The sequence below is a fragment of the Nocardia sp. NPDC003183 genome (genome assembly GCF_053590715.1).
On record NZ_JBSFTG010000012.1, the window covers coordinates 1 to 55613 of the forward strand.

General features: G+C 67.7%; 53 protein-coding genes, 2 tRNA genes and 1 pseudogene. 22 read left to right on the forward strand and 34 right to left on the reverse strand.

What is annotated here, in order from left to right; translation table 11 throughout:
* Positions 1 to 138: 138 nt before the first annotated feature.
* Positions 139 to 1212, reverse strand: coding sequence for a GNAT family N-acetyltransferase (locus ACWDXS_RS26465; RefSeq protein ID WP_449969630.1), 1074 nt, complete (start codon positions 1210 to 1212; stop codon positions 139 to 141).
* Positions 1213 to 1392: 180 nt separating this feature from the next.
* Between ACWDXS_RS26465 and ACWDXS_RS26470 the strand changes: the two genes are divergently transcribed.
* Positions 1393 to 2607 carry an FHA domain-containing protein gene (locus tag ACWDXS_RS26470; protein ID WP_449969633.1) on the forward strand — a complete coding sequence of 405 codons (1215 nt, stop codon included), beginning with the start codon at positions 1393 to 1395 and terminating at the stop codon, positions 2605 to 2607.
* Between the two features lie 74 nt (positions 2608 to 2681).
* Here the strand turns inward: ACWDXS_RS26470 and mihF are convergent, their stop codons facing one another.
* Positions 2682 to 2996 carry an integration host factor, actinobacterial type gene (mihF, locus tag ACWDXS_RS26475; RefSeq protein WP_019045768.1) on the reverse strand — a complete coding sequence of 105 codons (315 nt, stop codon included), beginning with the start codon at positions 2994 to 2996 and terminating at the stop codon, positions 2682 to 2684.
* Positions 2997 to 3470: 474 nt separating this feature from the next.
* On the opposite strand from mihF, the gene ACWDXS_RS26480 reads away from it, so the two are divergent.
* Entirely contained in the window at positions 3471 to 4286 is an 816-nt protein-coding gene (locus tag ACWDXS_RS26480) for a hypothetical protein (protein ID WP_378995636.1), read from the forward strand.
* 67 nt (positions 4287 to 4353) lie between these two features.
* On the opposite strand, the gene clpX is transcribed toward ACWDXS_RS26480, so the two are convergent.
* The 5 genes from clpX to ACWDXS_RS26505 all read right to left on the reverse strand — a co-directional run bounded on the left by clpX (position 4354) and on the right by ACWDXS_RS26505 (position 9400).
* The gene (gene clpX, locus ACWDXS_RS26485) at positions 4354 to 5634 is read right to left on the reverse strand and encodes an ATP-dependent Clp protease ATP-binding subunit ClpX (RefSeq protein WP_378629984.1); all 1281 of its coding nucleotides are present in this window, start codon (positions 5632 to 5634) and stop codon (positions 4354 to 4356) included.
* Between the two features lie 242 nt (positions 5635 to 5876).
* Entirely contained in the window at positions 5877 to 6539 is a 663-nt protein-coding gene (locus ACWDXS_RS26490) for an ATP-dependent Clp protease proteolytic subunit (protein ID WP_378659420.1), read from the reverse strand.
* A 43-nt stretch (positions 6540 to 6582) separates the two neighbouring features.
* Positions 6583 to 7158: an ATP-dependent Clp protease proteolytic subunit gene (locus ACWDXS_RS26495; RefSeq protein ID WP_067456898.1), complete on the reverse strand. Its 576-nt coding sequence runs from the start codon at positions 7156 to 7158 to the stop codon at positions 6583 to 6585.
* A gap of 167 nt (positions 7159 to 7325) precedes the next feature.
* Positions 7326 to 8690, reverse strand: a complete 1365-nt coding sequence (tig, locus tag ACWDXS_RS26500; RefSeq protein ID WP_387449353.1) for a trigger factor — start codon at positions 8688 to 8690, stop codon at positions 7326 to 7328.
* A gap of 161 nt (positions 8691 to 8851) precedes the next feature.
* The gene (locus tag ACWDXS_RS26505; RefSeq protein WP_378995631.1) at positions 8852 to 9400 is read right to left on the reverse strand and encodes an FKBP-type peptidyl-prolyl cis-trans isomerase; all 549 of its coding nucleotides are present in this window, start codon (positions 9398 to 9400) and stop codon (positions 8852 to 8854) included.
* Positions 9401 to 9562: 162 nt separating this feature from the next.
* On the opposite strand from ACWDXS_RS26505, the gene ACWDXS_RS26510 reads away from it, so the two are divergent.
* The 3 genes and pseudogenes from ACWDXS_RS26510 (at position 9563) to ACWDXS_RS26520 (ending at position 13384) form a co-directional block, all read left to right on the forward strand.
* Positions 9563 to 12031 (forward strand): phosphoketolase family protein, encoded by a 2469-nt coding sequence (locus ACWDXS_RS26510; RefSeq protein ID WP_449969641.1) that lies wholly within the window; start codon positions 9563 to 9565, stop codon positions 12029 to 12031.
* Between the two features lie 71 nt (positions 12032 to 12102).
* Positions 12103 to 12849, forward strand: a pseudogene (locus ACWDXS_RS26515) (metallophosphoesterase); the annotation flags it as partial.
* Between the two features lie 175 nt (positions 12850 to 13024).
* Positions 13025 to 13384 (forward strand): hypothetical protein, encoded by a 360-nt coding sequence (locus tag ACWDXS_RS26520; RefSeq protein WP_378995624.1) that lies wholly within the window; start codon positions 13025 to 13027, stop codon positions 13382 to 13384.
* Positions 13385 to 13391: 7 nt separating this feature from the next.
* Here the strand turns inward: ACWDXS_RS26520 and fabG are convergent, their stop codons facing one another.
* The 3 genes from fabG to ACWDXS_RS26535 all read right to left on the reverse strand — a co-directional run bounded on the left by fabG (position 13392) and on the right by ACWDXS_RS26535 (position 14375).
* Positions 13392 to 14150, reverse strand: coding sequence for a 3-oxoacyl-ACP reductase FabG (gene fabG / locus ACWDXS_RS26525; protein WP_378995622.1), 759 nt, complete (start codon positions 14148 to 14150; stop codon positions 13392 to 13394).
* Between the two features lie 35 nt (positions 14151 to 14185).
* Positions 14186 to 14262: transfer RNA gene (locus ACWDXS_RS26530), tRNA-Pro, on the reverse strand.
* Positions 14263 to 14304: 42 nt separating this feature from the next.
* A tRNA-Gly gene (locus tag ACWDXS_RS26535) sits at positions 14305 to 14375 on the reverse strand.
* A gap of 683 nt (positions 14376 to 15058) precedes the next feature.
* On the opposite strand from ACWDXS_RS26535, the gene ACWDXS_RS26540 reads away from it, so the two are divergent.
* Positions 15059 to 16015: a GGDEF domain-containing protein gene (locus ACWDXS_RS26540; RefSeq protein ID WP_067456742.1), complete on the forward strand. Its 957-nt coding sequence runs from the start codon at positions 15059 to 15061 to the stop codon at positions 16013 to 16015.
* A 142-nt stretch (positions 16016 to 16157) separates the two neighbouring features.
* On the opposite strand, the gene ACWDXS_RS26545 is transcribed toward ACWDXS_RS26540, so the two are convergent.
* The 3 genes from ACWDXS_RS26545 to ACWDXS_RS26555 are packed head-to-tail and all read right to left on the reverse strand — an operon-like array spanning position 16158 to position 17989.
* Positions 16158 to 16664, reverse strand: coding sequence for an RDD family protein (locus ACWDXS_RS26545; protein ID WP_449969646.1), 507 nt, complete (start codon positions 16662 to 16664; stop codon positions 16158 to 16160).
* 43 nt (positions 16665 to 16707) lie between these two features.
* Positions 16708 to 17511 (reverse strand): Fpg/Nei family DNA glycosylase, encoded by an 804-nt coding sequence (locus ACWDXS_RS26550; protein ID WP_449969649.1) that lies wholly within the window; start codon positions 17509 to 17511, stop codon positions 16708 to 16710.
* Between the two features lie 4 nt (positions 17512 to 17515).
* Positions 17516 to 17989: a ribose-5-phosphate isomerase gene (locus ACWDXS_RS26555; RefSeq protein ID WP_378995616.1), complete on the reverse strand. Its 474-nt coding sequence runs from the start codon at positions 17987 to 17989 to the stop codon at positions 17516 to 17518.
* Between the two features lie 36 nt (positions 17990 to 18025).
* Between ACWDXS_RS26555 and ACWDXS_RS26560 the strand changes: the two genes are divergently transcribed.
* Positions 18026 to 19228, forward strand: coding sequence for a M48 family metallopeptidase (locus ACWDXS_RS26560; protein ID WP_449969653.1), 1203 nt, complete (start codon positions 18026 to 18028; stop codon positions 19226 to 19228).
* Positions 19229 to 19268: 40 nt separating this feature from the next.
* Here the strand turns inward: ACWDXS_RS26560 and ACWDXS_RS26565 are convergent, their stop codons facing one another.
* Positions 19269 to 19913 carry a mycothiol-dependent nitroreductase Rv2466c family protein gene (locus ACWDXS_RS26565; RefSeq protein ID WP_379316054.1) on the reverse strand — a complete coding sequence of 215 codons (645 nt, stop codon included), beginning with the start codon at positions 19911 to 19913 and terminating at the stop codon, positions 19269 to 19271.
* Positions 19914 to 20063: 150 nt separating this feature from the next.
* Here ACWDXS_RS26565 and ACWDXS_RS26570 point away from each other — a divergent pair, with 150 nt between their 5' ends.
* From ACWDXS_RS26570 to ACWDXS_RS26590, 5 genes are all read left to right on the forward strand, one after another.
* A complete protein-coding gene (locus ACWDXS_RS26570) occupies positions 20064 to 21284 on the forward strand; it encodes an NAD(P)/FAD-dependent oxidoreductase (RefSeq protein ID WP_449969656.1) in 1221 nt (406 codons plus the stop codon).
* A 94-nt stretch (positions 21285 to 21378) separates the two neighbouring features.
* Positions 21379 to 21777, forward strand: a complete 399-nt coding sequence (locus ACWDXS_RS26575; protein WP_266298409.1) for a YciI family protein — start codon at positions 21379 to 21381, stop codon at positions 21775 to 21777.
* Positions 21778 to 21786: 9 nt separating this feature from the next.
* The gene (locus ACWDXS_RS26580; RefSeq protein WP_449969964.1) at positions 21787 to 22992 is read left to right on the forward strand and encodes an RNA polymerase sigma factor; all 1206 of its coding nucleotides are present in this window, start codon (positions 21787 to 21789) and stop codon (positions 22990 to 22992) included.
* A 106-nt stretch (positions 22993 to 23098) separates the two neighbouring features.
* A complete protein-coding gene (locus ACWDXS_RS26585) occupies positions 23099 to 23575 on the forward strand; it encodes an NUDIX domain-containing protein (RefSeq protein ID WP_378995607.1) in 477 nt (158 codons plus the stop codon).
* 20 nt (positions 23576 to 23595) lie between these two features.
* On the forward strand, positions 23596 to 24027 hold the full coding sequence (locus ACWDXS_RS26590; protein WP_378995605.1) for a nitroreductase family deazaflavin-dependent oxidoreductase: 432 nt from the start codon (positions 23596 to 23598) through the stop codon (positions 24025 to 24027).
* A gap of 49 nt (positions 24028 to 24076) precedes the next feature.
* Here ACWDXS_RS26590 and ACWDXS_RS26595 read toward each other — a convergent pair whose 3' ends face one another.
* Entirely contained in the window at positions 24077 to 25024 is a 948-nt protein-coding gene (locus ACWDXS_RS26595) for an AraC family transcriptional regulator (protein ID WP_378995603.1), read from the reverse strand.
* 68 nt (positions 25025 to 25092) lie between these two features.
* On the opposite strand from ACWDXS_RS26595, the gene ACWDXS_RS26600 reads away from it, so the two are divergent.
* Positions 25093 to 25887, forward strand: coding sequence for an NAD(P)H oxidoreductase (locus tag ACWDXS_RS26600; RefSeq protein WP_449969662.1), 795 nt, complete (start codon positions 25093 to 25095; stop codon positions 25885 to 25887).
* A gap of 104 nt (positions 25888 to 25991) precedes the next feature.
* Here ACWDXS_RS26600 and ACWDXS_RS26605 read toward each other — a convergent pair whose 3' ends face one another.
* Positions 25992 to 26915, reverse strand: a complete 924-nt coding sequence (locus ACWDXS_RS26605) for an NAD(P)-dependent oxidoreductase (protein ID WP_449969665.1) — start codon at positions 26913 to 26915, stop codon at positions 25992 to 25994.
* A gap of 21 nt (positions 26916 to 26936) precedes the next feature.
* On the opposite strand from ACWDXS_RS26605, the gene ACWDXS_RS26610 reads away from it, so the two are divergent.
* On the forward strand, positions 26937 to 27293 hold the full coding sequence (locus ACWDXS_RS26610) for a winged helix-turn-helix transcriptional regulator (RefSeq protein WP_378995598.1): 357 nt from the start codon (positions 26937 to 26939) through the stop codon (positions 27291 to 27293).
* A gap of 84 nt (positions 27294 to 27377) precedes the next feature.
* Here ACWDXS_RS26610 and ACWDXS_RS26615 read toward each other — a convergent pair whose 3' ends face one another.
* Positions 27378 to 28214, reverse strand: coding sequence for a phosphoribosylaminoimidazolesuccinocarboxamide synthase (locus ACWDXS_RS26615; RefSeq protein WP_378995596.1), 837 nt, complete (start codon positions 28212 to 28214; stop codon positions 27378 to 27380).
* A 255-nt stretch (positions 28215 to 28469) separates the two neighbouring features.
* On the opposite strand from ACWDXS_RS26615, the gene pepN reads away from it, so the two are divergent.
* The 3 genes from pepN (at position 28470) to ACWDXS_RS26630 (ending at position 32568) form a co-directional block, all read left to right on the forward strand.
* Positions 28470 to 31061, forward strand: coding sequence for an aminopeptidase N (gene pepN, locus ACWDXS_RS26620; RefSeq protein ID WP_387445185.1), 2592 nt, complete (start codon positions 28470 to 28472; stop codon positions 31059 to 31061).
* Between the two features lie 178 nt (positions 31062 to 31239).
* The gene (locus tag ACWDXS_RS26625; protein ID WP_378995592.1) at positions 31240 to 31845 is read left to right on the forward strand and encodes a ClpP family protease; all 606 of its coding nucleotides are present in this window, start codon (positions 31240 to 31242) and stop codon (positions 31843 to 31845) included.
* A gap of 132 nt (positions 31846 to 31977) precedes the next feature.
* The gene (locus tag ACWDXS_RS26630; protein WP_378995589.1) at positions 31978 to 32568 is read left to right on the forward strand and encodes a ClpP family protease; all 591 of its coding nucleotides are present in this window, start codon (positions 31978 to 31980) and stop codon (positions 32566 to 32568) included.
* 18 nt (positions 32569 to 32586) lie between these two features.
* Here ACWDXS_RS26630 and ACWDXS_RS26635 read toward each other — a convergent pair whose 3' ends face one another.
* From ACWDXS_RS26635 to ACWDXS_RS26645, 3 genes are all read right to left on the reverse strand, one after another.
* A complete protein-coding gene (locus tag ACWDXS_RS26635; protein ID WP_449969672.1) occupies positions 32587 to 33420 on the reverse strand; it encodes an SDR family oxidoreductase in 834 nt (277 codons plus the stop codon).
* 76 nt (positions 33421 to 33496) lie between these two features.
* Positions 33497 to 34969 carry a flavin-containing monooxygenase gene (locus tag ACWDXS_RS26640; RefSeq protein ID WP_449969674.1) on the reverse strand — a complete coding sequence of 491 codons (1473 nt, stop codon included), beginning with the start codon at positions 34967 to 34969 and terminating at the stop codon, positions 33497 to 33499.
* Between the two features lie 157 nt (positions 34970 to 35126).
* Positions 35127 to 36119 carry a patatin-like phospholipase family protein gene (locus tag ACWDXS_RS26645; protein WP_449969677.1) on the reverse strand — a complete coding sequence of 331 codons (993 nt, stop codon included), beginning with the start codon at positions 36117 to 36119 and terminating at the stop codon, positions 35127 to 35129.
* A 60-nt stretch (positions 36120 to 36179) separates the two neighbouring features.
* On the opposite strand from ACWDXS_RS26645, the gene ACWDXS_RS26650 reads away from it, so the two are divergent.
* Positions 36180 to 36794 carry a TetR/AcrR family transcriptional regulator gene (locus ACWDXS_RS26650; protein WP_378995581.1) on the forward strand — a complete coding sequence of 205 codons (615 nt, stop codon included), beginning with the start codon at positions 36180 to 36182 and terminating at the stop codon, positions 36792 to 36794.
* 27 nt (positions 36795 to 36821) lie between these two features.
* On the opposite strand, the gene ACWDXS_RS26655 is transcribed toward ACWDXS_RS26650, so the two are convergent.
* The 4 genes from ACWDXS_RS26655 to ACWDXS_RS26670 form a co-directional block, all read right to left on the reverse strand.
* A complete protein-coding gene (locus tag ACWDXS_RS26655) occupies positions 36822 to 37223 on the reverse strand; it encodes a helix-turn-helix domain-containing protein (protein ID WP_379318818.1) in 402 nt (133 codons plus the stop codon).
* A 181-nt stretch (positions 37224 to 37404) separates the two neighbouring features.
* Positions 37405 to 38583 carry an alpha/beta hydrolase family protein gene (locus ACWDXS_RS26660; protein ID WP_449969682.1) on the reverse strand — a complete coding sequence of 393 codons (1179 nt, stop codon included), beginning with the start codon at positions 38581 to 38583 and terminating at the stop codon, positions 37405 to 37407.
* Between the two features lie 133 nt (positions 38584 to 38716).
* The gene (locus ACWDXS_RS26665; RefSeq protein WP_449969684.1) at positions 38717 to 39583 is read right to left on the reverse strand and encodes an alpha/beta fold hydrolase; all 867 of its coding nucleotides are present in this window, start codon (positions 39581 to 39583) and stop codon (positions 38717 to 38719) included.
* Between the two features lie 63 nt (positions 39584 to 39646).
* Entirely contained in the window at positions 39647 to 40792 is a 1146-nt protein-coding gene (locus ACWDXS_RS26670) for an MFS transporter (protein WP_449969687.1), read from the reverse strand.
* A gap of 147 nt (positions 40793 to 40939) precedes the next feature.
* On the opposite strand from ACWDXS_RS26670, the gene ACWDXS_RS26675 reads away from it, so the two are divergent.
* On the forward strand, positions 40940 to 41209 hold the full coding sequence (locus tag ACWDXS_RS26675; protein ID WP_449969690.1) for a helix-turn-helix domain-containing protein: 270 nt from the start codon (positions 40940 to 40942) through the stop codon (positions 41207 to 41209).
* A gap of 54 nt (positions 41210 to 41263) precedes the next feature.
* On the opposite strand, the gene ACWDXS_RS26680 is transcribed toward ACWDXS_RS26675, so the two are convergent.
* The 4 genes from ACWDXS_RS26680 to ACWDXS_RS26695 all read right to left on the reverse strand — a co-directional run bounded on the left by ACWDXS_RS26680 (position 41264) and on the right by ACWDXS_RS26695 (position 44287).
* A complete protein-coding gene (locus ACWDXS_RS26680) occupies positions 41264 to 41728 on the reverse strand; it encodes a DUF5130 domain-containing protein (RefSeq protein ID WP_378995570.1) in 465 nt (154 codons plus the stop codon).
* Positions 41715 to 41993, reverse strand: coding sequence for an aa3-type cytochrome oxidase subunit CtaJ (ctaJ, locus tag ACWDXS_RS26685; protein WP_194829561.1), 279 nt, complete (start codon positions 41991 to 41993; stop codon positions 41715 to 41717). Before ctaJ ends, ACWDXS_RS26680 begins: the two co-directional genes overlap by 14 nt.
* 74 nt (positions 41994 to 42067) lie before the next feature.
* Positions 42068 to 43669, reverse strand: coding sequence for a glycoside hydrolase family 13 protein (locus tag ACWDXS_RS26690; RefSeq protein WP_449969695.1), 1602 nt, complete (start codon positions 43667 to 43669; stop codon positions 42068 to 42070).
* Between the two features lie 207 nt (positions 43670 to 43876).
* Positions 43877 to 44287 carry a globin gene (locus ACWDXS_RS26695; protein WP_101464033.1) on the reverse strand — a complete coding sequence of 137 codons (411 nt, stop codon included), beginning with the start codon at positions 44285 to 44287 and terminating at the stop codon, positions 43877 to 43879.
* Positions 44288 to 44451: 164 nt separating this feature from the next.
* On the opposite strand from ACWDXS_RS26695, the gene ACWDXS_RS26700 reads away from it, so the two are divergent.
* Positions 44452 to 45165 (forward strand): HNH endonuclease, encoded by a 714-nt coding sequence (locus ACWDXS_RS26700; protein ID WP_378629923.1) that lies wholly within the window; start codon positions 44452 to 44454, stop codon positions 45163 to 45165.
* 61 nt (positions 45166 to 45226) lie between these two features.
* Here ACWDXS_RS26700 and ACWDXS_RS26705 read toward each other — a convergent pair whose 3' ends face one another.
* Positions 45227 to 45796 (reverse strand): helix-turn-helix domain-containing protein, encoded by a 570-nt coding sequence (locus ACWDXS_RS26705; protein WP_101464034.1) that lies wholly within the window; start codon positions 45794 to 45796, stop codon positions 45227 to 45229.
* A gap of 67 nt (positions 45797 to 45863) precedes the next feature.
* On the opposite strand from ACWDXS_RS26705, the gene ACWDXS_RS26710 reads away from it, so the two are divergent.
* Both ACWDXS_RS26710 and ACWDXS_RS26715 read left to right on the forward strand, forming a co-directional pair.
* Positions 45864 to 46556, forward strand: coding sequence for an AzlC family ABC transporter permease (locus tag ACWDXS_RS26710; RefSeq protein ID WP_378995562.1), 693 nt, complete (start codon positions 45864 to 45866; stop codon positions 46554 to 46556).
* On the forward strand, positions 46553 to 46873 hold the full coding sequence (locus ACWDXS_RS26715) for an AzlD domain-containing protein (protein ID WP_387445198.1): 321 nt from the start codon (positions 46553 to 46555) through the stop codon (positions 46871 to 46873). Before ACWDXS_RS26710 ends, ACWDXS_RS26715 begins: the two co-directional genes overlap by 4 nt.
* A gap of 98 nt (positions 46874 to 46971) precedes the next feature.
* Here the strand turns inward: ACWDXS_RS26715 and ACWDXS_RS26720 are convergent, their stop codons facing one another.
* From ACWDXS_RS26720 to ACWDXS_RS26740, 5 genes are all read right to left on the reverse strand, one after another.
* Positions 46972 to 47646, reverse strand: a complete 675-nt coding sequence (locus ACWDXS_RS26720) for a hypothetical protein (protein WP_378995558.1) — start codon at positions 47644 to 47646, stop codon at positions 46972 to 46974.
* A 4-nt stretch (positions 47647 to 47650) separates the two neighbouring features.
* A complete protein-coding gene (locus ACWDXS_RS26725; RefSeq protein ID WP_449969702.1) occupies positions 47651 to 48121 on the reverse strand; it encodes an acyl-CoA thioesterase in 471 nt (156 codons plus the stop codon).
* Positions 48118 to 53004 (reverse strand): NAD-glutamate dehydrogenase, encoded by a 4887-nt coding sequence (locus tag ACWDXS_RS26730; protein WP_449969705.1) that lies wholly within the window; start codon positions 53002 to 53004, stop codon positions 48118 to 48120. The genes ACWDXS_RS26725 and ACWDXS_RS26730 overlap by 4 nt, the downstream gene beginning before the upstream one ends.
* A gap of 233 nt (positions 53005 to 53237) precedes the next feature.
* The gene (gene ettA, locus ACWDXS_RS26735) at positions 53238 to 54914 is read right to left on the reverse strand and encodes an energy-dependent translational throttle protein EttA (protein WP_378995554.1); all 1677 of its coding nucleotides are present in this window, start codon (positions 54912 to 54914) and stop codon (positions 53238 to 53240) included.
* Positions 54915 to 54983: 69 nt separating this feature from the next.
* Positions 54984 to 55550: a single-stranded DNA-binding protein gene (locus ACWDXS_RS26740; RefSeq protein ID WP_378995551.1), complete on the reverse strand. Its 567-nt coding sequence runs from the start codon at positions 55548 to 55550 to the stop codon at positions 54984 to 54986.
* Positions 55551 to 55613: the final 63 nt, after the last annotated feature.

Sequence of the window (55613 nt, forward strand, 5' to 3'; positions counted from 1 at the left end):
GGTCAGGCGCCGGGGCGTAGGCGACGAAGGAGCAAGCCCCGGTGCCTGACCGGCGGCCCCTCAGGGCCGCGGACACGCGCGCGCCAGCGCGCCAACAAACACAGCCTCAAACCGTCCCGGGACTACCCCAACCCCTGATCAGTCACTTCTCCAACCAGCCAGGTCAGCCCCCATACAAGCCCGCGGCCATTCGTCGAGCCCATGAGCGATCTCACTGGCACGTATCGCCCGCAACCCAGGAGTTTCGTCAGCAGGCAGGATGTAGGTGAACCCGAGACGTTCGTAATACGGACCGTTCCACGGCACCTGGGTGAACGTGGTGAGCGTGATCTCCTCCAGGCCGTTGCTCTTGGACCACGCAACCGCATGGTCGATCAGCCGCTTGCCGATCCGCGCCCCCGCATGGGCCGGGTCGACGGAAACCTGATCGATATGAGGTTGCCCGTCGACCAGCCCGAGAACCAGGTAGCCGATCGGCTGATCGTCGTCGTCCGGCCACACCCACGCCCGCCCCTCGACGACGAAGCCCCGCAACACCTCTCGCGACGGCGGGTCGTCCTCGGCGATCGCGGTCATGCCCACCTCGGCGAACGGCGCACCGGCCCGCCGCTCGATCTCCTGCAGCGCCGCGATCTCGTCCTCGCGCGCGAGCCGGGCCGGTCCACCGGCCACCGGAGTGGCGATGATCCCGTTGAGCAGCGCGCGCAGGGCCCAGCGCGCACGGATGTCACCGGCGGTGCGCTGTACGGACTCGGCGGCGATATGCCGGTAGATCAGGTCCACGGCCCAGGTCGAGGTCGCGGGATCGAGGCCGCCGTCGCGCAGGAGGGCCACCAACTGCTCGATCAGGCCGAGGGCGTGTTCGGTGGTGGGGAATCGGCCGAAGGCGACGAGCGCCAGACCGTCGTGGCGGCCGAGAGCCTCGATCGCGGACTCGACCAACTGGGTCACCCTGGTACGCCAGTCACCCTCGGTGGGCGCCTTGACCTGGGACAGAACGTGATCGAGCATGCCGGTCAGCAGGTCGTCACGATGGGCGAGGTAGACGTACAGCGACGCGGCGCCGGTGTCGAGTTCCTTGGCGACCCGGCGCATGGTGAGCGCGGCCGCGCCCTCGGTGTCGAGGATGCGCAGTCCGGTCTCGATCACGAGTTCGCGGCTCAACGGGACTTTCGCCGGTCGGGCCCGGCGACTGACGGGTGCGGCGTTCATGCGCCGATCCTACGCGGCTGACGAACATCGTTTGGTACGAACGCCGTTCGAAATTTACCTTCGGGCCTTATCCCCGGGCGCCGGTCCATCTATGCTGGCGGCGGAGACCAAGGTCGCGGTCTGCCGCACAGCGGGGTCGGCCGAGGCAGCGGTGAAGGCCAGTCCGACAAGGAGGCGTTGATGCACGCGCATTCGTCCACCGTGGCCATCGTGCCGGGGACCGGGATCGTCGCTCGATTCGGCGATGTCGTCGTCTATCTGGCCGGAGAGACACCGTCGACCGATCGGTTACTCGGTGCGGTGGAAACCGTCGCCAACAACACCGCGGCGAGCGCGCCCGGTGCGGCCCTGGCGCAGCGCCTGGCGGGCGTGGTGTTCGGCGGCGCTTCTGCCCCACCGCCTTTCGGCGTGCTCGCCCCGACCGCCGACGGGATGCTGATCCTGTTGCGCGGCGCGGTGATCGCCGAGATCTCCGGTGCGGAGGGCAACCGCCGCCTCGCCGGCGACCGGGCCTTCACCTGGGTCGACGAGATCATCCGCGAACCTGTCCGCCGGATCGCGGTCGGCGCCGAGATGGCCGACCCCACCAGCGCCAATCCCCGCACCGACCTGCGTGCGGGCATCGTCACCGGCAACGGTTTCGTGCTCAACCTGGGCCGGCGCCGCAATCCCCCACCGCGCCGGGTCGAATCCGTCGACGAGCCCGCCCCGACGGAGGCCACCGGCTTCCAAGCCCTGCGCCCACCGACCGCGCGATCCACCGACACCAGCGACGCGCTCCCGGCCACGGCGGAATTCCCGGCGCCGACACCCGACCAACCCGCGACCTCCGGTTTCCAGCCCGACGCCGGCCGACCCGACAGCGAGACGGTGAGCACGGGCAGCCGGCCGACCACCGGCGATGTCGCAGGCACCGGATCGAGCAACTCCGACGGCGTCACCGTGAGCACGGGTCCGCGCAGCTCACCCGCCGCCAACGCCCCCCGCGCCTGGTCCCAAGCACTCGATGCCGCCCAGCGCGCCGAACCGGTCGCGTTGAGCAAGGGCGCGCCGTCCCACAGTGGTTCGCGGGGCGCCCTGGTCACCGAAGACGGGCTGAGCTACCCACTGGACCGGCCCTACGTCCTCGGCCGCAACCCCTCGGGGGAAGAATCGGTTCGCGCTTCCGCGGCGACGCCGATACTGATCGAACGCGATCGGCTCGTCTCGCGGGTCCATGCCTTCGTCGCCCCCGACCGTGGCAAGGTGTTCGTCCGCGAGGCCCCCGCGACCTCCGGAACCTTCTTCGCCGCCCCCGACAGCGAACGCTGGTCTCGCGTCGGCACCCTCCCGATCGAGTTGCAACCGGGATGGCGCCTGCGGATCAACGACTTTCTGCTGACCTACTGCGTGTAAATCACCTACTACGAATCACAGACCATCCCGACGCCCGTGCATCCAGCTCCACGGGCGTCGGATCGCGAATCGGCTCAGGCCTCGAGGGCGTCGAGCAGGGCCGCGCGCTGACGAGCACCCAGGCCGCCGATACGGCGATCCTCGGGAATCTCGGCCTGGTCCATCAGCTTGGCGGCCTTGACCGGACCGACGCCCGGCAGTGCCTTGATCACGGCAGCGACCTTGGTCTTCTTCACCAGGTCGTCGCTGTCGGCTTTCTTGAGCAGATCGGCGACGGTGACCTTGCCCTCCTTCACCTTGCCGATCAGTTCCGAGCGCGCCTTGCGCACGGCAGCCGCTTTGGCCAACGCCTCGGTGCGCTGTTCGGCGGTCATCGTAGGCAGTGCCATGTCTCCTCCGCTTCCACTCGTCACTCGAACATCTGATTGACGGACCGAGTAAACAGCACGAAATCGGCAGCACCAGTCCGACACACCGCGAGGATACGCCGATGAGTTTTGCTTGCCGAACCCGTCGTATTCAGTGAAGGCCCTGCAAGACGGACCAAACGGACGAAATGACGGGCGGTTCAGGAGGGCGTAACACCGCGGTGACCAGCAACGACACATCATCAGAAGCACTTTTGCGGGATCAAGGTTCAACGGCGAACCACGGAGGATCGACGAAGCTCCTCGGCCCGGGCGCGACCCGTTCTCGAACGGTCGTCACCGTCTCCCGTTGCGCTACATCGACAGCTACACAGTTGTGCGCCAGACATTTTCAGCGCCTGCGGGTCGAGCAATTCAGGCCCGCGGGTGTTCTCTGCCCGCTCGATGCGCAACAATGACGCGACCCGGCGAACCCTTTTGCTACCTGGAGTTGCGATGCGCGAGGAACACCCGCTCGACCACGAGGTCACCGCTCTACCCGTACGGGTGGAACGGGCCAGGCGTCGCATCGCCTATCAGTCCGACCCGGCACTGACCGACGCGCTGTCCGAAGACGAGTTGCGCGCGGAGCGCGAACTCGCCGAAAAGATCCGCACCTACGAGCGCGATCAGCGCTGGAAGCACATCAAGGCCGCCTCCTCGCACGCCGACCGCTTGCGTGACACCACCGCGGAGCTCGAGCGGGCCGAGATGTCGGACCTGATGCTGGCCCGCAAGGCCATCGCCGCGCAACGTCGCGAGTCCAACCCGCGCGCCCGCCTCGCCTCGCTCTATCAGCACCGCACCTGGTCGCTGCGGGCGCTGGCCGGCGTGGTGATCACGGGGATGCTGTGGTCGGCGGTGAACGTCCAGCACAACATCGCCCCCGGCGGACCCACCGACCCGCTCTACTGGGCCAGCTTCGGCCTGGAGGCGATGATCAGCGTGTGCCTGATCATCATCATGATCGGCACCACGCGAGTGGCCGAGTGGGGCGTGATGGGCAACCGTAACCAGGTGCTGATCGCCGAGCTGTTCCTGCTCACGCTGACCATCGCCCTCAACACCTATCCACACCTGAGCGCACAGCACTGGTACGACGCCGCTGTGCACGCGGTGGCCCCGGTGATGATCGGTGTCGCACTGCTCATCCACAATGCCGCCAGCGCCCGCTACAGCACCGCGATCGTCCGTGCCAGCGCGGAGATCCCGGCCGACGACGCCGACGATCCCCTGGCCGCGCCGAGCCTGGGTAATCCGGCCGTCACCTAGCTTCCACCGACGCACAGCGAAGGGCCCCTCCGGATCAGATCCGAAGGGGCCCTTTGCCGTTGGTTTGTTACGCCGACTTCTCGCGACGCTCCGGACGCTGCGCCTTGCGCGGCACGATCGTCGGGAGGACGTTGTCGATGACGGTGTCGGCGTTCACGACCACCTTGGCGACGTCGTCTCGGCCGGGGATGTCGTACATCACCGGCAGCAGGACCTCTTCCATGATGGCGCGCAGGCCGCGAGCACCGGTGCCGCGCAGGATCGCCTGATCGGCGATCGCTTCGAGGGCGTCGGCGGTGAACTCGAGGTCGACGCCGTCCATCTCGAACAGGCGAACGTACTGCTTGACCAGTGCGTTCTTCGGCTCGGAGAGAATAGTGACCAGCGATTCCTTGTCCAGGTTCGTCACCGAGGCGACGATCGGCAGGCGGCCGATGAACTCCGGGATCAGACCGAACTTGATCAGATCCTCGGGCATCACATCGGCGAAGTGGTCGTCGGTGTCGACCTCGGCCTTGGAGCGCACCTCGGCACCGAAGCCGATGCCGCGGTGACCGGTGCGGTCGGAGATGATCTTCTCCAGGCCCGCGAACGCGCCCGCCACGATGAACAGCACGTTGGTGGTGTCGATCTGGATGAACTCCTGGTGCGGGTGCTTGCGACCGCCCTGCGGCGGCACACTCGCCTGGGTGCCCTCCAGAATCTTCAGCAGCGCCTGCTGCACGCCCTCGCCCGACACATCGCGGGTGATCGACGGGTTCTCGCTCTTGCGGGCGATCTTGTCGACCTCGTCGATGTAGATGATGCCGGTCTCGGCGCGCTTGACGTCGTAGTCGGCGGCCTGGATCAGCTTCAGCAGGATGTTCTCGACATCCTCACCCACATAGCCCGCCTCGGTGAGCGCGGTGGCATCGGCGATGGCGAACGGCACGTTCAGCATCTTGGCCAGGGTCTGCGCGAGGTAGGTCTTGCCGCAACCGGTGGGGCCGAGCATCAGGATGTTCGACTTCATCAGCTCGACGGCCTCACCGCGGCTGTCGCGGCCCTTGTCGCCCGCCTGAATGCGCTTGTAGTGGTTGTAGACCGCGACGGCGAGGGTCCGCTTGGCGGTGTCCTGGCCGATCACGTAGTTCTCGAGGAAATCCCGGATCTCCGAAGGCTTGGGCAACTCGTCGAGCTTCACTTCGCTCGACTCGGCCAGCTCTTCTTCGATGATCTCGTTGCACAGGTCGATGCACTCGTCGCAGATATACACCCCAGGGCCCGCGATGAGCTTCTTGACCTGCTTCTGGCTCTTTCCGCAGAACGAGCACTTCAGCAGATCGCCGCCGTCTCCGATGCGCGCCATCTCGTAGGTCCCTACTTCCTTGTCCGAGTGCGACCGTCGTCCCCCGATTGGGCCGGAAATACGTCTCGGTGCCGTCAATCAGAGCAATGGTCCCTGAGTCGACCGTACCTGGTGTGCGCGAGACAGGTCGACAACTCGCGCATGTTCGATGTGAAGGGTTGTGCGGGTCCTCACCATTGTGAGCCACCGCGGCTGAAAAAGCCGGGCCCGCCGCCCAGATCAGGACAGCGGGCCCGGGCGTGTCACTTCTGTCCGCTGAGCTTCCGGTAATCGAAGACCTGGTCGATGATGCCGTATTCCTTGGCTTCCTCGGCGGTCAGGATCTTGTCACGGTCGGTGTCCTTGCGCACCTGCTCCTCGGGCTTGCCGGTGTGGCGCGAGATGGTGACTTCCATCAGGCGACGCATCCGCTCGATCTCGGCCGCGGCGATCTCGAGGTCGGACACCTGGCCCTGCACACCGCCGGAGGACGGCTGGTGGATCAGGATGCGCGCGTTGGGCAGCGCGGCGCGCTTGCCGGGAGCGCCCGCGGCCAGCAGCACCGCGGCGGCCGAGGCCGCCTGACCCAGGCAGACCGTCACCACGTCGGGGCGCACGTACTGCATGGTGTCGTAGATCGCCATCAGCGCGGTGAACGAACCACCGGGCGAGTTGATGTACATGGTGATGTCGCGGTCGGGGTCCTGGGACTCCAGCACCAGCAGCTGCGCCATGATGTCGTTCGCGGACACGTCGTCGACCTGGTTGCCCAGGAAGATGATGCGCTCTTCGAACAGCTTGTTGTACGGGTCGGAAGTCTTGACGCCGAACGAAGTCTGCTCGGTGAACTGCGGCAGGATGTAGCGCGACTGCGGCAGGCTCGCACCGGAGCCGTGGCCGGCGCGCGGGTCGAAGAGGTTGGCCATCTTTATCTCCAAGCTTGTCTCGAGTGAGGGGGGACGGCGGCGGTTACTTCGCCTGGTTCGCGTGCGTGACCACGTGGTCGATGAAGCCGTATTCCAGGGCTTCCTTCGCCGTGAACCAGCGGTCGCGGTCCGCGTCCTCGGTCACCTGCTCCACCGACTTGCCGGTGTGCAGCGACTGCAGTTCGTTGAGCTCACGCTTGGTGTGGGCGAACTGCTCGGCCATGATCGCGATATCGGCCGCCGAACCACCGATGCCCGCCGACGGCTGGTGCATCATGATCCGGGTGTGCGGCAGCGCGAAACGCTTGCCCTTGGTGCCCGCGGTGAGCAGGAACTGTCCCATCGATGCGGCCAGACCCATCGCGACGGTCTTGATGTCGCACTCGGCGAACTGCATCGTGTCGTAGATGGCCATGCCCGCGGTGACCGAGCCACCGGGCGAGTTGATGTAGAGCGCGATGTCCTTCGTCGCGTCCTCGGCCGAGAGCAGCAGGATCTGCGCGCAGATCTTGTTCGCGATCTCATCGTCGACCTGGGTGCCCAGGAAGATGATGCGCTCGCGAAGCAGCCGTTCGTATACGGAATCACTGAGGTTGAGTCCAGCGGTAGCGGCTGTCATGACCCCTGCCTGGTTGATCGTCACGGATACCTGCCTTCTCTTCTCACCGATTGCTACGGCCATACGAATACGGTTCGTCGTCACAAACACTAACGAAGGAGGGCGGCGCCGAACTCCCGGCACCGCCCTTCTTCGCTCACAGCGCAATCAAATCACGCCGCCGAAACCTACTCGGCAGCGGCTTCGTCCAGCTCGATGTCAGCGGATTCCGCAGGGTCACCGAACATTTCGGTGGTGTCGACCACATTGCCCTCGGAGTCGGTGACCTTCACCTGACCGACAACTCCGGCCAGCGCCTTGCCGCGTCGCACGTCGGCGAAGACCGCGCCCAGCTGGCCCGCCTGCTGCACCTGCTGGATGAACTGCTCCGGCGACATGCCGTAACGCTGTGCCTGGAACAGGATTCGCTCGGTCAGCTCCTGCTGGCCGACCTGCGTGTTCTCGGCCTCGGCGATGGCGTCGAGCAGCAGCTGGGTCTTCACCGACTTCTCGGCGGCTTCCTGGGTGTCCTTGTCGAACTCCTCGCGGGAGGAGCCCTGCGCCTCGAGCGCCTCGGCCAGCTTGGCCTCGTCGTGGTCGAAACCGTGGACGGCGTCGTGGACCACGGCGTCGACCTCGGCCTTGACGACGGCCTCGGGCAGCGGGACCTCGACGGTCTCGAGCAGGGTGTCGAGCACCTTGTCACGGATGGAACCGGCCTGCTCGACCTTCTTGACGCGCTCGACGCGGCCCTTCAGGTCTTCCTTGAGCTCGTCGATGGTGTCGAACTCGCTGGCCAGCTGGGCGAACTCGTCGTCGGCCTCGGGCAGCTCGCGCTCCTTGACCGACTGCACGGTCACGGTGATCACGGCTTCCTTGCCCGCGTGGTCGCCCGCCACCAGGGTGGAGGTGAACTCGGCGGACTCGCCGGCCTTCAGGCCGATGACGGCCTCGTCGAGGCCCTCGATCAGCTGACCCGAACCGACCTCGTGCGACAGCCCGGTGGTGGCCGCCTCGGGGACGTCCTCACCGTCGACGGTGGCCGACAGGTCGATCGACACGAAGTCGCCATCGGCCACGGCACGCTCGACACCGGTGAGGGTGCCGAAGCGCTGACGCAGCGAGGTGAGCTGCTCCTCGATGTCGTCGTCACCGATGGTGAAGGAATCGACGGTCACCTCGATGCCCGAGTAGTCGGGCAGGGCGATCTCGGGACGCACGTCGACCTCGGCGGTGAACGCCAGCTCTTCGCCGTCTTCGATCTTGGTGATCTCGATCTCGGGCTGGCCGATGACCTTGACCTCCGAGGTCTGGATGGCCTCGGCGTACTTGTTCGGCAGTGCGTCGTTGACGACCTGCTCGAGCACGGCGCCACGGCCGACACGGGTCTCGATCAGCTTGGCCGGAGCCTTGCCGGGACGGAAGCCGGGGATCTTGACCTGCTGCGCCAGCGCCTTGTAGGCCTTGTCGAAGTCGGGCTTCAGCTCCTCGAAGGGCACCTCGACGTTGATCCGGACCCGGGTCGGGCTCAGCTGCTCGACGGTGCTCTTCACGGACATACTCCTTGGTTCGTAGTTCATGGTGGTGTCCCCACAGGGGGGCGACGCGCCATAGTCAGGCACGGCTAAGCCAGGTGCGGCGCACAATGCGCATCCCGACCAGGGTAGTTGACCGCCTGCGCGCTCGCGCAATCGGTGTTTGGTTGAGGGTGCCGCTAGCGGCCGACCTGCACGGCGTCGGTCACGAAGACCAACGTCTCGTTCGGCGGCACACCGTTGCCGCCCTCGCCGTAGCCGAGGTTCGGCGGCACGATCAGCAGCCTGCGCGTGCCCTGCTGCACGCCGATCAGCCCCTCGTCCCAGCCCTGGATGACCTGGCCCGCGCCGAGGGTGAGCCCGAACGGCTTACCACGCTGGAAGGAGCTGTCGAGTACCTGCTTGTCCGACCAGGTGACCAGCTCGTAGTTCATCGTCAGCGGCTGGCCGGCCACCGCGCCCGGCCCGGTGCCCACCACCAGGTCCTTGGTGATCAGAGTCTTGGGCGGGTCACAGCTGTCGGGGATGGTGATCTTGGGCGCCTCGCCGTAACCGCCGCTGACTTTCACGTCGTCGGCGGTGCATTCGCGACCTGTGCTCGCGGAGCTCCCGCCGGCCGCGCTCGAGCTCGGCGCGCTGCTCGAATCCGTGTCGGAGCCGCAGGCCGCTGTCGTGATCGCGGCGGCCGCGACGAGTCCGATTCCGATGATCCTGCCGAGAGAATGCATGGCCCGCAGAGTAATCGACCGCCGTTGCGGCGTCGGGAACCGGCACGACGGTAGGCTCGGCGGTGCGTTTCTCCACCGGTGTCGCCGGTCCTCGATCGGCGCCCGTGCAGGCCCCCGCGGCGCGGACGGCGCCGTGACCTCATCGAGTTCGAGGAGTCCGCGATGACCGAAACCACCGTGGGCGACACCGCGGCGGACAATGTGGGAGACGGTCAGGGCGAGACCATCGCCCCGAAGCCCTACGTCCTCACCGACGCGCCCGGTCCGCTCTCGCGCGAGGAACTCGTCGCCGTCGACGCGTGGTGGCGGGCGTCGAACTATCTCGCGGTCGGCCAGATCTATCTGATGAGCAATCCGCTGCTACGCACCCCGCTGGTCCCCGACGACATCAAGCCGCGCCTGCTCGGCCACTTCGGCACCGTGCCCGGCCTGAATCTGGTGTGGGCCCACGCCAATCGGGTGATCCGGGACCGCGGCCTGAACGCGGTCTATGTCGCGGGCCCCGGTCACGGCGGCCCCGGCCCCAACGCCTGCGCGTGGTTGGAGGACGCCTACGCCCAGCTCGAGCCGGACATCCCCCGCGACGTCGACGGCATGCGCCGATTCTTCCATCGGTTCTCCTTCCCCGGCGGTGTGCCGAGCCACTGCGCGCCGGAGACGCCGGGGTCCTTCCACGAGGGCGGTGAGCTCGGCTACTCGCTGCTGCACGCCTACGGCGCCGCCCTGGACAACCCCGATCTCGTCGTGTTCTGCGTCGTCGGTGACGGCGAAGCCGAGACCGGTCCGCTGGCGGGCAGCTGGCACGCGAACAAGTTCCTCAACGCGGGGCGCGATGGCGCGGTGGTGCCGATCCTCGCGCTCAACGAGTACAAGATCGCCAATCCGACGATCCTCGCCCGCGTTCCCGAGGAAGAACTGATCGAGCTGCTCCGTGGCTACGGCTACGAACCGCTGATCGTCTCCGGCAACGACCCCGCACCGGTCCACCAGGCGATGGCCGCCGCGATGAACACCTGCGTGGACCGAATCGCGCAGTTCCAGCGGGCGGCCCGCGAGGACGGGGACACGAAACGTCCGCGCTGGCCGATGATCGTGATGCACACGCCGAAGGGCTGGACCTGTCCCCCGGTGGTCGACGGCCAACGGGTGGAGGGCACGTTCCGCGCCCATCAGGTGCCGCTGCCGAACGCGCGCACCGACTCCGAGCACCGGCGGGTGCTGGAGCTGTGGTTGCGGTCGTATCGGCCGGAGGAACTGTTCGGCCGGGACGGGTCGCCGGTACCGGCCCTGCTCCAGCAGGTGCCCGCGAATCCGATGAGCCTGAACCCGGTTGCCAACGGCGGCTTGCTTATTCGCGATCTCGACCTACCCGACTGGCGCGACTACGGCGTGGACGTCGTGTCGCCAGGTGCGGGTGAGCACGAGGCCACCAGGGTCCTCGGCGGCTGGCTGCGCGATGTCACCGCCCGCAATCCGCACAACTTCCTCACCTTCGCCCCCGACGAACTGGTCAGCAATCGGTTGCAGGACATTCTCGAGGTGACCGGACGCGACTGGCAGGAGGAAGTCGGGCGCTGGGACGTGGATCTGTCGACGGTCGGGCGCGCGGTCGAAGTGCTGTCGGAGCACATGTGCGAGGGCCTGATGGAGGGTTATCTGCTGACCGGCCGCCACGGCGTCTTCACCTGCTACGAGGCGTTCATCCACATCGTCGACGCCATGTTCAATCAGCACGCCAAATGGCTCGATGCCAGCTCGGCGGTGCCGTGGCGGCGCAAGATCCCCAGCCTGAACTACCTGCTCACCTCGCATGTGTGGCGTCAGGACCACAACGGGTTCACCCATCAGGATCCCGGTTTCCTGGACGTAGTGGCGAACAAGAGCCCCGATATCGTGCGCGTGTATCTGCCGCCGGATGCCAATACCCTGCTGTCGACCTACGACCACTGCCTGCGATCGCTGCACTACGCGAACGTGGTCGTGGCGGGCAAACAGCCGGGGCCGGACTGGCTTTCGGCCGAGGAGGCGGGGCTGCACTGCACTCGCGGCCTCGGAATCTGGGAGTGGGCGTGTCACAACGACGACCCCGGCACCACGCCCGATGTCGTGCTCGGGTGCGCGGGCGATGTGCCGACCCTGGAAACTCTGGCCGCGGTGGCGATCCTCCGAGATCGGCTGCCGGACCTGCGGATTCGGTTCGTCAATGTCGTCGACCTGATGCGCATGCTGCCCGCGGACGAGCACCCGCACGGCCTGCCCGACGCCGAGTTCGATGCCCTGTTCACCACCGACCGCCCGGTGATCTTCGCCTTCCACGGCTACCCGTGGCTGGTGCACCGGCTCACCTACAGCCGCACCAACCACGCCAACCTGCACGTGCGCGGTTACAAGGAGAAGGGCACCACCACCACGCCCTTCGACATGGTGATGCTCAACGATCTGGACCGCTTCCATCTGGTGCTCGACGTGATCGACCGTGTTCCGGGGCTGCGCGAGCGGGCGGCGGGTCTGCGCCAGGAGATCGTCGACGCCCGGTTGATCGCGCGCCGCTGGACCCGCGAACAGGGCGCCGATATCCCGGTCGTGGCCGATTGGGTCTGGCCCGACTCGGCGATTCCCACCGCGCGGTAACACGGTTGCGGCGCGGGCCCGCCCTGCACGACGATGGAAGGGATATGACCGAATCCCGCCGCACCGAGCTCCTCCCCCGCGATCGCCGCGATCTGACCGGACCGTTCGACGTGATCGGCGACGTCCACGGCTGCCGCTCCGAATTGGAGACCCTGCTCGGCGAACTCGGCTACGTCCTGGACCGTGACGACCGCGGCCGACCGATCGGCGCCGCCCACCCCGGCGAGCGCACCGTGGTCTTCGTCGGCGACCTCGTCGACCGGGGCCCCGACACACCCGGGGTGCTGCGTCTGGTGATGGGGATGGTGGCCGCGAGAACCGCCCTGTGCGTCACCGGCAACCACGATCACAAGCTGATGCGCGCCCTCGACGGCCGCAATGTCCGCATCGCGCACGGCCTCGAACAGTCGCTGTCCCAACTGGCCGACGAAGACCTCGAATTCCGTACGGCCGCACACGCTTTCCTCGGCACCCTGCCGAGCCACTACCTCCTCGACGGCGGCGCGCTGGTCGTGGCCCACGCGGGTCTGCCCGAGAGCCTGCACGGCAGCACGTCGGGCCGAGCCCGCTCCTTCGCCCTCTACGGCGCCCCCACCGGTGAGCTCGACGAACACGGCTATCCCGTCCGCTACGACTGGGCCAAGGACTATCGGGGCGCCCCCACGGTCCTCTACGGCCACACGCCGGTCCACACCTTGACCTGGGTCAACAACACCCTCTGCCTGGACACCGGCGCCGTCTTCGGCGGCACCCTCTCCGCCCTGCGCTACCCCGAGATGACCACGATCTCCGTCCCCGCCGAGCAGGTCTGGAGTGAACGCGCGGGCATCACGCCCGTGCCCGACTGAGCCTGTCGACGCGACATCGCAACGCCGGGCGCCGGGACCCGTCGCCGAATCGTCAACGTCGAACCCGGGTGTGACGTGCGGATTTCCAACCCGATGGGCCTACCATCAGCAGCGGACGACCCGACTCATCGACGAGGAGAGGTTCATGCGCCGTACATTTCTCGCTCTGTCCGTATTCGCTCCGCTCATGGTCAGCGGTGTCGCGAGCGCCGATCCAGCACCGCAGGGGACGGGGACGCTGACGGCGTGGACGTTCACCGGACGGGAGCCGGTTCCGGTGAACCGGGCCGATATCGAGGTGACGCCGTGCGAGGCGAAACAGGTGGTCGCGACGCTGGTCAGCGGGGCCGACGGGCGCGCCACGGTGGCGCTGCCCGCGGGGTGTTACGAGGCGAAGGTGGTGACGGTGCCCGGCGGCTGCGGGTTGGCCGTCACCGAGCCGGTGCGGGTCACCGTGGCCGCGGGTACGGAGGCGCGGGCGGACTTCCGGTTCGGCTGCGCCTGACCGACGTTCAGTCTTTCGGGCCACCGGCCACGTAGATGACCTGGCCCGAGACGAAGCCGGCGCCCTCGCTCACGAAGAACGCGGCGGTGTTGGCGATGTCTTCGGGCGTGCCGACCCGGTTCACCGGGATCTGCGCGGCCGCAGCGGCCTTGAAGGCCTCGAAGTCCGCGCCGACCCGGGCGGCGGTGGCCGCGGTCATCTCGGTTTCGATGAAGCCGGGCGCGATCGCGTTGGCGGTGACGCCGAATTTGCCGAGTTCGAAGGCGAGGGTCTTGGTGAACCCCTGCATGCCCGCCTTGGCCGCGGCGTAGTTGGCCTGGCCGCGGTTGCCGAGTGCCGAGGTGCTCGACAGGTTGACGATGCGACCGAACTTGGCCTCGACCATGTACTTCTGCACGGCGCGGGTCATCAGGAAGGCACCGCGCAGGTGCACGTTCATGACGGTGTCCCAGTCGTCGACCGACATCTTGAACAGCAGGTTGTCGCGCAGCACGCCCGCGTTGTTGACCAGCACGGTCGGCGCGCCGAGCTCGGTGGCGATCCGCTCCACCGCGGCGGCGACGGCCGCTTCGTCGGCCACGTCGGCACCCACCGCGAGGGCGGCGCCCCCGGCGGCCTCGATGGCGGCGACGGTGCCCGCGCAGGCGGCTTCGTCGAGATCGAGGACGGCGACGGCGTATCCGTCGGCGGCGAGCTTCGTGGCCACTGCGGCGCCGATGCCACGGGCGGCTCCGGTGACGATCGCGACCTTGCGTTGCGTGGGCATCCGTCTCCTACAAGCCTGAGCTGGGCGAATGGTGATGGTCGGGGTGACAGGATTTGAACCTGCGACCCTCCGCTCCCAAAGCGGATGCGCTACCAAGCTGCGCTACACCCCGATACCTCACCGGCGAGAGCACCGTGGAGGCAATACATGTTTGAGCGGGTGACGGGAATCGAACCCGCACCATCAGCTTGGAAGGCTGAGGTTCTACCATTGAACTACACCCGCAGGCATACGACATCGATGGGATCGCCACGATGTCGTGTGCGCCACGACTGTACCGAACCTCGCGCGAAAAATGCCAATCCGGCCCCTGCCTGCCCGATTGATGCGTGTCGGCCGCCGGTGTACCCCACTCCTCGCGCGACCAACCCTCGCCATGCCCGATTAGGGCCTAATGACCCTATCCCCGAAACCCCCTCCCGGCGACGATGGTTGATGCGCCCATGGGGGCCGGCGCCTGCTCCACCGGGGGATTAAATAGGAGAATTTTCCTTAAAAACCCGGCACGTGGGCGGCGAGTAGGCCACCATGAGAATGCGCGTGACGACTACTGCCACATCGTCACGACTCGCACCCCGTGCCAGGAGGGACCCATGGCGACGCAACGTCCACCGCCCAGCGGAGGGCATCACGCTGTATGTTTCGGCTCACGAAATTTCTTTTCGGGAAATATGTAACGCCGGAGACGCTGCAGCGATGTCATACCCGATCGCCATTCGCGAGAGACCAGAGAACGCGTTGCAGAACGTGACTTTTCGGTCTCGGGTGGCTTGCTAGGATCCTTTTTGCCGGACGGGGGTATCTGGAAAGGGGGCGGTGAGCGTGTGCCGAACTCGGTGGACCCAACCGCGTAGCAGTGCGAATGATCGAGGTGGCAAGTTCGTCGCCACCTACCGCCGGTGATGTCGATGACTGTCCACATCGAGCCACCGGTCGCCGCGATGGCCCGCGCCTGGGCCCGCGCGGTATGCGCCGAACCGGGCTCTTCCACGGCGCCGCACCAGTTGGAGCCGGTGCTCGTCGACATCGTCGAGCGGCTGCTGCACCTGGCTCGGACCGAACCGTTCCCGGTTCCACAGGCGCGCAAGCTCGGCGCGCGGTTGGCCGAGGCGCCGTTCGAACGCACCAGGATGCTGGCCCACGCCAGTCGCTGGCTGCTCGGCTTCCCCTCGGGGGTTCCGGGTTCGCTGGTGGCGACCCGCTGGCCGCTGGTGGCCAGCCAGGCCATCGACAGCTACGCACAGGCTCTGCAGGAACGCGCTCTGGCGCAACAGGAACAGAACATCTCGGCGAAAGTGTCACTGCGCGTACAGGAGATCGCCGCGCTGCAGCACCGCTTGCGCCACGAGGCGACCCACGACGCCCTCACCGATCTCGCGAACCGCACGCTGCTGCAAGAACGGGTGCGCGCGTTCGCCGCCGACCCGAGCCGCGGTGTCGGTGTGCTGGTGGTGGACCTGGACCGCTTCAAACAGATCAACGACGGCTACGGACACGCGATCGGCGACGAGGTACTGGTCGAACTGGCCAACCGCTTGCGTGAGGTGTGCCCGCCCGACACGGTGATCTGCCGATACGGCGGCGACGAGTTCGTGGTGGCGGCCAATCCCCGCCGCGACACCCTCGGCGAGTTGGCGCACCTCGTGGTCGCCGCACTGCGCGACCCGGTGTGGTCGAGCGCGGGCCCCGTGCCGGTTTCGGCCAGCGTGGGCACCGCGTTCTGCCCACCGGGAAAGACGTGCGATTTCACCGACCTGCTGCGTCGCGCCGACCGCGCGATGTACTCGGCGAAATCGGCGGGCGGGCGGCGTTTCGCGCTCGCTGAATCGGGCGACCCCGAACTGGGAACGGCGGTCGCCGGCTGAGTCGGATCGCGAAGCCTGCACTTCGCGTTCCGGCTCAGCCGATTTCGACCGGATCGAGTCGTAACATCGCGGGAGTCCGTGCTCGGAATGGGGGGCACCGGCTGGTTACGGCGCGTTGATGGCCCGCATCGTGACCGTGCGCTCAGTGTTCGAGATAGGTGACCGCAGCCTGGCCGGGGGTGTCGACCGCTACGGCAGACCGGTCCTCGGTGGTGTCGCATCTGCGCACCACGACGATCAGTGGCGCGCACTGAGCGACGCCGCCGAGCCGAAAAACGATGCGGTGCTGCCGGAATGCTCGCCACATGTCACGTGCGCTCGGACCGAGGCCATCCGTGCCGCGGATCCACCTCAGGCCCATCAGAAGTTGACCGACGGTCGCGCCGAAGACACTCGGCAGCACCGTGGCGTTGGTCACCAGCAGGATCACCAGGAAGATCATGGACCCGAACATCACCGGGGCCTGGTCATCCATGTCGAGCATCCAGTCGTGACCGACGAGCAGCACAACAGCGACGAACGCGACAACGACCACACTGTAGGGAAGCACGATGTCGGCGAGGTTGGCCGCTACGTTGCGTAACTTGCGCGGTGACGGGTAGCGCGGATCACCATCGGCGCCATGATATTCCGGCCCGGGTTGCGTCATCCGATCATGCTCGCACACCGGCGGGAAATCACGCCGGCGGTTGTCAGCGGGGCTGGCAGGTGGGGCACCAGAAGAGGTTTCGGGCTTCCATGACCTTGTGCGCGATGGGAGTGGCGCAGACTCGGCAGGGTTCGCCCTGGCGGCGGTAGACGTAGGTGCGGGGGCGGTCTTTGGTGTAAGACGGTGCGCCGGTGTCGTGTTCGGGGCGAACCACGTGCATACGGCCGGTGGTGACGCCGATCGGCATGAGGTCGACCAGGTCGGCCCAGAGCGCGTCCCATTCGGTGGGGGTGATCGAGGTGCCGGGGCGGAAGGGCGAGATGCCGTGGCGGAAAAGGACTTCCGCGCGGTAGACGTTGCCGACACCGGCGATCAGGGCTTGGTCCATCAGCAGTGCGCCGATCGCCCTGCGGGAGCGCCGGATTCGCGCGCCCGCTCGTTCGTGGTCGGCGTCGGAGCGCAACGGATCGGCGCCGAGGCGTGCGGTGAGCGCGTCCACCTCGGGCGGCATCAGCACTTCACAGGCCGTGGGCCCGCGCAGATCGGTGCCGAAATCCGTTGCGGCCCCCAGCATTCGCATACGCACCTGCCCGACCGGCGCCGTCATCGGCAACTCGGCCTCGCTGAAAGTGCCGTACAGCCCGAGATGCACATGCACCGTCAATCCGGACGCATAGTGATGCAGCAGATGCTTCCCATAGGCCTCGGCCCGCTCCAGCACCTGCCCGTCCACCAGCGCGGCCCCTTCGGCGAACCGCCCCTGCGGACTCGAAACCCGCACCACCCCACCGGAGAACCGCTGCTGATGCAGGTCGGCGATCCGGTGGAGGGTATGTCCTTCCGGCACTACGTCAGTACGCGGGGATTTCGGGGGCGATGCCGGTCTTCTCGTAGTCGGCGAGAATGTCGATGCGACGCTGGTGACGCGCCTCGTCCGACCACGCGGCCGCGAGGAACGCGTCGACGATGGCCAGCGCGTCGGCGGTGGAGTGCATGCGGCCGCCGATGCCGATCAGGTTGGCGTTGTTGTGTTCGCGGGCCAGCACCGCGGTTTCGACGCTCCAGGCCAGGGCGCAGCGAGCGCCGGCGACCTTGTTGGCGGCGATCTGCTCGCCGTTGCCGCTGCCACCGAAGACCAGGCCGAGCGAGCCCGGATCGGCGACGGTGCGTCGGGCCGCCTCGATGCAGAAGGCGGGGTAGTCGTCGAGAGCGTCGTATTCGAGGGCGCCGCAGTCGACGACCTCCACTCCGGCCTCCTGCAGATGAGCCTTGACGTGATTCTTCAGTTCGAAACCGGCATGGTCGGCACCCAGGTAAACGCGCATGGCTGCGATTGTCGCAGGCCCGCTTAGAGTCGTTTCATGCACCCGCACGAACCGCATTCCCCGCATTCGGCAGGTTCCCCGCCGGAGCACACCGGACACCAGCCCGACCGAACACCGTCACTGGACAAGGACACAGCGCCGCCCTCGCCGTGGGCCCAGCCCGATCCACGGACGGGCGGATTTCCCGCGCAGGACAGCCCACCTCAGCCGCAGGCCGGCCCGTATCCGCCGGTCGCGCCCGGCCAGTACGCCCCTGGCTACTACCCGCCGAGCGGTCCGCCCGCACCGCCGCAATTCCGACCGCGCGGACTCCTGCCGTGGGATCGTCCCGCCCGGCATCCGTGGGAGATCCCGCTGCTGATCGTCGTCATCATGATCACCGCGGTCGCGTACCTGCTCGCGCTCGCGCTCATGACGGTCGAGCTGTTCGCCGATCCCATCGTCGACGAGCACGGTGTGGAGCAGACCAGTTCGATCGTCACCAGTCCGTATGTGCTGCTGCTGTTGTTCGCGCCGGTGCTGCTGTGGGCGGGTCGTGGTCTGAATCTCGCGACCCAGCGCGTGAACGGGGTGAAGATGTCGCCCACCCAGTTCCCCGAGGGGTACCGGATGGTGCAGGAGGCGGCGGCGCGATTCGGGATGTACAAGGCGCCGGACGCCTACGTCATCCTGGGCAACGGCCAGATCAACGCGTTCGCCGCGGGCCACGGGTTCCGCCGGTTCGTCGTGGTCTACAGCGACCTGTTCGAAATCGGCGGCGCGGCGCGTGAGCCCGACGGACTCGCGTTCATCATCGGGCATGAAGTCGGCCATATCGCCGCTGGTCACGTCTCCTATTGGCGCCAGCTGGGCATGTTCGTCGCACCGTGGCTGCCGATACTCGGGTCGTCGCTGATCCGTGCCCAGGAGTACACCGCCGACAATCACGGCTTCTGTTTCCGGCCGCACGGCGCGTCCACCGCGATGGCGACGCTCGCCGCGGGCAAGTACCTCAACACCGATGTCGGTGTCGACGAGATGGCCGACCGTGCCGCGCTCGACCGGGGTGGTTTCATCTGGCTGGTCAACGCGATGGCCAGCCACCCGGTGCTCACCTGGCGGATGTGGGCGCTGCGCGATCGCAGCAGGCCGGGCCCGATGTTCTGGCGTCCGAGTGCGCCGCGTCCCGGCATGATCCCGCCGCACGGCGGGTATCCGCTGAATTCGACGCCGCCCGCGTTGCCGCCGAAGCCGGTCTGATCGGTCGGGGTGCCCGCTGCGGGCACCCCCGACCGCATGCTCAGTCGAAGACCGGGTCCTCGGTGCGGGTGCGCTTGAGCTCGAAGAAGTGCGGGTACGAGGCCAGCGCGACCACGCCGTCCCACACCTTGCCCGCGTCCTCGCCGCGCGGGATGCGCGAGAGCACCGGCCCGAAGAAGGCAGTCCCGTTGATGTGGATGGTCGGCGTGCCGACATCGGGGCCGACCTTGTCCATGCCCGCGTGATGGCTGGCCCGCAACGCCTCGTCGTAGTCGGTACTGGTCGCGGCCTCGGCGAGTTCGGCGGGCAGGTTCAGTTCGGCGAGCGCGTCGGCGACGACCGCGTCGAAGGTCTCCTGCAGCGTCTCGCGCTCGTACTCGGCTTTGCGGTCGTGGATCCGGGTGCCCAGCGCCGTGTAGAGCGGGGACAGGATCTCGTCGCCGTACTTCTGACCAGCGGCGGTGACGACCCGCACCGGGCCCCACGCGGCAGCCATCATGTCGACATACCGCTCCGGCAGGCCCTCTTTGCCCTCGTTGAGCACCGCCAGGCTCATCACGTGGAAGCGCGCTTCGATATCGCGCACCTTCTCGACCTCCAGGATCCACCGCGAGGTGATCCAGCACCACGGGCACAGCGGGTCGAACCAGAAATCGGCGACATCCTTGGTGGCCTGCTCGCTCACGATGGGTTCCTCTCGGGTCAGCTGCGGTGGGCCGGGTCGCCCCACCGATTGGTGCAACCGCATCACCGCCGGAATCGTTCCCGTGGGTGAAAACGCGCACTAAGCTCGGGTTGCGAGGAGTCCGGGTCGTCCGCGAGAAGGGGTCCGTTCATGAGCTCGAATCAGCATTTCGTCGTCATCGGTGGAGGTCTGGGCGGAGCGAAGATCGCCGAAGCCCTGCGCGCCAACGATTTCGACGGCCGCGTCACTCTGCTGGCCGCCGAAGAGGAGCTGCCGTACGAGCGCCCGCCACTGTCGAAACAGCACCTGGCGGGCACCCAGCAACTGCCCGATTTCACCGTCGACCCGGCTGCTTGGTACCGGGATCACCACGTCGACCTGCGACTGGGCACCACCGCGACCGCGTTCGATCCGATCGCCAAGACGGTGACACTGCCCGACGGTTCCACGCTCGACTACGACAAATTGGCTCTCGCCACCGGTTCGCGAGCCCGCACGCTCGACATTCCCGGCGCCGATGCCCCCAACGTCTACACGCTGCGCACGATCGGCGATTCGAACGCGCTGCTCGAGATACTGCGCACCGACCGGCGCCTGGTGATCATCGGGGCCGGGTGGATCGGTCTCGAGGTCGCCGCGCAGGCCCGCGCCAAGGGTGTCGAGGTGACGGTGATCGAGACGGCCGATCTGCCGCTGGTCACGGTGCTCGGCCCGGAGATGGGCGCGTTCTACGCCGATCTGCATCGCGCTCACGGCGTCGACCTGCGCACGAACACCTCCGTCGACGCCATCCTCACCGAGGAGGACGAGGCGACCGGCGTGCAGCTCGGCGACGGCACCGTGGTGCCCGCGCAGGCGGTGCTGGTCGCGGTGGGCGCGCAGCCCAATATCGAGGCGGCCACGGCGGCCGGGTTGGCGGTCGACGGCGGCGTGCTGGTGGACGCCGCCCTGCGCACCAGCAACCCCGATGTGGTGGCGGTGGGCGATATCGCCGAGCAGGACCATCCGCTGCTGCACCGGCCGATCCGCATCGAACACTGGGCGACCGCGCTGAATCAGCCCGCCGTTGCCGCGAAGACGATGCTGGGCAAAGCGGCTGTCTATGACCGGCTTCCGTATTTCTTCAGCGATCAGTACGACGTCGGGATGGAGTACTCCGGCTATGTCGGACGCGGCGACGACGTGCGGGTGGTGGTGCGTGGCGATCTCGATGAGCGCGAATTCGTCGCGTTCTGGCTGGACACGCAGAACAGGGTGCGCGCGGGGATGAACGTCAATGTGTGGGATGTGACCGACCGGATCAAGCAGCTGATCGGATCGGCGGAGCCCGTCGACCCCGACCGGCTGGCAGACCCGGGCATCCCGCTGTGATCCACTTCACAGCGATCGTTGTGTCGAAGACTGCTCATCGGCTCCGACCAACCGTCGAACGCGCCGCGAGGGCGCAGCGAGCAGGAGCCGAACCATGAAATTCATGCTGGTCAAGACCTATTCCGAGACCGCCTACTGCGACATCCCGCTGCCGGAGTGGGCACCCGAGGACATCGCCGCCCATATCGACTTCCAGCGGGCGCTGGGCGAACAACTCGCCGCCGCGGGCGAACTCGTCGACGCGCAGGGCCTGGCCGCACCCGATCAGGCGATGATCGTGTGCTCCGACGGTCGCTCGGCGCCGGTCGTGACCGACGGGCCTTTCCCGGAGACCAAGGAGTTCCTGGCCGGTTTCTGGGTGGTCGATGTCGATTCTGTCGAGCGCGCGGTCGAGATCGCCGCGCAGGCCTCCGCGGCACCGGGCCCCGGTGGCAAGCCGATCGGGGAATACATCGAGGTGCGCCAGATCATGAGCGCGCCCGACGTGGCCTGAGGCGAGACGCTGACTGCGCGTATCGAGGACCTGCTGCGTGAACTCTCGCCGCAGGTCCTCGGCGTATTGGTCCGCCGCTTCGGTGATTTCGACCTCGCCGAGGATTCGGTGCAGGACGCGCTGCTCGCGGCGGCGACCCAGTGGGATCGCGACGGACTTCCGGACAATCCGCGCGGCTGGTTGATCCAGGTCGCGCAGCGGCGGATGGCCGACGCGGTGCGCGCCGAGGTGGCGCGGCGACGCAGGGAGACCACGGTTTTCGTGCGGGATGTGCCCGTCGAGGCGGTCGGTCGCGATGACACCCTCGACATGTACTTCCTGTGCTGCCATCCCGACTTGCCGCCCGCCGGAGCGGTGGCCCTGACACTGCGGGCGGTCGGCGGCCTGAGTACCGCCGAGATCGCGGCGGCCTTCCTCGTCCCGGAATCGACCATGGGTCAACGTATCTCGCGGGCGAAGAAGCGTCTGGCCGAATCGGATCGGCCGTTCGCCGACGGCGCGCACGACAGCACCCGGGTGAGCGCGGTGCTGCAGGTGCTGTACGTGATCTTCACGGAGGGGCACACCAGCACCGCCGGAACGGGGTTGCGTCGCGGGGACCTGTCGGCGGAAGCGATCCGGCTCACGCGTGCGCTGCGCACGCTGCTCCCGGAGAACGCCGAGGTCACCGGTCTTCTCGCGCTGATGCTGCTCACCGATGCCCGGCGCGCCGCCCGCTCCGGTGCGCACGGCGAACTGATCCCGCTCACCGAGCAGGACCGCTCCCGCTGGGACCGCACCCAGATCACCGAGGGTCTTCGCCTGCTCACCGCGACCATGCCTGCCGGGCTGACGGGTCTCTATCAGATGCAGGCCGCCATCGCGGCTCTGCATGCGCAGGCCCGATGCCCCGAGGACACCGACTGGACGCGAATCCTGCTGCTCTACAACATGATCGAACGTCTGACCCCCAATCCGATGATCACCCTCAACCGCGCGGTCGCCACCGCGATGGTGCACGGTCCGGTAGCGGGGCTGGCGGTAGCCGACAGCGTCGCCGAGCCGCTGGCGCGATCGCACCGCCTCGCCGCCGTGCGCGGGCATCTTCACGAAATGGCAGGCGAGCAGGCTGCGGCCGTGCGCGAATACCAGCGGGCGGCCAGACAGACCGCCAGCGTGCCGGAACGCGACTACCTGTTGCTGCGCGCCGCACGTCTGCGAGCGGGCGACGCGTGATATCAGGAGCTGTCGCCCGACCCCGAATTCGGTGGTGTACAGCTCGCTTTCGCGGTCACCCAGGCTGGCGACGTCGCGCGAGCAGGCGCCTGGCAGACTCGCTCCGATGACGGACGTTTTCAGTGCGGGCGTGCTGGTGTATCGCCGCGTCGAGGCCGGAATCGAGGTCCTGCTCGGGCACATGGGCGGGCCGCTGTGGGCGAAGAAGGACGCCTCGGCGTGGTCGATTCCCAAGGGCGAGTATCTGTCCGAGGAAGAGTCCGCGCGCGACGCCGCCGGGCGGGAGTTCACCGAGGAACTCGGGCTGCCGGTACCCGAGGGCGAGTGGATCGACCTCGGTGAGGTGAGTTATCGCAGCGGGGCCAGACGCAAGTACCTCACCGTGTGGGCGGTCGAGGGCGATCTCGACCCGGCCGATGTCGTGCCGGGCACATTCGAGATGCAGTGGCCGCCACGGTCGGGCAAGGTCGCGGAATTCCCCGAGATCGACCGGGCGGACTGGTTCGACCCCGCCACGGCGCGGGAAAAGCTCGGCAAAGGCCAGCGCCCCTTCCTCGACCGCCTCACCGATCAGCTGCACTGAGATCGGGGTAGATTTCAGCTATGCCCAGCGACCTGCAGCTGAAGATCATGAACAGAGTCCACCGCACCCTGCTCACGGTGACCGGCGGACGCCTCGGCAACTCGTTCTTCGGGATGCCGTCCCTGCAACTCACCACGATCGGCCGCAAATCCGGCGAGCCGCGCAAGGTCATGCTGACCGCGCCGATCATCGACGGCGACACGATCGTCATCGTCGCCTCCCGCGGCGGCGACCCCACCCATCCTTCGTGGTTCGTGAACCTGCGCGACAACCCGAACGTCGAGGTGTCACTGCGCAACGGCCCCGTGCGCCCGATGACAGCCCACGTCGCCACCCCCGACGAACGCGCGGCACTGTGGCCTCGGGTCACCGAGGCCTACAAGGGCTACGCCGACTATCAGACGAAAACGACGCGCGAGATCCCCTTGGTCCTGCTCACACCGAGGAACTGACCCACCTGCCGGCGGGTACACAGGGCGGGCATCGAACACGATGCCCGCCCTACACCAGCGCGGCCCGGAACTCGGTGGGACTCGTCCCGCGGAGTCGTTTGAAGGCCGCGCTGAAGCCGAAGGCGTCGGAATAGCCGACCGTGGTGGCCACCTGGGCGACGCTGCGCGCGGGGTCGGCGAGCAGCTCTTCGGCTTCGGCCATGCGCCATTCGGTGAGGTAGGCCAGTGGCGGTTCGCCCATCACCTCGGTGAAGCGCCGAGCGAACAGGGCGCGCGAGACCGCCGCCTCGGTGGCCAGGCTCGCCACGGTCCAGCGGTGGAACGGCCGGTCGTGGATGGCGGTGAGCGCCGGGCCGACGATCGGGTCGGCCATCCCCCGGTACCAGGCGGGCGCGCAATGCTGCTGTTCGGCCAGCCAGGAGCGCAGCGTGCAGACCAGCGCCCAGTCCAGCAGCCGGTCCATCAGCGCCTGCGAGCCCGCGCTGAACCGGACCGCGTCGGCGGCGGATTGTTCCAGCCACAAACACATTTCCGGGTCTTCGTGGACCACCATCACCTGCGGTAGCGCTCGCAACAGCCGTTCGTGGCGTCGCCCCGATGCCCGATAGGCGCCGACGAGCAGCGAAGTCTCGCCGGGCGCACCGGTTGTCGCCGGCGTGACGATCAATTCCGATGTCGCACAACTGATGTCGGTGGGACCGAAGCCGTCCGGCACGAAACAGGACAGCTCGTAGCGCTCGTGTGGACGGCCGAGCGCGGCGGGCGTGTCTGCCAGATGGAAGGGCTCACCCGCTTGCACGAGCGCGGTGTCACCGGCGATCAGAGTCGTGCGTGATCCGTCAGCGAGCACCAGGGTGCCGCCGCCACGCAGCACCGTCACCATGATCAAGGGAGCACGGTCGGCGAAACGAATCGTCCACGGTGGTCGCAGTACCGCATGGGCCACGACCGATCCTTCGGCACGAATGCCGCTCAGCAACGAACTCAACGGGTCCACTCCACCAGCGTAGACGAATTCCTATCGACTGGAGATGATCGCCCATAGATCGTCCACGCGATCCACGGTTGACTGAAGCGACCGGGCCGACCAGCCCGCACCCGATCGAACAGGAGCTCACCGTGACCCAGTCCGCCGCCACCACGACTGCCACCGCCGACCTGACCACCACCGGATCGAGCACCACCGATCCCTCGGCAACGGGTCCCACCGCGCTCGTGGTCCTGGGCCATCACCGCTCCGACTCGCTGTCCGCCCATGTCGCCGACCGCGCCGTCGGCCGCCTCACCGCCGCCGGGTACACGGTCGATTTCCTCGATCTGCAGACCGAGAACTTCGACCCGCGGATGACCGTCGCCGACCAGCCCGAGTGGGGCAACCGCGACAAGATCTACTCCCCCACCGCCGAGGCGCACATGCGGCGCATGCTGGCCGCAGACATTGTGGTCGTGGTGTTCCCGGTCTACTGGCAGAGTGTGCCCGCCCTGCTCAAAGGCTGGATCGACGCCGTATGGAACTACGGTTTCGCCTACGGCCGCAGCACGCCGCGGCTGGCAGGCAAGCGCATCCTGTGGCTCGGATTGGCCGGAGCGACAGCCGATGACGCGATCATCCCCGGCATGCAGCAGCTACTGGAAGCCCAGCTCAACGAGGGCCTGGCCTACTACAGCGGTTTCGCCGACTCGCGGGTCGGCCTGCTTCCCGATGCCGAGGAGCAGCCCCAAAGTCTCGACGCCGAAGGCAATCTCGTGATCGGCGAGGCGATCAGCGGGGACGCGCGGACCACCCACTACGCCGCCTTCGACGCGAAAGCCGAGGGCTTCGTCGACGCATTGCTCGCCGCGAGTCGCGTCGCCGCCTGACAACGACCGTTCGGCCGACCGCCCCACCGCGCCGGTCGGCCGAACACCAGGCCGCGCGCTGATCTCGTCGCCACCACCGGCTCTCGGTGGCGGCGCGAATCGGCTCAGAGCCCGGTGAGCGTACGGCGCAGCACACCGAAAAGGTCTGTGGACGTGCCTGATTCGACCGCCGCCTTGTCGATCAGATCGATGGCGGCGGCGGTGAACTCGTCGCTCTGGATCTGCACGTAGTCGGCGGGGGTGTCGATGCCGACGGCCTGCGCGGTCAACGAGGTCGATATCGCCTGCAGGAACGGGACCATCAGCGCGGCCAGGTGCGCCGCGGTGCCGCCGGTGGTGCGAACCATCGTGCCGCCCTGACGGAACGCGGCGAACATGGCATACATCCCGCCGAGGATCGACAGGTCGTACATGGCGGCGGCACCGAGATCCGCGCCGACGAATTCGGCCCGGCCGAACAGTTCCAGCACCGACCGGTGACGATCGAATGCCGCGGTCGCCCCGCTGTAGATCACGAGCGAAGCCGCGCCGCCGATCATTTCGGGCGATGCCATGATGCCGCCGTCGATCAGTTCGACCTCGTTGGCCACTGCCCACCTGCCCAGCGCACGCGCCTGCTCGGGCGTCGTGGTGGTCAGGTTGACCACCGTTCGGCCCCGCACCAGCGCTGCGGCGGGCTCGATGTGCTCGCGCACGGCAGCGTCGTCGAGAACACACAGGATGACCAGATCGGCCGCCGCCATCGCCTCGGCCGCGGTCGCGGCCACCCGCGCGCCCTGCGCCACCAGCGCTTCGGCCCGCGCCGCGGTGCGGTTCCACACCACCACCTGATGACCGCCCGCCAACAGCGCCTCGGCCAGCGCGGTGCCCATGGCACCGAGGCCGATCACCGAAACACGCTGTGCTGCCGTTGAATTCGTCATAGCTGCCTTTGCGTCGAAGTTCTTGCTGCCGGTTCGGCAACGCACTTCTAGATTTGCCTGCTGCGCTACAATCGACAAGTACCGACTATGAAGTGCAATACCCACCAAAAGGTAAGTAAGGACATCATGCAGCAGCGAGTGCGTCCGTATTCCTGCGAACTCGACGCCGCGCTCGACGTCGTCGGCGGCAAGTGGAAAGCGCTGATCCTGTGGGCCCTGTCCACCGGCACCCAGCGCTTCGGCGACCTGAAACGCCTGATTCCCGGCGTGACCGAGAAAATGCTGATCCAGCAACTGCGCGAGCTCGAACACGACGGGATCATCCATCGCGAGGTCTACGCGCAGGTTCCCCCGAAAGTCGAGTACTCACTCACCGAGCGCGGGGTGTCGCTCAACGCGGCCCTTGCCGCACTCGGCGCCTGGGGCAGGGAGAACATGAACCACATCTGCGCGGTCAAAGGCGTCGACGCACCCGTGCACTGACGCGCCACAGGACCACGCCGGGCCCGCACCGTGTTCGAAGGGCGAACGATGGTGGCGCCGGTGCGTCGACCGGCGCCGCTCGCGTCACGCCTGGATTCCGGCCCACTTCTGGCCGGTGATGCGCTCGTAGGCCTCTTCGTACTTGCGGCGAGTGCCTTCGACGACATCGGCGGGGATCTCGGGGCCCGGGTATTCCTTGTTCCAGCCGGTGGAGGTCGACCAGTCGCGCACGAACTGCTTGTCGAAGGAGCGCTGGGCTCGACCCGGCTCCCACTCGTCGGCGGGCCAGAAGCGCGAGGAGTCCGAGGTCAGTACCTCGTCACCGAGGGTGAGAACGTCACCGTCCCACCCGAATTCGACCTTCGTATCGGCCACGATCACGCCGGCCTTCGCCGCGTGCTCGGCCCCGCGCGAGTAGATCTCGAGGGTCAGATCGCGCAGCTTCTCGGCCACCTCACGGCCCTCCTGGTTCACCACATCGGCGAAACTGATCGCCTCGTCGTGGCCCTCGGACGCCTTCGTCGACGGCGTGAAGATCGGCTCCGGCAGCTTGTCGCCGTCACGCAACCCCGCGGGCAGCGCGATCCCCGACACGGTCCCCGACCGCTGGTACTCCTTGAGTCCGGACCCGGTCAGATATCCCCGCGCGATGCACTCGACAGCCAGCATCTTCAACGGCTTCACCCGAATCCCGCGGCCGGCGAACTCCGCGGGCACGTCGGTCGCCGAGACCACGTGATTCGGGATTCCGGTGAAGTACTCGAACCACCAGTTCGACAGCTGCGTCAGCAGCGCGCCCTTGTCGGGAATCGGCGTCGGCAGCACCACGTCGTAGACCGAGACCCGGTCCGACGCGACGAGCAGCAGGGTATCGCCGTCCTCGTAGAGGTCACGAACTTTCCCGGCGTGCACATGCTTCAACGTCGAGCCTCCGAATCATGGGTCGTCTACATACTGAGTATGTACGAACTGTACAGACGGCCCCGAGGGCCGAATCACGCCTGGTCACCGCGACGCGGAGTCGGTCGCTCTCCTCGTGATCCGCGCCACGGCCGGAGGGTGGCCGCACGACCGTCACGCCGGCGTGGGCGCGAAACTCGTGAGCGGGGGCCGACGGCAAGTGGCATTGTGGACGCCGAACTACCGTGCCGTGTTCGTCGACGACGAAGGAGATCAATGTCCGCCCCGAATCTCACCCGCGACCAGGCGGTCGAACGCGCGGCCGTAGTGGCCGTGCAGAACTACCGGATCGAACTCGACCTCACCGATCAGCCGCGCGGAGCGGGGTCCGAGGTGTCCGACACCTTCGGGTCGAAGACCACTGTCAGCTTCACCGCCACCCCCGGTGCCGACACCTACATCGATCTGGTCGCGCCGCGCGTGCGGTCGGCGGTGCTCAACGGCGTCGCGCTCGATGTGAGCTCCTACGACGAGTCGACCGGGATCGCGTTGCCGGGGCTGGCCGAGAACAACGAGCTGGTGGTCGAGGCCGACTGCGAGTACTCGCACACCGGTGAGGGTCTGCACCGCTTCGTGGATCCGACCGACGACAACGTGTACCTGTACTCGCAGTTCGAGACCGCCGATGCCAAGCGGATGTTCGCCTGCTTCGATCAGCCCGATCTCAAGGCCACCTTCGACATCGTCGCCACCGCGCCCGAGGACTGGGCCGTGATCTCCAACGGCGCCGATATCGAGCAGCACGAGATCGGCGCGGTCGTGCGCCACACCTTCGCCACCACCCCGCGGATGAGCACCTACCTGGTTGCCATGATCGCGGGTCCGTACGCGAAGTGGTCCGACACCTTCACCGACGCGAGTGGCGAGATCCCGCTGGGCCTGTACTGCCGTGCGTCGCTGGCCGACCACATGGACGCCGAACGGCTGTTCACCGAGACCAAACAGGGTTTCGAGTTCTACCACAACAACTTCGGCGTGCCGTACGCCTTCGGCAAGTACGACCAGCTGTTCGTGCCGGAGTTCAACGCGGGCGCGATGGAGAACGCCGGCGCTGTCACCTTCCTCGAGGACTATGTGTTCCGGTCCAAGGTGACCCGCGCGTCCTATGAGCGTCGCGCCGAGACCGTGCTGCACGAGATGGCGCACATGTGGTTCGGCGACCTGGTCACCATGAAGTGGTGGGACGACCTGTGGCTGAACGAGTCGTTCGCGACCTTCGCCTCGGTACTGTGCCAGGCCGAGGCCACCGAATACACCAGCGCCTGGACCACTTTCGCGAATGTGGAGAAGTCCTGGGCCTACCGCCAGGACCAGCTGCCCTCGACCCACCCGATCGCCGCCGACATCCCCGACCTGCACGCGGTGGAGGTCAACTTCGACGGAATCACCTACGCCAAGGGCGCTTCGGTGCTCAAGCAGCTCGTCGCCTACGTAGGACTCCAGCCGTTCCTGGCGGGGCTGCGCGATTACTTCGCCGAACATGCCTACGGCAACGCCACTTTCGACGATCTGCTCGCGGCGCTGGAGAAGGCCTCGGGTCGTGACCTGTCGGACTGGGGTGCGCAGTGGCTCAAGACCACCGGCCTCAACATCCTTCGCCCCGATTTCGTCGTCGCGGCGGACGGCACGTTCTCGAGCTTCGCGGTCGTGCAGGAAGGTGCCGCGCCCGGTGCGGGCGAGTACCGCGTGCACCGCATCGCGATCGGTGTCTACGACGATGTCGACGGCAAGCTGGTGCGTACCGACCGGGTCGAACTCGACCTCGACGCCACCGGGCGCACCGAGGTGCCCGAGCTGGTCGGCGTGCCGCGCGGTGCGCTGGTTCTGGTCAACGACGACGACCTCACCTACTGCTCGCTGCGTCTGGACGCCGATTCGCTCGACGTGGTCGTGCAGCGCGTCGGTGACATCGCCGACTCGCTGCCGCGCACGCTGGCCTGGTCGGCCGCCTGGGAGATGACCCGCCAGGCCGAGATGAAGGCCCGCGATTTCGTGGCGCTCGTGCAGCGCGGGATCGGCTCCGAGTCCGAGATCGGGGTGGTGCAGCGACTGCTCATGCAGGCCAACACCGCCATCTCGAGCTACGCCGATCCGGCGTGGGCAGAGCAGGAAGGCTGGGCGGCATACGCCGACCGGCTGCTCGAGCTGGCCCGCGCCGCCGAGTCGGGTTCGGACCATCAGCTCGCCTTCGTCAACGCACTGACCGGGGCGAAGCTGGAATCGCGCCACGTCGAGGTGCTGGCGCGGCTCCTCGACGCCGACCCGGCGGCGGCCGGTCTGCCCGGTCTCACCGTCGACACCGACCTGCGCTGGCGCATCATCACCGCGCTGGCCGCCGCGGGCCGGATCGACGCCGACGGTCCGGCCTCGCCGACCATCGACGCCGAACTGCAAGGCGACCCGACCGCGGCAGGTAAACGCCAGGCCGCCACCGCGGCCACCGCACGCCCGATCCCCGAGGTCAAGGCGCAGGCGTGGGACACGGTGATGGGCGACGACTCGGTGCCCAACATCACCGCCCGCGCCATCGTCGGCGGGTTCGCCCCGGCCGGTCAGGGTGCGGTGCTCGCACCGTACGTGGACAAGTACTTCGCCGAGATCCCCGCCGTCTGGGACCGCCGCTCGAGCGAGGTCGCCCAGACCGTCGTGATCGGGCTGTACCCGCACTGGGCGATCAGCGAGGAAGCCGTCACCAAGGCCGACGAGTTCCTGGCAGGCGACCACCCACCCGCCCTGTACCGCCTGGTCTCCGAGGGCCGAGCGGGCATCGAACGCTCCTTGCGCGCACGGGAATTCGACGCCAAGTAGTTCGACCGAAGGGCCCGGTGCCGCGATTTCGCCACACCGGGCCCTTTTCCCTGTCCGGAGCCCGCCCGAGGCCCGCGCCTGCGCTGGAGCTTCGGGCGACCGACCTCGCTGCTGTGAGCGGATCTGCTGGGGGCAGCAATGGCGGCGCGCGGGGGTGTGCGCGAGGCACCGTGGACCCATGGCACACGACGACAAGACCCCGATGTTCAGCTGGCGAGCCCGCGAACAACTGTTCGGCCGCCGAATCCTCGTCCTCGACGGCCCCCTCGACGACGACAACGGCACCCTGCTCATCACCCAACTACTCACCCTCGGCGCCCAGAGCCCCGAGGCCGGGATCTCGCTGTGGATCCACTCCCCCGGCGGCTCGGTGCCGTCGATGCTGGCGATCCGCGACGTGATGCGCCTCGTTCCGTGCGAGGTGTCCACCCTGGCGCTCGGATTGGCTTGCAGTGCAGGTCAATTCCTGCTCTCATCCGGTGCACCGGGAAAGCGGTACGCCCTGCCGCACGCCCGCGTCCTCATGCACCAGGGCTCGGCGGGCATCGGCGGTAGCGCGGTGGAGGTGGAGGTGCAGGCCGATGACCTGCGCTACACCGTCGACACCGTGCTGGGCCTCATCGCCGGCGACACCGGCCAGCCGTTCGACCGCGTCTACGAGGACTCGCTGCACGACCGCTGGTTCACCGCACCCCAGGCCCTCGAGTACGGGTTCATCGACCACATCGTCGAATCCTTCGATCAGGTCGTCCCGAACCGCCACCGCATCGGAATCACCGCATGAAACTATCTCCCGCACCGACAGCCGCCACTGATTGCGCACGCACACGGGTAACAGCACAACCGCCTGCCGCCGACACGATCCACGAGGCAGACGAATCAGGCAGAAATACACGGAGAGGCGGGCAGTGATCTCATGACCTACACGATTCCCAATGTGGTGTCGCAGCATCGCGGCGGCGGTGAGCGAATCACCGACATCTACTCGCACCTGCTCAGCGAACGCATCGTCTACCTCGGCACCCCCATCGACTCCGGCGTCGCCAACGCGCTCATCGCCCAGCTGCTGCACCTCGAATCCGACAGTCCCGGCCAGGCGATCAGCCTCTACATCAACTGCGAAGGCGGCGACCTGTCCGCCATGCTCGCCGTGTACGACACCATGCGCTTCATCAAGGCGCCGGTGCACACCACCTGTGTCGGCCAGGCGATCGCCGTCGGAGCCGTCCTGCTCGCCGGTGGCGCGGCCGGTCATCGCGCGATGCTCCCGCACACCCGAATCGTGTTGCACCAACCGGCGACTCGCGGCCAGGGCACCATCCCCGACCTGATCCTGCAAGCTGACGAGATCGTCCGGATGCGCGCGGCGATCGAGGCGATCCTGTCCAAGCACACGGGCCAGACCCCGGAAACCCTGCGCCGCGATACCGACCGCGACCGGGTGTTCACGGCCGAGACCGCGCTCGAGTACGGACTGGTCGATCAGGTCCTGCACGAGCGGGAGTGATCCCGGTCTACCCGCCGCTCACTGCTTTTCGATGCGGTCCAGGTAGACCCGCCGCACACTGTCGTCGACGCCGTTGATCGCGGCGTCGTCGTGCGCCACCTTGCGCAAGGCCCGCAATACCGGCTCCGGCACCAAACCGGACGCGTTCGCCATCAGTCCGACATAGCCGGGCACCGCGGTCTCGGCTGCCCGAGTCCTGACGGAGCGGACAACAGCGGCGGCGATGTCCTCGGGATCGACGGCGGGCAGGATGCCGTAGTCGATGCCGGAACTGAGTTCGGTACGCACCGCCGACGGCAGGACCGCGCTCACGCTGACACCGGTGCCATCCATTTCCAGCCTGGTAGCGGCGGTCAGGCCGACCACCGCGTACTTGCTGGCGTTGTACACGGCCAGGCCCTTGAGCGGGAACTTGCCCGCCAGCGAGGCGACGTTCACGACGTGACCGTAGCCGCGCTCGACCATCGCGGGCATGGCCAGCCGCATGCCGTGGATGACGCCGAAGACGTTGACGTCCATCGTGAGCTGGTCGATCCGGTCGGACTGCTCCAGGAACGGGCCGTTCGGCATCACGCCGGCATTGTTCACCAGCACGTCGAGCGGGCCGTGCCACCGGGCGGTCGCCTCGAGAAACGCCGCGTAGGAAGCCTTGTCGGTGACGTCGAGCACGTGGCCCATCGCGTGGTCGCCGAGTTCGGCGGCGGCCTGCACGGCCATGGCTTCGTCGAGGTCACCGAGCGCGACATAGGCGCCCGCCTCGACGAACGCCCGGGCGGTGGCCAGCCCGATGCCGCGCGCGGCGCCGGTGATCGCGATCGTCGCGCCCGCGAGATCGATCCGTGGGTAGCTCATTGTGTGGCCTCTCGTCTGGTGGTCGATGTGTGTGTCGCGCAGCCGGTGGCGCTCGACGGGCGTGCGATGGAAGCGCTCACGCGGACACGGTCACGTCGGTGATGGTGAAGTCCGCGGGGTCGAACGCACTGACCCGGGTGGTGAGCTCCCCGGTGGACCAGGGCCAGCTGAAACTGTTGCGGCCGTTGGCATCCATGTAATAGCTGTGGCAACCACCCGCGTTGTAGACGGTGCTCGCCAGCGCGGTTTGTACTTGGTCGACGTAGCGCGCCTGTACCTCGGGACGCACGTCCAGCGCCGCCCAGCCTTCGCGGCGGGCCCGCTCGATCGCCGAGACGAGGAAGGCGACCTGGGCTTCGAGGATGGCGAACGCCGACGAGTGGCCGGTGCCGAGGCTGGGGCCGAGCACGGTGAAGGCGTTGGGGAAACCGGTGGTGACGGTGCCGAGGTAGGCCTCGGGTGAGCCCTTCCAATGCTCGGCCAGCGTACGGCCGTCGGCGCCGCGCACGATGTCGGCCAGCGGGGTGTCGAGGATGTGGAAGCCGGTGCCGAGGATGACGGCGTCGACCTCGGCGGTGGTGCCGTCGGCGCCGACCACGGTGTTGCCACGGAATTCGGCGACCCCGGTGGCGTGCACGTCGACATTGCTCTTGGTCAGCGACTGGAGATAGCTGTTGGAGAACAGGATTCGCTTGCAGCCGAGCAGGTAGTCCGGCCGCAGCTTCGCCCGCAGCGCCGGATCACGCACCACGGCACGCAGATACGCCGAACCCACGGCCTGCACGGTCTGCATCAGCGGCCGTGGATGCCGGAACGCCACCCCGAGTCCTTCCATCAGCGCGTACTCGGTCGAGCGCAAGGCCTTGTGCGCGAACGGGAATCGGCGCATCACCTTCTTCTCGAAGCCGGGCACGCGGTGATCGAGTTTCGGCAGCACCCATTGCGCGGTGCGCTGGAACAGGTGCAGTTCGGCGACCTCGGGCTGGATCGCGGGCACGAACTGCACCGCGGACGCACCGGACCCGACCACCGCGACCCGCTTGCCACGCAGGTCGTAGTCGTGGTTCCAGCGCGCGGAATGGAAGACCTCGCCGGGGAATTCGGCCAGACCCGGAATCTCGGGCAGGCGTGGTTCGTTCCACGGACCCGCGGCCGACACGACGAAGCGCGCGCTCAGCGGGCCCTCGCTGGTTTCCAGCCGCCACAGCTGCGCCGCCTCGTCGAACCGCGAACCGACCACTTCCACCCCGAAGCGGGTGTGTTCGGCCAGCCCGTGCTCGCGCGCCACCCGGTCGACGTAGTCGAGGATCTCGGGCTGGGTCGCGAACAGCCGCGACCACTCGCTGTTCGGCGCGAAGGAGAACGAGTACAGGCCGGACGGCACATCACAGGCACAGCCGGGATAGGTGTTGGCCCGCCACGTGCCGCCGAAGGTTGCGGCCTTCTCGACGATCACCACATCCTCGATCCCGGCCTCGATCAACTTGATCGCCGCGCAGATGCCGGAAACTCCCGCTCCGATCACAACAACTTCGTGCTGGCGGTTCATACGACTTCTCCTTCGAACGAAACGAGTGGTGCGCCGATCCCGACGCGCGAGCTGACGAAATCCGAGACCGGCGACCCGACAGCGAAGCAGCGCGCATCCGCCGGTGACCGAGTTGATCCAGGAGATCGGGTGCGGCGCCGCCGCTGAGCCGGGCGGATCATGCGGGCCGGTTCGCGAGCGTGGAAGCGCGCAGGGCGTCGGCGACCCGGGTGGCGGCGCTGCGACGGGCGGCGGCGATGGTGGCCGGGCGCCGCGCCGAATCCATGAAGTTCGGGCCCATGGCGGCGAGTTCCTCGGGACCCGGTTCGACGCGGATCACGCGGGTGCCCGCGGCGCGCAGCAGCGCGACTTCGCGATCGAGTCCGCGGGTCATCTGCGTACGGAGCAGGCGTTCGACCCGGTTCAGGCCGGTGGCCGGTGCGCCGCCCTCGGATGTCATCGGCGCGATGATCACCAGCTCATCGAGGTCGAGTGGCACAAGGAGATCGGCCGACACCGACGACACCGAACCGCCGTCGACGTAGTTCTTGCCGCCGATTCGCACAGGCGGGAACCAACCGGGAATGGCCCAGGACGCGGCGATCGCATCACCCAGATCGACCGCCTGCGCACCGGCGTCGACCGATCTGCCTGCCGTCGCGATGCGAGTGTCACCCGCTCCGAAGGCAACTCGCGCACCCGTTGCCGCGTCGGCGCCGACTATCCAGGTCGCGGGGTGGCGCACCCAGCCGCTCGGGTCGGCCAGCGCCTGACCGAAGGAACGCAACCAGTCGGCGTCGCCGCCGCCGCGCGGCAGGAGTCCGGCCAGCGCGGTGTAGGGCGAATTGGCACGCAGACCGGCGCCGACCAGGCCGAGGCCGGGGAATCCGAGCCTTGGGCGCGGCGGGAATCTGCCGGGGTCGACGGCGACATGACCGGCCAGGATCGGGTCGGCACCGGGAGCGGCGTCGAGTGCGGCGAGCAGGTCGGCGGGGGTACGCCCGGAGCCGAGGGTCGCCACGAGTTCCGCGCCCGCTGAGGTGCCGATCAGGACATCGGCGGTACGGGTGTCCCAGTTCAGCGCGCGTTCGACGGCGTCGAGGGCTACGGCGGTCCAGGCGAAGCCGAGCAGGCCACCACAGCCGATCGCTACGCCACGTCGTGTAGTCATATTTCGAATACTAACGGTATTTGAATTCCAGCGGTAGTCCATTTTGCTAAACTCCTGCACATGGCCAGGATGACGCGCAAGGAGTCGCACGCCCACACGCGTGAACGACTGGTCGAGACCGCCAAACGGCTGTTCATGGCCGACGGCTACAACGTGACCCCCTTGGAGAAGGTGGCCACGGAGGCCGGGTTCTCCAAGGGCGCGGTGTACTCCAACTTCGCGACCAAGCACGAATTGGGCCTGGCCGTGCTCGACGTCGTCCACGTGGAGCGCGCCCAGTCGCTCGTGGACGCGATGCTGGCGCACGACACCTTGACGGAGCGGATCGAAGGATTCGCGCGATGGGCCGACGAGAACATCGGCGATGTCGGCTGGACCGCGCTGGAAGTCGAGTTCGCGACGAGCACCCGGCACATGCCCGAGATCCGCACCGAACTCGCCGAGCGCCGACGCACCCTGACGGCAATGCTCGCCTCGGTGATCCAGACGCAGGCCGATCAACTCGGCCTAGAACTCCCACTTTCCGCCGAAGATGCGGCGCTGCAACTACTCTCGCTCGGAATCGGCCTCGGCGTACAGCGCGCGATCGACCCCGAACTCCCCGTCAGCGCGATCGTCGACCTACTCCGCAGCCAGATCGCCGCCGGCCGCACGAGCGCGGCAGTGGACGGCTGACCCCACCACGGCCTGGTGACGGCCTGATCAGGCGGCGAGCAGGACAGCGTTCGGGGCCGGCGCGAGAGGAGCGGAGCTCGAGGGAGCGATCTGGCGTTGCCCGCCCAGCACGACCGCGCGTGTCGGCACGAGGGCGTGCCTGCGCATGGATTCGGCTACCTGCGCGACGAGATCGCCCAGCGAAGTACCGAGGGCGCCGGCCAGGGCGGCGATCATCTCGCTCGATGGCTCCTTGCGCCCGCGCTCGACCTCGGAGAGATATTGCGGCGAGATACCCGCCCGGCCCGCGGTATCGACGAGGGTGGAGCGCTGTTCCAGGCGCAGCGCGCGCAGCCGTTCACCCAGCGCCTCACGCCAGAGTGGTTCCGGCCGCGACTGCTGTTCGCCGCGTCCGCCTGGAATCACCCGCAACCCGCTGTGCTCGCCCATACTCCGAGCGTAGGGATCCCCGGACCGAAACACCCGGCTCTTCTGCTCTGGGCGTAACCAACGACCAAGGGGCCCGCCCTGATCTGGACTGAGCGGAGGGTGCGACGAAGGAGTACCCGGAGGGAAGGAAGATCAGGGGCCCGAAGGGCCCCGCTCGAGCGCGCCAGCGCTCCAAAAAAACTCAGCGGGTGATGCCGAAGCGGGTGTCTGCCCAGCCGAGCGCGTCGGCGAAGGACGCGGAGACGATCTCGCTGTGGTCGACGTCGTCGTACTTGCGGTAGTCGACCGACTCGCCTCGCCCCTGCTGTTCGGCGACCATCGCGTCCGTCGCCTGCAGCGGGACGGTGAGGTCGGAACGGCCTTGGAGCACGAGAACAGGGACGGTGAATCGCAGGCCGCTCGGGTCGTTGTCGTCGAGGACTCGCAGCAGCCCGGAGACATCGCCGTCGGCGGTGAACACGTCCTTCGCCGACAGGCCGCCCCACTTGCTCTTGTCGCGCAGCCCGCCGGTGCATTCGGAGTCGGCGACCGGCAGCAGCGACTGCGCCCGGCCGGTGAGGAATCGGGCGGGGTCGACATCGGTCACCGTCTGGGCGCCGCGAACCAGCAGCGGCAGGTACACCGACACCTCGCCCGTACCCAGCTTGCCCAGCGGATTCGACGCCGCCCACTTCGCCATCCGCACCTGTTCGCCCAGGTGCGAGGCGGGCGCCAGCGCGATGGCGCCGAGCAGCGGCGTGTTCGGCGTCCATCCCGCGGCGTCGACGGCGGCGAACAGGGCCGCGTGGCCACCTTGCGAATGCCCCATCGCCACCCAGCGCGAACCGACCGTCTTGTCGATTTCCCTTGCCGCCGTGGCGATATCGGCCATCGCGCGTTGTTCGGTCTCGCCGATCATGTACCCGTGACCGCCCGGTGTCCCCAAACCCTGATAGTCGGTCCTGGCCACCGCGTACCCCTTGGCCACCCAGCGAGCCTGTTCGTCCCTGCTCGGGGATGAGCCTTCGGATCGCGAGGCCGCGCAGACGTCGGCGACCCCGGTGCTACCCGGCCCCCAGGAGATGAGCGGCCAACCACCCACGGGCGCCACGCCTTCGGGCACCGCGAGTGTTCCCGATACCGCGACGGGTTTCTCCTGTGCGTCCAGTGACCGGTACAGCGTCAGGAAGTTGCGAGCACCCGGCACCGCCTGCGCACCGGTGAGCGGCTGCGCGCGGATCACCGAACCACGCTGTCCCGGAATCGATTCCGCGCTGGGGTTGTAGAACGCGGAAAGCGGTGCGGCCGCGGCGAATTCGGCGGGCCTGCTGTCCTGGGCGCAGGCCGGCGCGGACAGCGCCAGGCAACCCGCTGCGATCACCCGAGCAATACGTGCGTGCAAGTTTCCCCCGATACGCCGACGGCCCATGACGTGGCCGATAAACCGCCGACCAGGTTACTCGATGCCGTCCGGACGGCCGGGCGCCCCACGACCCCCAGCCGTCCACCCGTACTCAGCCCAGCACCCGGCCGAGGAAGTCGCGGATCAGCGCGGCGATCTCGGGTCCGTGCGTCTCCAGCGCGAAATGGCCCGCGTCGAGCAGGTGCAGTTCGGCGTCGGGCAGGTCACGCAGATAGGCGCGGGCACCGTCGGCACCGAAGATCTCGTCGTGGGCACCCCAGGCGATGAGCGTCGGCGGCCGATGCTCGGCGAAATACTGCTGGAAGGCCGGGTAACCGTCGAGGTTGTTCTTGTAATCGAAGAACAGCTGCAGCTGGATCTCCTTGTTGCCGGGACGGTCGAGGTAGGCCTGATCGAGGGTCCACACATCCGGGCTGACCAGTGCGAGCCGGTCGGCCGGAACGCCGTGCGTGTACTGCCATTTCGTCGCGTCGAGCTCGAGCAGCTTGCGCACTTCGGGCTCATGGGTCGCGCGGTCGTTCGCATGCGCGAACAACACGTCCCAGAACGGAGTGAAGCCGTCGAGGTAGGCGTTGCCGCTTTGGGTGATGATCGCGGTGACCCGCTCCGGATTGCGCGAGGCGATGCGCAGGCCGATGGGGGCGCCGTAGTCCTGGATGTAGAGCGCGAAACGGTCGATGCCGAGGGTGTCGAGCAGTTCCAGGGTGATCTCGGTGAGCGTGTCGAAGCTGTAGTCGAATTCGTCGACCGCCGGCATCGCCGACTGGCCGAAGCCGAGGTGATCGGGTGCGATCACGTGGTAGTCGTCGGCCAGTGCGGGAATCAGGTTGCGAAACATGGCCGAGCTGGACGGGAAGCCGTGCAGCAGAAGCAGAGTCGGCTTGCCCGAGTCGCCGGCTTCACGGTAGAAGACCGACCGGCCCTGGATCTCGACGGTGTGGTGGCTTATCTGGTTCATCGTGGATCTCTTTCTGTGTTGGTGATACTCGCGCCGAGCCCGGGAAGCTCGGCCGGGCGGGATTCAGACGGTGACCGGTACGCGACGGCGAACCGGGGAGATCAGGCCGACCGCAACGACGGTGAACACCAGGCCGAGGGCGAAGTAGCCGCGATAGCTGTCGGTGAGGGCGTGCACGACGGTGGCCACGCCGAGCCCGGTGGCGGCGGCGAGCTGGTGGATCACCCACGCGGGCGCCAGCGTGCGGCCCATCCGCGCGGGGTCGAGACCACGCGAAAGGATGGCCATGGTCAGCGGGATGACGGGGAACGAGGCGATACCGAACAGCACCGCGACCACGACCAGCACCGCGGGCCCCGGCACGAGCACCGCGGGCAACAAGGCGGCCAGGCGCACCGAATACAGCACCCGCAGTAGTGATTCCGGTGGGTAGTGCCGCAGCAGCCGCACCATCGCGGCCGAGGTCAGCCCGGCCGCCAGCGCGGCCAGCGCCACGAGCCTGCCCGCACCGGCCACCGACCAGCCCTGCTCCACCGCGTGTTTCGGCAGCATCAACACGACCACGTACAGGGTCGCCGCGTGGAAACCGAAGGACACCAGCACTTTCCATCGGTCCGCCAGCGATTCGCGGGCGCCTGCGCTGGTCGTCGCCCGCTGATCGGCGGGCAGCAGCAGCCACAGCACGGCGGTCGAAGCCAGACCGATCGCGCCGAGCAACGCGAAGGTGCCGCGCACACCGATCGGATCGAACAGCGCGGTCGCCGCCCACGGCGTGATCAGCTGGCCGAGGTTGATGCCGATCGCGGCGCGTGCCATGGCCGGTCCTACCTGCGGACCGTGTGCCCGCCCGAGCAGGGTGGTCACGGTGAGGGTCGACGACGACGCGAACCCCAATCCGCCGAGCACCATGTAGGCCGCGACGAACTGCCAGGTCTCGGTCACCGTGGCCAGCACCAGATAGCTGCTAGAGATCAGCGTGAGCCCGCCGATCAGCACGAGCTTGGGCCCGAGCAGATCGAGCAGCCTGCCGATACCCTGCTGCGCCAGGCCGGTGACCGTGGTGCCCAGCGCGGCGGCCACGGCCAGCGCCGTCGCCGACACCCCGTACGACGCGGCCGTCGGCGCGAAGAACACACCCATCGTGAAGTTGAGCCCGAACGAGACGGTCATCGCCGTCAGCCCCACCCAGGCAAGATGCTCACGTCGCATGCCCATCAGTTCCTAACTGCCTATTGACATTTGAATGGTTACAACAGGCGAATGTCCGGCCCCATTCCCTTCTCGGGAAGTCGGTCCAGACGAATACTCTCGACTGGCGGATGCGCGAGGCCACTCGAACGGCGCTCACGCCCGTCCATGTCGCGCTCAGCCAGCGCGGCCGCCGCCCGAGGCGCCTGCTTCGCCCTCAGCCCCCGCACCTTCCAGCGGCGCCTCGCCGAAGCGGGCACCACCTGGCGCGACGCCGCCTGCCGCGACCGCGCCGAACGGCCCCTGCGCGACTCCGACCTCCCCGTGCAGTCGATCGCCGCCCAGCTCGGCTACACCGATGCCCGCACCCTGCGCCGCGCGTTCCGCCGCTGGAACGGCCAGTCCCCCGACATCTTTCGCCGCACGCCCGGCGCGTGACACACGAACGGCGCGTTCACCATGAGGTGAACGCGCCGTCCGGAGGAGAACGAACTAGCGGCCGATCGCGGCGGCCATCACGCGGGTGGCCGAGATCAGGCCGTCGATCAAGTTGCCCTGACGGAACGAGGCCAGCGCGGCGGTGACGCCGAGCTGGCAGATGCGGTCGTTGGCGCGCTCGGCCACATTCGCACCGGAACGGACCTCGATCGCGCCCTGGTTCGGGGACACGGCGATGAGCACCGAATCGGCCGACTCCGGGGTGTTCGGCAGAATCGCGTCGGCACCGGCCGCCGGATCGGAGCCGAGGTCACCGAGGTAGATGTTGAAGCGGACCTTGGTGGCGCGGGTCGCCTCGGTGAGCGCGTTGTCGAGGGAGATGCGTTCACGATCGGTGAACGGCACCTCGTCGAACACGGTGCCGGGCTCGTGCACGCCGGACACCCGGCCGCTGCTGGTGAGGGCGAACCCGTGCGGCAGGTCGGCCTCGACCACCGCGGGCCAATTAGAACTTGCCACTTGCCCGGCCTCCGATCAGCTCCGCATGCGCGGTTTCGAGAGCCGCATGACTGCCATGCGGCTCGGCGGTGTGGTGCCCCGCCGCGGCGGTCACCTCATCGGTAGCACTCCACAGCACCGGCCGGTGGGTCCACTTCTGCCCGAGTGCGAAGTGGGCCGGCTTCTCACCGGGGAATGGCTTACCGAGATAGGACAAACCCGCGATCGCGAAGTAGATCGCGGCCGGGATGCCGACGAAGATCAGCACTGTCTCGAGAATGCTCACGCACCAACGGTAGACGATGCTGTGTAGTAGTTCATCCTCCGGCTGGCAGTTCCCGCACCGCGTGTCCGGCGGTGCTACACCAACCAGGCCGCCGCGTTCGGTGGCAACCGGTCGTCGGCGACCGGAGCGCTCGACAACAGCACCTCCCCCGGCGGCAACTGGATCGGGCCGTCCGAGGCGTTGAGCACGCAGATCAACCCGCCCGGCCGACGGAAAGCGAGGCAGCCGTCGGGACTGCCGTACCACTCGATCCGCTGGCCCGCGAACTCCGGCCGGGTGGCGCGCAAGTCGATCGCCAGCCGGTACAGCGACAGCGTCGAGTGCAGGGTTTCCAGCTGCGCCTCGACGGTGCGGTCGGCCCAGTCGGCCGGGATCGGCAACCACGGCGTACCCACGGTGAAACCGAACGGCGTGGTCGGGCCCTCCCACGGCATCGGGACCCGGCAACCGTCACGACCACGTTCCGTGTGGCCCGTGCGCTCCCACACCGGATCCTGCAAGACCTCCTCGGGCAGGTCGTCGACGTTGGGCAGAGCCAATTCGGCGCCGTTGTAGATGAACACCGCACCGGGCAGGGCGAGTTCGACCATCATCATCGCCCGCGCCCGCGCGACGCCGGCCTTGCCACCGCCGTAGCGGGTCACCTCCCGTTCGATGTCGTGATTGGACAGCGTCCAGGTGGGCGGGGCGCCCGCGTCGGCAACCGCGTCGAGGGAGTGTGTGATCGCGTCATGGACGCCCTGTGCGGTGAAGGGAGTCTCGGCGAGGCGGAAGTTGAACGCCAGGTGCAGCTCGTCGGGACGGACGTATTCGCCGAAGCGGACGTTGTCGTCGACCCACACCTCGCCGATCGACACCGCGTGCGGGTAGTCGTCGAGCACCGTGCGGATGCGGCGGTGAATGGCGTGCACGCCCGGGTTGTTGAAGCGGGGATCGTCGTCGTCGTGGACGAGCATCTTGGTCTCGACCCGGTCCATGTCGGGCAGGCCCTCGGGTTTGGCCATCCCGTGGGCGACATCGAGGCGGAAACCGTCGACGCCACGGTCGAGCCAGAAGCGCAGGGTCTTCTCGAAATCGTCGGCGACCTCGGGGTTTTCCCAGTTCAGGTCGGGTTGTTCGGGCGCGAAGATGTGCAGGTACCACTGCCCTGGAGAGCCGTCGGGTTCGATGATCCTGGTCCAGGCGGGGCCGCCGAAAATGCTCGGCCAGTTGTTGGGTGGCTCATCCCCGTCCTTGCCGCGACCGTCCCGGAAGAGGTAGCGAGCCCGTTCCGGGCTGCCCGGCGCAGCCTCCAGCGCCTCGGCGAACCACGCGTGTTCGATGCTGGTGTGGTTGGGCACCAGATCCATCGTCACTTTGATCTCGCGGTCGTGCGCCTCGGCGATCAACTCGTCCAGCGCCCCCAACCCGCCGAAGAGCGGGTCGATGTCGCGCGGATCGGACACGTCGTAACCACCGTCGGCCTGTGGTGACCGCATCACCGGACAGATCCACAGCGCGTCGACGCCCAATAGCTCCAGGTATCCCATCTTCTCGCGCACCCCGCCCAGGTCGCCGACACCGTCACCATCGGAGTCGGCGAACGAACGCGGATAGACCTGATAGAACACGGCGGTTTTCCACCACGGAGCGGTGCTTGCTTCCCCCGGCACCGGCGAGGCAGGTGTCTGTGTCACACCCGCAATATTGCCAAAGATCGCCCGCAATATTCATGCGGGGCGAGACTTTCTGCGAATCCGGCAAATCACCAGCGTTCGCCACGCCGCGGCGAAACATCGTGGTAAAGGGCGGCATCGATGCGAAACCGGGCGGCCATCCGCTGGTCATCAGCGAACAGCAGGCACCCGTAGGCTCAGATGCGCCCTATTAGGGCTCTCGTACCGCTACGGAGCGTTTTGCAGGGAGGCCGCTGCCATTTGGAAGTAGTCCAGCAGGGCTTTGCGGTGTTCGTCGTCCAGGATCGACGGTTCGATCTCACCGACCGCGATCCGCATGCATCGCATCCAGGCGTCGCGCTCGAGCGGCCCGATGACGAACGGATTGTGGCGCATGCGCAGCCGCGGGTGCCCGCGCTCGTCGGAGTAGGTGCGCGGCCCGCCCCAGTACTGTTCGAGGAACATCCGGAACCGGCGCTCGGCCGGACCCAGGTCCTCCTCCGGGTACAACGGGCGCAGGATCTCGTCGGCCGCGACCTCGCGATAGAACACCGACACCAGACGGCGAAACGTCTCCGCGCCGCCCACGGCTTCGTAGAAGGAGGTCGTTGTCTGCTCACCGGAAGTCACGCGCTCCATTGTGCCCCGATCACCACGGTCACGAACGCGCTGCCCTTCAACCACAGTTCATCCGGAAGTTTGAAAAATAGCCGTGCAATACCGCCGGAACCATGGTCAACTGGGGTCAGTATCGGCCCCAGATACCACATGATCCTGCCAATCATGAAATTGAGGTCACGAGGATGAAGCAGCGACCGAGCGCCCGTTCACACGAGGCGCGCACGCACCGACAACTCCAGCCCGCCGACGTCCACAATCGTGGCTCGGGGGCTGTTCCGCTGCATATCCTGTCCGATCACCATCCGGGCGCACACGGTCTTCACGACCTGCCGCATCTCCCCGCGCCTCTGCATCTCGCCGGAGACCACGACGCCGCCGCGTGGCGCAAACGCCGGGTCCTCCTCCTCAACGCCACCTACGAGCCGCTCACCGCGCTGTCCGCGCGTCGCGCTGTCGTGCTGCTGATCTGCGCCAAAGCAGACGCCGTTCACGACAATCCCGAAGGACCGGTCCTGCATTCCGCGGGCTCCGAAGTGGCGATTCCGTCCGTCATCCGCCTGCGCACCTACGTGCGGGTGCCCTACCGCGCCCGCGTGCCGATGACCCGCGCCGCGCTCATGCATCGAGACCACTACCGATGCGGGTACTGCGGCGGCAAGGCCGAGACCATCGACCACGTGATCCCCCGCAGTCGCGGCGGCGAGCACTCGTGGGAGAACTGCGTCGCCAGCTGCGCCCCCTGCAATCACCGCAAGGCCGACAAGATGCTGGCCGACCTGGGCTGGCACCTGCGCCACCCGCTGGTCTCGCCCAAGGGCCCGCATTGGCGGTTGCTGTCCACCACCGCCGATCTGGATCCGATCTGGTTGCAGTACCTCGGCGAAGGGGCCGCCTGATAGGCACAGCCGCGCATGGCCGGAACGCAGGCGAGCTACGCCTGACCAGCGCTCGATCGGCTCAGGCGCTCTCGATGACCATCGTCGCCCACGTTCCCGGCTCGAGCGCTTCGAAGATGTGAGGGAGATCGCCCAGGTAGCGGATGTAGTCGCCGGGGCGCATCTCCACGGGCTCGTCCGCCGGGCCCGCCATGGCGCGGCCCGCCGCCAGGACGACATGCTCGACGACGCCCGGGCTGTGCGGATCCGAGCGACGAGTGTGGCCGGGTTCGGCCGCGATGCGGTACACATCACAGCGCGTGTGTGACTGGCCCGCTGCGAGCAATGTCACCCGATAGTCGGCGTCGGCCGAGGGGACGGGTGCGCCCTCGTCGGCGCGAATCACCTGAACATTGGCCCGCGGCGGATCGAGCAGCCGGGAGAACGGCATTTCGAGGGCGACGCACAGCGCCCACAGGGTTTCCAGGCTGGGGTTGCCGGTGCCCGATTCCAGTTGCGACAGTGTGGATTTCGCGACACCCGCCCGATGAGCGACCTCGGTGAGCGAGAGGCCGGCGCGGGCGCGCTCACGACGCAGCGCCGCGGCGATCACCGCCTGGGGCGGTCCGACGACGGGGTCCTGCCGGTCCATCTACGCCTCCTGAGGGCTGGCGATACCGCGTTGACTTTACCCACCCCGTGCGTTCAATATAAACAACATGCGTTCGATTTGGCGAACACTCGACCGGAGAACCGTGGCTGCCGTAGCCGCGGCGTGCCTTGCCGTCGGCCTGTTCGGGGTGTCCTATGGCGCGTCGACGATCGCGGCCGGGTTCCCGATGTGGATGCCGATCGTGATGGCGGTCACGGTGCTCGCAGGCGGCTCGGAATTGCTGTTCTTCGGGATCGTCGCGGCCGGCGGTAGTCCGCTGGCGGCGGTGGTGGCCGGACTGCTGCTCAACGCGCGCCACCTGCCGTACGGATTGTCGGCGCCCGAGGTGTTCGGGCGCGGCTGGAAGCGAGCGCTCGGCATCCACGTCCTCAACGACGAGTCGGTCGCCTTCGCCACGGCCCCCGGTGATCAGGAACGCAAACGCGCCGCGTACTGGGCCTGCGGTATCGGCGTCGCACTGTGCTGGCCGCTGGGCGCCACCCTCGGCGCGGCACTGGGTTCGCTCGTACCCGATACCTCGGCGCTCGGCCTGGACGCGGTGTTCCCGGTGATCCTGCTCGCGCTGATCCTGCCCGCCCTGCGCGACCGGGCAACATTGCGGCCGGTACTGGTCGGTGCCGGGTTGGCGGTAGCGGTCGCACCGTTCGTGCCTGCCGGGCTCCCGGTGCTGATCGCCCTGGGCGGACTGGTCTTCGCTCTACGCCCACCGACCCCCACCGGCGAACCGGTGGCGGCATGAACGCGCCGTATCTGCTGCCCGCCATGTTGGCGCTCGCCGTGGGAACCTACGCACTGCGATGGACCGGCCCCGCGATGCGCCATCGGCTGCGGCTGTCCTCCCGGGCAATCCACCTCCTGGACACCGGCGCCCTCATTCTGCTCGCCGCGCTGGTAGCAACAGCCACGCTGCCGACCGGCTCCGGCCACCTCGGCGTCGCCCTACCCGCCGGTGTCGGCGTGGGCGGAGTCCTCGCGTGGCGGCGCGCCCCTCTACTCGTCACCGTGTTGGCAGCAGCCACGACAACGGCTCTGCTACGCCTCGTCGGCGTGCACTGACTCACTGCCAACCACGCTGCGCCACGACGGCACCCTTAGCCCGCCCCGCGACCCCTCGGGTGCGGAGTTACCGCACCCGAGACCCTGATCCGCCCAACTCAACTGGGCGACAACGGAATCCCGCCACCCAATCGCCGCGCGACAGACCCATACCGAGCATCCAACCGCAACCACGTCCGAGTAGCCCGCACCCGCACCAGCTCCGACGGCTGAATCCGACGCGACTCCGCCTTCTCCCCCGCATGCGGAATGAAATCCATCGCAGTGAGCGCGAAGACGACGCGCATCGGCACCTGCACCTCGAGATCACCGGTCCCGGTAACCGTAAGAACCGACTGGTCGAGAAGCGACGCGGGCGGCCCTTTGGGACCGCCGTGTTCGCGCGCCACATCCGCGCCACGTTCGGCCAGCTCCACCAGGGTGCGCGCCGGAACGTCATCCACATGCGAGAAGCCGTCGGTCGGCGGAAGGGCACCGCGCCAGGCGGAGTCCATCGAGTAACCGAGGTCGATCGGATGGCCGGTACCCAGTCCCGCGAGCACCGTGTCCGCACCGACGGTGACATCGTCGACACCGAGTTCCGCGGTGATCGTGCGCACCGCCAGCGTCTCGAACCCCGTTGCCACCCACGCGGATACGAGACTGGAACCACGCCGCCGCAATCGGACGACAGCGGCCGGGTCCAGCCGGAGGGCGCGACCGAGGAAGGTGGCCAGGTTTTCGCGTTCGGCCGGGTCGGGCGTGTGGAGCACCCGTTGTTCGGAGGAGCTCACGTAATCAGGCCCGCCACAGTGCCAGGTAGTCGCGCTCGGACTCGCTGAGCCTGCGCAGCCGCTGGGTGTCGATGTCGAACGCGGCGAGCTGGGTGGTCGCGATCACCGCGGGCGGCGAATCGGGAGCCGCGCCGTTGGCCCGCACCTCGTAACCGATGGTGAAATCGACCGCGCGCAATTGCTTGACCCACATGGCGATGTCGAGCGGGGTGTCCTCGTGCCGCAACTGTCCGCGGTACTTCACATGCAGGTCGACCAGCACACACCCCTGCCGCCCCATCGACGCCGTCGGCTTGTCGTCGTCGAACAGCCACGGAATCCGCGCCTCTTCCAGCAGGGTCACCATCCGAGCGTGGTTGACGTGCTGGAACACGTCCATATCCGACCAGCGGATCTCGACCTTCGCGTGAAAACGCTGCGGCAACACCAGCTCCGGTGCGGGCGTGCCGGTGTTGCCGTTCGGCGAACTCGTCACCGTGGTACCTCCGATTGGGCGCCCACCCCGCTCACCATGCTCCGCACCTGTCGCGCGGCAACCGACAGTGTGGCGAGGTCGTGGGTCCCGGACTCGAACAGCTCCGACAGGGCCGCGCGCGCACGGCCCAGCCTGGACTGGTTCTTCGACTCCCAGTATGCAATTTTTTCGTCGGGAGTTTCCTCCGGGTCACCCGCGGACAGCACATCGAGGGTGAGCGAGCGCAACGAACCGTACATGTCGTCGCGCAGAGCGAGCCGGGCCAGCGCGTGCCAGCGATCGCCACGTTCGAGGTGACTCACCGCCTCGAGCAGCCAGTCGATCTTGAGATGGTCGTTGAGCGCGTAGTACAGGGCGCCCACCTCGGCGCCGTCGCGATCGGTGATGTCGGCGATGTCGACGATGTCGAGCAGCGGGAACAACCCGAGCAGCCCGAACACCTCGGTGGCCAGGTCGGTCGGCGCACCGCGGGCGATCAGCTCGGCGGCGCCCTGGGTGAGGGAGGTGACATGGTGCCCGCGCAACCAGCCCGGCACCTGCGGCGCCAATTCCTGGACCCGGCGGTGATAGCGGTTGATCTCGGCGCCGACCGCGATCGGCTGCGGCCGGTTGCTCAGCAGCCAGCGCGATGCGCGGTCCAGCGTCCGCTTGGATTCCAATTCGAGCAGGTCACAGACTCCGGCGGCCGCGTCGGCGCCGCGGATGCGCGACCACACGTCATGGAGCTGGAAGATCTCGGTGGCCGCGGCGAACGCACGCACCGTATCGGTGGTGGTGGCGCCGACCTCTTCGTTGAGGCGGTGGGCGTAGGTGATGCCGCCGTAGTCGACGACCTCGTTGACGATCATCGTGGTGACGATCTCGCGGCGCAGCCGGTGCTTCTTGATGGCGGCGCCGAACTGCTCCCGCAGCGGCGTCGGGAAGTACAGGGGCAGTTTCCTCGCGAAGTAGGCGCTGTCGGGCAGGTCGGTGTCGAGCAGGTCGGCCTTGAGGCCGAGCTTCACGTGCGCGAGCAGGTTGGCCAGCTCGGGTGAGGCGAGCCCGGCGCCCTCCTCACCACGGCGAGCCAGCTCGGCGGTCGACGGCAGCGCTTCGAGCTCCCGGTCGAGGCCACGTCGCTGTTCGAGGTCGGCGATCACACGACCGTGCACATTGAGCATCTGGGGCGCGTCGGTGCGGGCGATACCGATCAAAGTGTTCTGATCGACGTTGTCGTGCAACACCATTCGAGCGACCTCGTCGGTCATCGAGGCCAGCAGCGGATTGCGGTCGGCGGGCGCGAGACCGCCCGCGCTGACCACGCCGTCGAGCAGGACCTTGATATTGACCTCATGGTCGGAGCAGTCGACGCCCGCGGAGTTGTCGAGTGCGTCGGTGTTCATCTTGCCGCCCGCACGGCAGAACTCGATCCGGCCGAGCGCGGTGGCCCCCAGGTTGCCACCTTCGCCGATCACCTTGACCCGCAATTGGTTTCCGTCGACGCGCACCGCGTCGTTGGACTTGTCACCCACCTCGGCGTTGGATTCGGTGCTCGCCTTCACATAGGTGCCGATGCCGCCGTTCCACAGCAACTGCACCGGTGCGAGCAGGATCGCGCGCACCAACTCCGGCGGCGAGAGCGTCTGCACCGAGTCGGGCAGGCCGAGCGCCGTCCGTGCCTGCGGCGAGATCGGCACCGACTTCACGGTCCGTTCGAACACGCCGCCGCCCTCGCTGATCAGGCTCCGGTCGTAGTCGGCCCACGAGGATCGCGGCAGCGCGAACAAGCGCTCACGTTCGGCGAAGGAGCTCGACGCGTCGGGGTTCGGGTCGAGGAAGATGTGCCGGTGGTCGAACGCGGCGACCAGCCGGATGTGCGGCGAGAGCAGCATGCCGTTGCCGAATACGTCACCGCTCATGTCGCCGACGCCGACCACGGTGAATTCCTGGCTCTGGGTGTCGATGTCCATCTCACGGAAGTGGCGTTTGACCGCTTCCCACGCCCCCTTGGCGGTGATGCCCATCGCCTTGTGGTCGTAGCCCGCCGAGCCACCGGAGGCGAAGGCGTCGCCGAGCCAGAAGCCGTAGCGGGTGGCCACATCGTTGGCGATATCGGAGAAGCTGGCGGTGCCTTTGTCGGCGGCGACCACCAGGTAGGTGTCGTCGCCGTCGCGGCGGACCACCCGATCGGGCGGCAGCACCGCGCCGGTGGCCAGGTCGACGTTGTCGGTGACGTCGAGCAACCCGGAGATGAAGGTGCGGTAGCAGGCGACGCCCTCGGCGATACTCGCCTGGCGGTCGACGGCCGGGTCACCGATCGGGGCGGGCGGACGCTTCACCACGAAACCGCCCTTGGCGCCGACCGGCACGATCACCGCGTTCTTCACCGCCTGCGCCTTCACCAGCCCGAGGATCTCGGTGCGGAAGTCCTCGAGCCGGTCGGACCAGCGCAGGCCGCCACGCGCTACCGAGCCGAACCGCAGGTGCACGCCCTCGACCCGCGGCGAGTACACGAAGATCTCGAATTGCGGTCGCGGCTTGGGCAATTCGGCGATCTCGCGCGGCTCGACCTTCAGTGCCAGGTAGTCGCGTGGGCGACCTTCGTCGTCGAGAACATAGTTGTTGGTTCGCAGCGTGGCTTTGATCAGGCCGAGGATGGCTCGCAGGATGCGGTCGGCGTCCATGCTGACCACCTCGTCGATCCCGGCCCGCACCCGGTTCTCGAGCTCGACGGCGGCCTCGGCGGAGACGATGGCCGGATCGAAGCGGGCGGCGAACAGGTCGACGAAATCGCGCGCGACCTCCGGATGGGCCAGCAGCACGCGGGCAATATTGACCTGGGAGTACGGGAATCCGGCCTGCTGCAGGTATTTCGCGTACGCGCGCAGGATCGCGACCGACCGCCACGGCAGGCCGGCACGCAGCACGAGTTCGTTGAGACCGTCGGCTTCGGCCCGGTCGTACCAGACCGCCTCGAAGGCGTCGGTGAACCGGGTACGCAGGGCGTCGAGCTGGCCGGGGGCCTCGAGCAGGGCGGCGTCGAGATCGCCGCCCAGTGCGTTGCGCAGCAGCTCCGGGCGAGCCTGCAAACCGAAATCGTAGATCCAGCGCTCGGTGCCGCCTTCGTGTTCGAGCTGGTAGGGCCGTTCGTCGACCACCTCGACACCCAGGCTCTGCAAGACCGGGAGGACCTGGCTCAGCGAGACACCGGAACCGGCGATGTAGAGGCTGAAGCGCCACGAACCGGGCTCCGCTTCGGGCCTGCGGTAGAGGTGCTGCCTGATGCCGCCTTCGGTGAGTCGCTCGAGACGCACGATGTCGGCCAGCGCGCGGGCGGGCGCGAAGTCCTCTTTGTAGCTTTCGGGCAGCGCCTCCGAATACCGTTTGACCACAGCGGGATCGAGCACGGTAGAGGAGGCGACCGCATCACCGATCCGGTCGTCCCAGGTGTGGCTGGCAGCGTTGAGCAGGCCCTGCAAACGCAGCCGGTTGTCCTCGGAGGTGTCGGGGCCTGCCTCGCCGGTGGCCTCGGCGGGCATCATCACCGTGAAATACACACTGGCGAGCTCACTTTCGCTCACCCGCGCCGAGTAGTCGATATCCACGCCACCGAGTTCGGCGACCAGGATCTCCTGCATCTCCAGGCGTACGGCGGTGGTGTAGCGATCGCGCGGCAAATACACCATGCAGGCCACGAAGCGGCCGTAGCCGTCGCTGCGCAGGAAGAGCCGGACCTGCCTGCGCAGGCCGACGCCGAGGACCGCGACGGCGGTGCGGCGCATGGTTTCGGTGTCGGCCGAGAACAGTTCGGTGCGCGGGAACGACTCGATCACCTCGAGCATCGCCTGCCCGGAGAAGGAGTCCTTGTCGAACCCGGCGCCCTCGATCGCGGTCCGCACCCGGCGATTGATCACCGGGATGTCGAGCACGTTCTCGTGCACCGCGCTGACGGTGAACACGCCGATGAACAGGTGCACCCCCACCTCGGCGCCCGTCTCGTCGACATCGGCGACACCGACGAAATACGGGTACACCGAGCGGTGCACTGTCGCGCGCACCAGGCCCTGGGTGAGCAGCAGCAACGGGCGGTCTTCGCCGTTGATGGGCACTTTGAAATCGGTGCCGACATCGGGCCGGAGCACACCCAGGCTCGCACCGGGCACCACGGTCGAGACCGTGTGGCCGTCCTCGACGCCGCGCCGGTAGCGGGCATACCCCAGCAGGGTGAAGTTGCCCGCGGCCAGCCACCGCAGCAGCTGGGCGCAATCGGCCACATCGACAGCGGGGAACGGCGTGGAGCTCTGGGCGGCGGACCGGTCGAGCGCGTCGGCCAGCGAGCTCTGCACCGCGGCCATGGCCTCGGTGTCGTCGATCACCTGGCGGACATCGTCGATCACCTCGGGCATGGTGCGTTCGATGTGATCGAGCTGGGCCCGGCCGGTCGACGGGTGCAGCTGCAGGTGCATCCACGATTCGGTCAGCCCGGTCGCGCCGTGGCCGTCCACCTCGTGCGCCGCGGCTGCGGTGAGGTGGCCCTCCTCGTCGCGGATGACCTCGAAGATCGGGTGGATCACCTCGGAGACGCTCACCTGCATCCGGCCCAGCGCCGCGGTGATCGACTCCACCAGCAGCGGCATGTCGTCGGTGACGACCTGCACCGCGGCACCCATCCCGGTCCCGTCGTCGGGATGGTGCACCCGCACGCTGGCCTTACCCGGCATCCGCACGGCGGCCAATTCCATGTGGTGCCGGAAGATCTGGGTGATTCCGGGGATCGGGAAGTCCACGTCACCGGCATCGACGTGTCGGAAATACGCCTCCTCGAGGGTCGCGAGATCGCCGCGCAAGCTCTGCGGCATTCCCGCGGCCCACGCCGCGCTGGAGATTTCCGACGAGACCGTCATCGTTTAGCCCACTCCCATGGATTGTGGTTCGCTTCGATTTCGCAACGCAGGTGACGCATTTTCGAGACTAGCTCCGGGTACTCGAACACGCTGAGGGAATTCGGGCTTGCCGCGCCGGTAACTTGAAGAATGCTGGGTGAACGCCAGGAAGCACCGATCGGCACAACGCCGACGGCCCGGCGGAGCGACCGTTCACAGATCGTTCCACCGGGCCGTCGTGCGGGCCGCGCGTATCAGTCGCGCGTCAGCTTGCGGTGCGTAACACGGTGCGGGCGAGCGGCTTCGGCGCCCAGACGCTCGATCTTGTTCGCCTCGTACGCCTCGAAGTTGCCCTCGAACCAGTACCACTTGGCGTCATTGTCGCTGTCGCCCTCCCACGCCAGGATGTGGGTGCAGGTGCGATCGAGGAACCACCGGTCGTGGGAGATCACGACGGCACAGCCGGGGAACTGATCGAGCGCGTTCTCGAGCGAACTGAGGGTTTCGACGTCGAGGTCGTTGGTCGGTTCGTCGAGCAGGATCAGGTTGCCACCCTCCTTGAGGGTCAGCGCCAGGTTCAGGCGGTTGCGCTCACCACCGGAGAGCACACCCGCGGGCTTCTGCTGGTCCGGCCCCTTGAAGCCGAACGCGCTGACGTAGGCGCGCGAGGGCATCTCCTGGTTGCCGACCTGGATGAAGTCCAGACCTTCGGAGACGACCTGCCAGACGTTCTTCTTCGGGTCGATGCCGCCGCGGTTCTGGTCGACATAGCTCAGCTTGACCGTCTCGCCGACCTTCACCTCACCGCTGTCGGGTGATTCGAGACCGACGATGGTCTTGAACAACGTCGTCTTACCGACACCGTTGGGTCCGATGACGCCGACGATACCGTTGCGCGGCAGCGTGAAGGACAGATCCTTGATGAGCTGACGATCGCCGAAGCCCTTGTCCAGGTTCGACACGTTGACCACGATGTCGCCCAGTCGCGGACCCGCGGGGATCTGGATCTCCTCGAAGTCCAACTTGCGGTGCTTCTCGGCCTCGGCCGCCATCTCCTCGTAACGGCCGAGGCGAGCCTTGTTCTTGGCCTGGCGGGCCTTGGCGCCGGACCGCACCCAGGCCAGTTCGTCCTTGAGGCGCTTCTGCAGCTTCTGGTCCTTCTTGCCCTGGACCTCGAGACGCTGTGCCTTCTTCTCCAGGTAGGTGGAGTAGTTGCCCTCGTAGGGGTAGGCACGCCCGCGGTCGAGCTCGAGGATCCACTCGGCGACATTGTCGAGGAAGTACCGGTCGTGGGTGACGGCCAGCACGGCGCCCGGGTAGTCGGCGAGGTGCTTCTCGAGCCAGAGCACACTCTCGGCGTCGAGGTGGTTGGTCGGTTCGTCGAGCAGCAGCAGATCGGGCTTGCTCAGCAGCAACTTGCACAGCGCGACGCGGCGGCGCTCACCACCGGAGAGGTTGGTGACCGGCTCGTCCGGCGGCGGGCAGCGCAGCGCATCCATGGCCTGCTCGAGCTGGGAGTCGACATCCCAGGCGTCGGCGTGGTCGAGGAACTCCTGGAGCTTGCCCATTTCGTCCATGAGCTCGTCGGAGTAGTCGGTGGCCATCAGTTCAGCGATCTCGTTGAACCGATCCAGCTTGACCTTGACCTCGCCGAGGCCCTCCTCCACGTTGCCGCGGACGGTCTTCTCCTCGTTGAGCGGCGGTTCCTGCTGCAGGATGCCGACCGTGGCGCCCGAGCCGAGGAACGCCTCACCGTTGTTCGGCCGGTCCAGTCCCGCCATGATCTTCAGCACGCTGGATTTACCCGCGCCGTTGGGACCCACCACACCGATCTTGGCGCCGGGAAGGAAGTTCAAGTACACGTCGTCGAGGATGACTTTGTCGCCGTGTGCTTTGCGAACCTTGATCATCTGATAAATGAACTCAGCCATACGCGGAAGCCTATCGGTGGGAGAAACGGGGACGGGATACGGAAGGGTCGAGTGCCGCGGAAACGACCCTCATGCGTCAACCTGCTCGGCACCGTTGGTGCTCGACACCACGTCCGGCGATCGCGCGGGGACAGGATCCGCCACGGTCGTACAGGCTACGGCAACGGCCTCGGTCGACGCATACCCGGTGGCAGCGTCGTCGGCCTTCGGTAGGGCAGCGCCGCGGGCATCGGAAATATTCCGCACCGCGGCATGCGGCAATGATCGCAGGCCCTCGGACCGGCGAACAACGCTCGCGTGGCAGCGCGCCAGATCGGGCCCGACCGCCACCGCGCGCATCTCGAGGTCCCGCCGCTCGGTTCCGTCCTTGCCGCGGTACTCGTGCGAGCGGAGTTGCCCGTAGGCGATCACCGGGTCGCCGCGATGCAACGATCGATCCACCCCTGCCACCAGCCTGCGCCAGCACGAGACCGTGAGATACAACGTCCCGTTGTCGGTCCACTCCCCCGTTTTGACGTCGAATCGCCGCGAATTACTCGCCATCCGGAACGTGAGCATCTGCTCACCGTTGCTGAGATCGCGCCGCACCGGATGGGTGATGACGGTCCCGATCACCGTCGCGTGTGCCTCGTACATCGTGCTCGCCCCCCGCTCGAATCCACCGTTTTCGCTCTGACCACCCAAGAATGACCTGGCGAA

Bases quoted from the DNA above. Each gene is read 5' to 3' on its own strand.
- ACWDXS_RS26465 (WP_449969630.1), bottom strand. From the start codon at position 1,212: ATGAACGCCGCACCCGTCAGTCGCCGGGCCCGACCGGCGAAAGTCCCG.
- ACWDXS_RS26470 (WP_449969633.1), top strand. From the start codon at position 1,393: ATGCACGCGCATTCGTCCACCGTGGCCATCGTGCCGGGGACCGGGATC.
- mihF (WP_019045768.1), bottom strand. From the start codon at position 2,996: ATGGCACTGCCTACGATGACCGCCGAACAGCGCACCGAGGCGTTGGCC.
- ACWDXS_RS26480 (WP_378995636.1), top strand. From the start codon at position 3,471: ATGCGCGAGGAACACCCGCTCGACCACGAGGTCACCGCTCTACCCGTA.
- clpX (WP_378629984.1), bottom strand. From the start codon at position 5,634: ATGGCGCGCATCGGAGACGGCGGCGATCTGCTGAAGTGCTCGTTCTGC.
- ACWDXS_RS26490 (WP_378659420.1), bottom strand. From the start codon at position 6,539: ATGGCCAACCTCTTCGACCCGCGCGCCGGCCACGGCTCCGGTGCGAGC.
- ACWDXS_RS26495 (WP_067456898.1), bottom strand. From the start codon at position 7,158: ATGACAGCCGCTACCGCTGGACTCAACCTCAGTGATTCCGTATACGAA.
- ACWDXS_RS26505 (WP_378995631.1), bottom strand. From the start codon at position 9,400: ATGCATTCTCTCGGCAGGATCATCGGAATCGGACTCGTCGCGGCCGCC.
- ACWDXS_RS26510 (WP_449969641.1), top strand. From the start codon at position 9,563: ATGACCGAAACCACCGTGGGCGACACCGCGGCGGACAATGTGGGAGAC.
- ACWDXS_RS26520 (WP_378995624.1), top strand. From the start codon at position 13,025: ATGCGCCGTACATTTCTCGCTCTGTCCGTATTCGCTCCGCTCATGGTC.
- fabG (WP_378995622.1), bottom strand. From the start codon at position 14,150: ATGCCCACGCAACGCAAGGTCGCGATCGTCACCGGAGCCGCCCGTGGC.
- ACWDXS_RS26540 (WP_067456742.1), top strand. From the start codon at position 15,059: ATGACTGTCCACATCGAGCCACCGGTCGCCGCGATGGCCCGCGCCTGG.
- ACWDXS_RS26545 (WP_449969646.1), bottom strand. From the start codon at position 16,664: ATGACGCAACCCGGGCCGGAATATCATGGCGCCGATGGTGATCCGCGC.
- ACWDXS_RS26555 (WP_378995616.1), bottom strand. From the start codon at position 17,989: ATGCGCGTTTACCTGGGTGCCGACCATGCCGGTTTCGAACTGAAGAAT.
- ACWDXS_RS26560 (WP_449969653.1), top strand. From the start codon at position 18,026: ATGCACCCGCACGAACCGCATTCCCCGCATTCGGCAGGTTCCCCGCCG.
- ACWDXS_RS26570 (WP_449969656.1), top strand. From the start codon at position 20,064: ATGAGCTCGAATCAGCATTTCGTCGTCATCGGTGGAGGTCTGGGCGGA.
- ACWDXS_RS26575 (WP_266298409.1), top strand. From the start codon at position 21,379: ATGAAATTCATGCTGGTCAAGACCTATTCCGAGACCGCCTACTGCGAC.
- ACWDXS_RS26585 (WP_378995607.1), top strand. From the start codon at position 23,099: ATGACGGACGTTTTCAGTGCGGGCGTGCTGGTGTATCGCCGCGTCGAG.
- ACWDXS_RS26590 (WP_378995605.1), top strand. From the start codon at position 23,596: ATGCCCAGCGACCTGCAGCTGAAGATCATGAACAGAGTCCACCGCACC.
- ACWDXS_RS26610 (WP_378995598.1), top strand. From the start codon at position 26,937: ATGCAGCAGCGAGTGCGTCCGTATTCCTGCGAACTCGACGCCGCGCTC.
- pepN (WP_387445185.1), top strand. From the start codon at position 28,470: ATGTCCGCCCCGAATCTCACCCGCGACCAGGCGGTCGAACGCGCGGCC.
- ACWDXS_RS26625 (WP_378995592.1), top strand. From the start codon at position 31,240: ATGGCACACGACGACAAGACCCCGATGTTCAGCTGGCGAGCCCGCGAA.
- ACWDXS_RS26630 (WP_378995589.1), top strand. From the start codon at position 31,978: ATGACCTACACGATTCCCAATGTGGTGTCGCAGCATCGCGGCGGCGGT.
- ACWDXS_RS26635 (WP_449969672.1), bottom strand. From the start codon at position 33,420: ATGAGCTACCCACGGATCGATCTCGCGGGCGCGACGATCGCGATCACC.
- ACWDXS_RS26640 (WP_449969674.1), bottom strand. From the start codon at position 34,969: ATGAACCGCCAGCACGAAGTTGTTGTGATCGGAGCGGGAGTTTCCGGC.
- ACWDXS_RS26645 (WP_449969677.1), bottom strand. From the start codon at position 36,119: ATGACTACACGACGTGGCGTAGCGATCGGCTGTGGTGGCCTGCTCGGC.
- ACWDXS_RS26650 (WP_378995581.1), top strand. From the start codon at position 36,180: ATGGCCAGGATGACGCGCAAGGAGTCGCACGCCCACACGCGTGAACGA.
- ACWDXS_RS26655 (WP_379318818.1), bottom strand. From the start codon at position 37,223: ATGGGCGAGCACAGCGGGTTGCGGGTGATTCCAGGCGGACGCGGCGAA.
- ACWDXS_RS26665 (WP_449969684.1), bottom strand. From the start codon at position 39,583: ATGAACCAGATAAGCCACCACACCGTCGAGATCCAGGGCCGGTCGGTC.
- ACWDXS_RS26670 (WP_449969687.1), bottom strand. From the start codon at position 40,792: ATGCGACGTGAGCATCTTGCCTGGGTGGGGCTGACGGCGATGACCGTC.
- ACWDXS_RS26675 (WP_449969690.1), top strand. From the start codon at position 40,940: ATGTCGCGCTCAGCCAGCGCGGCCGCCGCCCGAGGCGCCTGCTTCGCC.
- ACWDXS_RS26695 (WP_101464033.1), bottom strand. From the start codon at position 44,287: ATGGAGCGCGTGACTTCCGGTGAGCAGACAACGACCTCCTTCTACGAA.
- ACWDXS_RS26700 (WP_378629923.1), top strand. From the start codon at position 44,452: ATGAAGCAGCGACCGAGCGCCCGTTCACACGAGGCGCGCACGCACCGA.
- ACWDXS_RS26705 (WP_101464034.1), bottom strand. From the start codon at position 45,796: ATGGACCGGCAGGACCCCGTCGTCGGACCGCCCCAGGCGGTGATCGCC.
- ACWDXS_RS26710 (WP_378995562.1), top strand. From the start codon at position 45,864: ATGCGTTCGATTTGGCGAACACTCGACCGGAGAACCGTGGCTGCCGTA.
- ACWDXS_RS26715 (WP_387445198.1), top strand. From the start codon at position 46,553: ATGAACGCGCCGTATCTGCTGCCCGCCATGTTGGCGCTCGCCGTGGGA.
- ACWDXS_RS26730 (WP_449969705.1), bottom strand. From the start codon at position 53,004: ATGACGGTCTCGTCGGAAATCTCCAGCGCGGCGTGGGCCGCGGGAATG.
- ettA (WP_378995554.1), bottom strand. From the start codon at position 54,914: ATGGCTGAGTTCATTTATCAGATGATCAAGGTTCGCAAAGCACACGGC.
- ACWDXS_RS26740 (WP_378995551.1), bottom strand. From the start codon at position 55,550: ATGTACGAGGCACACGCGACGGTGATCGGGACCGTCATCACCCATCCG.